Below are 57,671 nucleotides of genomic sequence, written 5' to 3' on the forward strand. Positions count from 1 at the left end.
CGGGGCCCGCCAAGGGTTACCAAGCTCAGTCAAACTCCGAATGCCATGGACTTATTATCCGGGAGTCAGACAATGGGTGCTAAGGTCCGTTGTCAAGAGGGAAACAGCCCAGACCATCAGCTAAGGCCCCTAAGTGTACGTTAAGTGGGAAAGGATGTGGAGTTGCCCAGACAACCAGGATGTTGGCTTAGAAGCAGCCATCATTTAAAGAGTGCGTAATAGCTCACTGGTCGAGTGACTCTGCGCCGAAAATGTAACGGGGCTAAACGTACCGCCGAAGCTATGGATTGATGCTTGCATCAGTGGTAGGGGAGCGTTGTGTACCGGGTTGAAGGCAGACCGGAAGGACTGCTGGACTGTACACAAGTGAGAATGCCGGTATGAGTAACGAAAAGACATGTGAGAATCATGTCCGCCGAAAGCCTAAGGGTTCCTGGGGAAGGCTCGTCCGCCCAGGGTAAGTCGGGACCTAAGGCGAGGCCGAAAGGCGTAGTCGAAGGACAACAGGTTGAAATTCCTGTACCACCGTAGCCGTTATGAGCAATGGGGGGACGCAGAAGGATAGGGACGCGAGCTGATGGATGCTCGTCCAAGCAGTGAGGCTGGTCAGTAGGCAAATCCGCTGACCGTAAGGCTGGGCTGTGACGGGGAGGGAAAATTACAGTACCGAAGGTCTTGATTTCATGCTGCCAAGAAAAGCCTCTAGCCAGGTAAAGGTGCCCGTACCGCAAACCGACACAGGTAGGCAAGAAGAGAATTCTAAGGCGCGCGGAAGAACTCTCGTTAAGGAACTCGGCAAAATGACCCCGTAACTTTGGGAGAAGGGGTGCCCCGGTAGGGTTTATAGCCCGAGGGGGCCGCAGTGAATAGGCCCGAGCGACTGTTTAGCAAAAACACAGGTCTGTGCGAAGCCGTAAGGCGAAGTATACGGGCTGACGCCTGCCCGGTGCTGGAAGGTTAAGGGGAGTGGTTAGCCGCAAGGCGAAGCTATGAACCGAAGCCCCAGTAAACGGCGGCCGTAACTATAACGGTCCTAAGGTAGCGAAATTCCTTGTCAGGTAAATTCTGACCCGCACGAATGGCGTAACGACTTGGGCGCTGTCTCAACGAGAGATCCGGTGAAATTTTAATACCTGTGAAGATGCAGGTTACCCGCGACAAGACGGAAAGACCCCATGGAGCTTTACTGCAGCTTGATATTGGACTTTGGTACGGTCTGTACAGGATAGGTGGGAGCCTGGGAAGCCGGAGCGCCAGCTTCGGTGGAGGCGCCGTTGGGATACCACCCTGATCGTATCGGAGTTCTAACCTGGGACCGTGGAACCGGTTCGGGGACAGTGTCAGGCGGGCAGTTTGACTGGGGCGGTCGCCTCCTAAAGAGTAACGGAGGCGCCCCAAGGTTCCCTCAGAATGGTTGGAAATCATTCGAAGAGTGCAAAGGCAGAAGGGAGCTTGACTGCGAGACCTACAAGTCGAGCAGGGACGAAAGTCGGGCTTAGTGATCCGGTGGTACCGCATGGAAGGGCCATCGCTCAACGGATAAAAGCTACCCTGGGGATAACAGGCTTATCTCCCCCAAGAGTCCACATCGACGGGGAGGTTTGGCACCTCGATGTCGGCTCATCGCATCCTGGGGCTGAAGTAGGTCCCAAGGGTTGGGCTGTTCGCCCATTAAAGCGGTACGCGAGCTGGGTTCAGAACGTCGTGAGACAGTTCGGTCCCTATCTGTCGCGGGCGTAGGAAATTTGAGAGGAGCTGTCCTTAGTACGAGAGGACCGGGATGGACGTACCGCTGGTGTACCAGTTGTCTCGCCAGAGGCATAGCTGGGTAGCCAAGTACGGAAGGGATAAGCGCTGAAAGCATCTAAGCGTGAAGCCCCCCTCAAGATGAGATTTCCCACATTGGTAAGACCCCTTGAAGACGACGAGGTAGATAGGTTGGAGGTGGAAGTGCAGCAATGCATGGAGCTGACCAATACTAATCGGTCGAGGGCTTATCCTAACGAAGATGATTTGATGATTTTACTTTCGCATTCAGTTTTTAAGGTACAACACCTTATCTGTTTGGTGGCGATAGCGGAGGGGTTCCACGCGTACCCATCCCGAACACGACCGTTAAGCCCTCCAGCGCCGATGGTACTTGGACCGCAGGGTCCTGGGAGAGTAGGACGCTGCCAAGCAGACAAAGACCACTGACTTCTGTCGGTGGTTTTTTTCTATATCTGCGGAGGAATACAGGGAATGCGGCGAACCGGACGGACGGCGAACCAGACTGACATGACATCGCATCCTGAGGCGTTATCGTATCCTAGAGGTATCGTTGCCATTCTGATGCGTTATTGGAGAGGCGTTATCTTTTCCTGGAGCATCATCAGAGAGCATCATCGCATTCTGGAGGCGGCATTGCCTCCTGGGGCTGCGCGTGTGGAGGGAATTGCTGCGTTTTTACAGGAATTTCAGCCCTAAAAGCCAACATGCAGAGAAATTCCTGCAAATCCGGCTAGGCCCCTCATATCTGGGGTCATGCCCACCAAAAAATATGCGTTCTTAGAATTGCTTCCTATTTCGCGTGATTACATGGCCCGATGATATTTTGATCGGTCTTCCAGCGTCATGACCCACTTCGAGAATTGCGATGGTGACATGCTCTTTAGGCTACCATGCATTCTGCGGTTGTTGTAGAAATCCATATAACGATCAAGTGCTTCATAGGCCTCTTCAAATGTCATAAATTCCGTCAGGCTGAACAGATCACGTTCGAGTATGCTATGAAATGACTCAATGTACGCGTTCATATTCGGGCTACGCGGCGGGATCCGTTCATGGACGATCTCCAGACTCTCGCACGTATCACCAAACAGCTTGCTGACAAACTGAGGCCCGTTGTCGGTGCGGATGGTAGGTAAGTCATCGCCGGGATTCAGACGTTCTTGCAGCGCACGGCATAGTGTCTGCACGACGTGCTTGGCCTCACAGACGGAACCCCGGTATTGTCCGACGACGACGCGGTCAAATACGTCGATGATACTGAGCACGAAAAAGAATCGCTGACGCCCAACCACGTACCCATATTTAATGTCAATTTGCCATAGCTGATTCACCCCGGTTACCGTTCGGTTTCTCGGTACTCTGCGAGGATGTTTGCTTGTTTTCTTTCGTTGTTTCTGAAGAATTCCTAACTCCTTGCAAATGCGGTACGCCTTTTTCTTGTTTAGGATCAAGCCACGTTGTCTGCGGAGGCACAGCGCCAAATTCTTGTACCCATACACGTGCTCTTCTCCTTCCAGGAGTTCGAGCATCCATTCTTTAATCTGTTCATCTGCAACTTTCCGGCCCGTGTTCGTAGAGGAAAATCCAGGTACAGGACGCCCTTTTAGGCCGCATGAAGCACGTTCTTCGGTGTTGGATGCCTCTCGTTTCTTCCGGCCATAGTACGTCGATTCGTGAACTTTTAGGATACGCAGAACCTTAGCTGTTGCATGCCCCCGCTTAATAAACGATTCTGCTACTTCAAGTCTTTCAGATAAGCGGGGTTCTTCTTTTTTACGAGTTCTCGCAGGATTTCGATCTCAAGTTCTTTTTCACCCAGGAGCTTTTTTGCCTGTTCGAACTTGGCCTCCACCTCTTGAAGTCGACGGAGTTCTTGCAGATGCTCGTCTGCTGCAGGTATCTCCTCTTGACTAATTTCGTCACGGTGGTCTCTAACCCAAACACGTATAGTCTCCGGATGTACACCGTACATTCGGGCGAGAGTTCCCACCTTAATGCCGGCCAGTGCTTCCTTTACGATTTCCAAGCGTATTTCTTTGCTAAAGTGCTTTCCCATACTTATTACCCCCTCTGATAACAGCTTATAATATTGGGGCCAAGAGCTCCAGTTTAATTAGGGGGCCTAGGAGAATCTACATCATTTTACTCTCTTTTGCACCCAAGCCAAGCGAAACGGGGGAAATTGCTGCAGTTTTGCAGGATTCCTTTTTTGGTGAAGCCGTGCATGTCGAATTGCTGTACTTTTACAGGATTTTCTTTGTTGAAGCCGTGCATGTCGAATTGCTGTAACTTTTACAGGATTTTCTTTGGTGATGTCGTACATCTCGAATTGCTGCAGCACTTTCGCAGGATTTCAATACGTGGTAGTGCATAAGGGGGTAATGAGCGCGTATCCCAATACTGCAGTTTTGCAGAATTTTTTTGGACAAACCTCCCTGCAAAGCAAATTCCCTGCAACCAAGCATACGAAAAACATGAACTCAAGCCTCATCACAAAGAAAAAAACAAAATGCATGCCTCATCAAGGCGGTGACGCAGCCGTTTTTTTCACCGATACCCAGCGCAAAGAAAAAACACCCTCAATGGGTGTTTTCGTATATTATGCTTTATAGACGGACATCTCTCCGGCAGGCAGCTTGATGAGCCCATCCTTGCTTGCCGATTGGGCAACGAAGGTGGCGTATACGCGCGGCGCTATCATCCACAAATGCCAGAAGAACAGCTGCAGGGTCAGCTCGAGCGGCAGCCAAGGCATGATTATCACCAGGATAAGCAAAGAGATGAGCGTTGTATGCCATAGTATTTTTCTCCAGTACCGGATACTGATGAATTGTTGTTCCTGCGGCAGGAAGCCGATCCAGGGGAGATTGAATCTCCATATCCACCGCTTTTTGAAGGTATACCGATCCATCACGAAGATAGAACGCGCGATTACATAATGAATCCAGACGATAACGACCCACGAAGCGCCGATATAGGCGACTCCCCATAGACCGCTCATTCCTATTGATGCCGCCAGCGCGGCCGCGCCGAACAGCAGGTACATGTACATAAAGACCCGATGGAACCGAATCCGCTTTAGGAGCTGATAATTGTAAAAGGTGCGCTCACTACTGCTCAAGGAAGCTCCTCCTTTTGGTTGCGTCACGAATTGAGGAATACGATATATATCGGAATTTGATCTATGAAAATGTAGAAGGGAGCGGAGATTGGGGCAGAAGTGAAGTCGCAAAAGAGGTACAGACCGTACATACACCAAATGCGACCATTCCTCATACGTATATATAAATATGTGAAATGAACTATGAAACTGGTATAGCTTTATAGAGTTCAGGGCATACTAACGATAAAATTATAGAAGGTGGGATGGCCATGGAACATCAGGAGACCCACTGCATTATTTGCGGTGAAGCAACAGAGGACGGCATCGTGGTTGTCAATCAATTCATTTGTACCTCCTGCGAACAGGAAATGGTGAAGACCGACGTGGAGGACCGGAAATATCCTTTTTTTATTCATCGGTTAAAACGGTTGTGGGTGCACATGAATGTATAAGGTAAGCCAGACAAAGGAGCCTGAACCTTTTTGGGCTCTTTTTTGTCGTTTCCCCGCAGGAATGATGAAGCGCTGCCCGATTTACGATACAATGAAGGAATAAGAACAAGGAATGAGTGTTCAATAAGGCCAGTCAGTACCGAGAAGGTTTCAGGAACCTAAAGTGATCAAAAGCGGACTTTTTGAACAACCTCTAGAAGGGGCAGACTTCATGGTGTATCACGGAGAAGAATCCTTTTCACGTCATATTCATCAGCATGCGCCGTTGGTTGGCGCGATGCTTGACTATATGGAGCGCCGTTCGGCCTCCTTCCATGTTCCGGGTCATAAGGATGGCGAGCTGTACCGCCGGATGGCGGAAGAATGGCCGCACCCGGGCAACGAGCTGTTGCGCAGCATGGCCTCGCTCCTAGCCATGGACACGACCGAGGTCGAGGGAACGGACGATCTGCATCACCCGACCGGCCCGATCGCGGAAGCCCAGCGTCTGGCGGCACGCTGCTTCGGTGCCGAAGAGACACATTTTCTGATAGGCGGAAGCACGGTGGGCAATATGGCGCTTCTCTTGAGCAGCTGCACCCGTCCAGGCGATCTCATCATCGTGCAGCGGAATGTCCATAAATCGATTCTGCATGGCCTGATGCTGGCGGGCGCGAGGGCGGTATTCTTAACGCCGCAGACTGACCGGGCGACCGGACTGGCGGCTGTGCCGGATGTGGAGACGGTAAGCGAAGCGCTGAACCGCTATCCGCAGGCCAAGGCTGTCATGATTACGAACCCTAATTATTATGGAATGGGTGCCGATATAAGTGAGATGGCCCGCCTTGCCCATGATCACGGCATTCCTTTGCTCGTGGACGAGGCGCATGGGGCGCATTTCGGATTTCATCCGGACGTCCCCCCCTCCTCCCTCTCGATGGGAGCGGATGGGGTCGTCCAATCAACGCATAAGATGCTGGGCGGGATGACGATGAGCGCCATGCTGCATGTGCAGGGGCCTCGTCTCGATCGGGACAGGCTGAAGCAGGTGTTAACGATGGTGCAGAGCTCCAGCCCTTCGTATCCATTGATGGCCTCGCTCGATTTGAGCCGCTACTGGCTGGACCGGCATGGAGCAGCCGCCTTGGAGCCCGGGCTGGAGGCCGCGCGCTGGCTGCGCGCACGAATCCAGGCGATGCCGGCGTTCGAGCTGGTGCCGGGACCGGACGGCTTGACGGCTTATCATTATCAAGATCCATTCAAAATCGTCCTTCGGGATCGATGTGACCGGCTCAGCGGCTACGAGCTGCTGGACAAGCTGTCCGCCCATGGCTGTGTGGCCGAGATGGCCGATCCCCAGTTCGTGGTGGCGGCGCTCAGCTTGAGCACGTCGATGGCCGATGCGGAACGGCTGGCCCAAGCTCTCGAAGCGGTGGCGGTGACCATTGGCGATGCGCCTACATATAATACGATGCGGGCGAATGACATGGTTGAGAATGCTGCCGGGGCCAGCTGCTCCGAGCCAGTGCCGTTCTCGCTGTACGATGTGCCTCAGGCGAGGACGGTGCGGGTACCGGCAAGCGCCGCGGTCGGTGCAATTGCGGCCGAGACCGTAACCCCCTATCCGCCAGGGATACCGCTGCTCTACCGCGGCGAACGCGTGACCGAGGCGGTTGTCCGGCAGCTTGAACGGCTGGCTGAAGCTGGGGCGAAATGTCACGGAGCCGGGGATCCGACGCTCCGGACCATACAAATAGTTGCGAACGAGATTAACGGCACGGAAGAGGAGACGCAGTATGAATAGAAGCAATTGGCCAGGCTGGTTCATTACGATGGAAGGAGGGGAAGGAGCCGGGAAGACGACGGCGATGCGCAAGCTGGCGCAGCGGCTGGAGGATCGCGGGCTTGACATGGTCATGACGCGGGAACCGGGCGGCATCGCCATCTCCGAACAGATTCGCAGCCTGATTCTCGATCCTGCGCATGTCAGCATGGACCCGCGAACGGAAGCGCTGCTCTATGCGGCGGCCCGCCGTCAGCATCTGGTGGAGCGGGTGGAGCCTGCGCTCCAACGGGGAGCCATCGTGCTGTGCGACCGGTTCGTCGATAGCAGTCTTGCTTACCAAGGCTATGCACGGGGTATTGGTATGGAAGAGGTGTGGGATATCAACCGCTTCGCCGTGCATCGCACGATGCCGGATATTACGCTCTGGTTCGATATTGAGCCGGAAGAAGGACTGGAACGCATCCGAGCGAACCGCTCCCGCGAAGTGAACCGGCTGGACACGGAGCAGCTGGCATTTCATCAGGCGGTGCGGCAGGGCTATGAACGGCTCGCCCGGCAATTCCCCGACCGAATCGTCCGTGTGGACGCCTCGCAGTCGGAAACGGTGATTCAGGAGCAAATAATCGACATTTTATCCGAGCGAACGCAGGATTTCGGGCCCCGCATGTGTAAATAAATAACCATATTCTCATTCTAGGGTAAAATGTGTTCAACCAATCACAAGGAGGATGATAGGCATGAAGATGATTGTGGCCATTGTTCAGGACAAAGACAGCAACCGGTTGTCCAGCGCGTTAGTGAAAGCGAATTTCCGTGCCACCAAGCTGGCCAGTACGGGAGGATTTCTGCGGGCAGGCAATACGACCTTTATGATCGGTGTCAATGATGATCAAGTCAGCACGGTTCTGAACGTCATCCGTAACAATTGCAAGGTGCGTGACCAATTGGTGACGCCGGTTACCCCGCTGAGCGGAACGACGGATTCCTATATGCCGCTTCCGGTGGAAGTGCAAGTTGGCGGTGCAACAGTTTTCGTAATGCCTGTTGATCGGTTCGAACAATTTTAGAGAGGCAGTTATAAAAAGTCCGCTTTGAACACTCAATTTAGAGCATGATAGAATGCAGGTGGATAACAAGTGAAGATTAATCCAGGGTTCCGGCCCCTTGGCCAAGACGTGCGCATAGGGGATACGGTAGCGAAGCCCATTCAGCAGAAATCATTTGCGGATATAATGCAGCAGCAGGACGGCCAAGCGAGCAGAGATGAATTGCAGCAGCGCCTGCAGGATATTTATCGTCAAGGAGAACGACTGGCGAAGTCGATGACCGTCAGGGAACTCCGGCAATACCGGACTCTGGTGAAGCGGTTCCTGGAAGATACGGTCCGCCGGGGCATCACGCTGCGCGACTCGCGCGGATGGGATCGCCGGGGACGCAATAAGCGCTACAAGCTGGTCGAGGAGATCGATGCGGCGTTGATTGCTCTGGCGGAGGAACTGCTGGAGACGGAACAAGGCAAAATCGAATTGCTGCAAAAGGTCGGAGAGATTCGCGGCATGCTGATCAATTTGAGCTTTTGACAGCCGTTCAGGAATGGAAGGACTTACAAGCGATGTCGTTTCAACAAATTATCGGACAGGAACGGGCGAAGACCCTATTGCAGAACGGTCTGCGTTCGGGTAAAGTCTCGCATGCATATTTGTTCAGCGGGCCGAAGGGAACGGGGCGGCTGCAGACGGCAATCACCTTCACGAAGGCGCTGTTCTGCGAGAATGCAACGGATGACGCCTGCGGCGAATGCTTGTCATGCCGCAAGATCGAGCATGGCAATCACCCGGATGTGCATGTGATTTCACCCGAAGGACAGAGCATCAAAATCGATCAGGTGCGTGAACTGCAGCGGGAGTTTTCGTACCGGACGCATGCGGAAGGCCGCAAAGTGTATATTATGGAGCAGGCGGAGACGATGACCGTGCAGGCGGCCAACAGCCTGCTCAAATTTTTGGAAGAACCGATGAGCCCGATCGTCGCGATCTTGATTACGGACAATGGACAAGCGATGCTGCCCACGATTCAATCGCGCTCGCAATGGGTGCCTTTTACCCCGGCGGATCCCCAGATCATCTACAATGCATTGGTTGAGGAGGGCTGCTCTGCCTTGCTGGCCCGGGCGGCGGTTCATCTCGTCAACGGAATAGGGGAAGGCAGGGAACTGTGCCAGCAGAATTGGTTTGCAGAACTGAGAAACGTAATGTTACAATTAGGAAAGGAGTGTGGGACACGGTTGTCATCCGCACTTCTTATGGCACAACAGAAGGTGTTCAAGACCGAGCTTGGAGAACATACGGACATGTTGTTCCGTCTGTTCCACCTCTGGTTTCGTGATATGCTGAATTATCAATTCAACCGACAGGAGAACCTCGTCTTTTGCGATCAGCTGGATGCAATAGGCAGAATAGCCTGGTCGAAATCGGCGCAGGGATGGATCCGATGCATGGCCGCGGCAGCAGAAGCGCAGAAGCGGGTACGCGCCAATGTCAGTCCGCAGCTTGCATTTGAACAGTTTCTGGTTGGAGTGCAAGGAGGTACATGATTGTATAACGTGGTCGGCGTCCGCTTCAAGAGAGCGGGCAAAATATATTACTTCGATCCGGTGGAATGGCCGGTTCAGCGGGATGAGCACGTTATCGTCGAGACGGCGCGGGGAATCGAATACGGCAAAGTCGTCATCGGCCCGAAGACGGTCGGCGAGAATGATGTCGTACTTCCCTTGAAGAAGGTAATCCGCATTGCCAATGAGGCCGACGCTACGCTGGTGGATTCGAACCGGCAGGCGGCGAAGGATGCCTTCACGACTTGCATGGACAAGATACGGGCTCATCAGTTGAAGATGAAGCTGGTTGATGTCGAATATACATTTGATCGGAACAAAATTATTTTCTATTTCACGGCCGAAGGACGAGTAGATTTCCGAGAGCTGGTCAAAGACCTGGCAAGCGTATTCCGGACCCGGATCGAGCTGCGGCAGATTGGGGTACGGGATGAAGCGAAGATGCTCGGCGGCATCGGCCCGTGCGGCCGGGTCCTATGTTGTTCGTCCTGGCTCGGCGATTTCGAGCCGGTCTCGATCAAGATGGCCAAAGATCAGAATTTATCGTTGAATCCTACCAAAATTTCCGGCCTGTGCGGCCGGCTCATGTGCTGCTTGAAATACGAGCATGATAATTATGAGAGCGTCAAGGAAGAGCTTCCGGCGGTAGGGAAATGGGTAGTCACGTCGATCGGCGAGGGCAAGGTCGTCGGCCTGAATGCCGGTGAACGGAAGGTTCACGTTCAATTGGCGGATATCAGCAAAGTGAAGGAGTTTCCTTTTGACGACGTCGTATTGAAATAATGAAGCGTACTTTTCACGCTCTGGGGTGGGAACTTGGAGAAGAAAGACATTTTTGCGCAAATTCATGATATGGAAACGCATATGGGAGACCTTCATCAAGAGCTGGGTGCGCTGAAATACGTCGTCAAGGAGCTGCTGGAAGAGAATCAACGCCTTCGCATGGAGAACCAGCGGCTGCGCCAATTGCTCCATCAGGAGCATCAGGATCAGCAGCCGGAATCCCCTGTCGCAGCAGAAGGAGCATCGGCACCCGCAGCGGATGCCCTGAACCCCGAAGGGGAAGAGCAGGAGAGTGTGGTAGGCGAAGGATACGACAACTTAGCGCGGCTGTATCATGAAGGCTTTCATATTTGCAACGTCTATTATGGGCATTTACGAACGGAAGGCGACTGCTTGTTCTGTCTGTCCTTCCTAAATAAATAACGAGGGCCGTAGGTGATGGGGAATCGGATTCCTGCCTACGGCTTTTCTTCATATCCAGGCTGCATCGGACAGGCTATATAATGACATGAGACAGGAAGGAGTTACCGATATAGAATGAAGGAACACGGTAAGGAGAGCGGCATCCTGCAGCCTTCGGAACGGCTTGATGACCTGCTGACCCACGAGCTTCGCATCATTCAGAGCCCGGAGGTGTTCAGCTTCTCGATGGATGCCGTTCTGCTGGCGCGCTTCGCCACGGTGCCTGCCAAGGGCCGCATTATGGATCTGTGCACCGGCAACGGGGTCATTCCGCTGCTGCTGTCGACGCGGACAAGAGCCGCGATCGAAGGGCTGGAGATCCAGCCGCGCTTGGCGGACATGGCTCGCCGCAGCGTTGCCCTGAACGGGCTGGAGGAGCGCATCCGGATTCACGAAGGGGATCTGAAGCAGTTCGAACCGGATGCGGACCGGCCGTTCTATGAGCTGATTACGGTGAATCCGCCGTATATGCCGCTGCAGGCCGGAGAGCCGAAGCTGAGCGAGCATCAGGCGCTTGCCCGCCATGAGCTGGCATGCACGCTGGAGGATGTAATTGCGCAGGCTGCTCGCTGGCTGCGAACGGGCGGCAAGCTGGCGATGGTGCATCGCGCCTCCCGGTTGGGCGATATCATCGCCTTGATGCGGGCATACCGGGTCGAGCCGAAGCGCATCCGCCTCGTGCATCCGCGCATCGGAATGGAAGCGAATATGGTGCTGATCGAAGCGGTGCGGGACGGCAAGCCGGACGTGCGTATTCTCCCGCCGTTAATCGTTTATAATGAAGGAAATACGTATTGCCAGGAACTAATGGATATTTATTACGGCGAGTCGCCGCAGTTGAAGGATGGGTCACATGGAGATCAATGAGCAATTCAGCTATGAGGAGAAGGATGGAGGCGGCCGGCTGTATCTCGTCGGCACCCCGATTGGCAATCTGGAGGATATGACATACCGGGCCGTGCGGATGCTCCGGGAAGCGGATATCATTGCGGCGGAGGATACGCGCGAGACGCGCAAGCTGCTCAGCCACTTCGAGATTCAAGGCAAGACGTTATACAGTTATCATGAGCATAATAAGCAGGCCAGCGGTCCAGAACTGATTCGGTTGATGCAGGAAGGAAAGCGTATCGCCCTCGTGAGCGACGCCGGGCTTCCGGCCATATCCGACCCGGGCGCCGATCTGGCGGCGATGGCGATCGAAGCGGAGCTGCCGGTCATCCCGATCCCCGGACCGAATGCGGCGTTGTCCGCGCTTATCGCTTCCGGGCTGCCGACGGAGCGATTCACCTTCGTCGGGTTCTTGCCCCGGGAGAAGAAGCGGGCTGCTGACATTTTGGCTTCCTTGGCGGCGGAAGCGGGTACATTGCTTTTTTATGAATCGCCGCATCGGGTGGAGAAGACGCTGGAACGGATGGCCGAAGTCTTCGGTTCCGGGCGGCGTGTCGCGCTGGCGCGCGAGCTGACGAAGCGGTACGAGCATTTTGTGCGCGGGACGATTGCGGATTGTCTGGCCTTTCTTCAGGAGAAGCCTCCGCTTGGAGAGTACTGCATCGTCGTGGAAGGCGGCGGAAGCAGTGGAGGGACCGGGGCGGACATCGTCTGGTGGAGCGAGCTGACCGAGCAGGAGCATGTGGCGCATTATGAGGAGCAGGGGATAGCCCGCAAAGAGGCGATGAAGCAGGCGGCCAAGGATAGAGGCGTCTCGAAGCGGGACATCTATGAAGCGCTGCTCCAGGAGAAGCGGGAAGAAGACGGCAAATGATGATTCCGGCTCATTCCTATGGGCCGGCCGGAGGGTCCGGAAGTAGGGGCCATAAGGCATAGTTCCCTGTGGCTGCCTGTTCACAAAGGCCTGGTGAGTACCCTCTACAAGGCAAAAAAAGACCTTCATGGTCGGGTTCTAAACCATGAAGGCACCAAGGAAGATATGAAAAAGGTTAGAATTAACAAGTTGATTAGTGCTATTATAACCTATTTTTTTTATTTTGTCACAGGTTGAGGGATTTCTGATATACATTCGTGGCAAACAATTTTTCCTTTGAAGTATGTAACGTTCTCTGCATTGCCGCAGAAGATGCAGGCAGGCTCGTATTTTTTGAGCATGATGCGCTCTCCATCCACGTAAATCTCCAGCGCATCTTTTTCACCAATGCCCAAGGTGCGGCGAAGCTCGATTGGAATAACGACACGACCCAGTTCATCAACTTTGCGAACGATACCAGTGGACTTCATCATATTCAACGCTCTCCTCTTAATTACATAATGTGTCATGATTCGACAATTTTCTGATTGACTGTTTATTATCGTACCAACCATTCCCATATTAGTCAACCTATAAAATGGATATTTTTTATGCTAATTTATGGTTTTTATTTATTTTTTATCTGATTTTTAACTGATTTTAACGTATCTATTCCCGTTTTTACGCTTTGATGGTATTATATGTTATCTGTTTTCCGTCAGGCGCTACGAATCCGCCGTATTTCGACAACTCCGCCAAATGTGAAAACGATGTCGAAATGGAACGGATGTCATTTTATAGTCGATTGCTATGTCTGAAGCGGGCGCTGCGCTGTATCCGTAACATGAAACCAAGGAGGGAAACATGATGCTGCAAGAAGAAAAAGTGTTCAAGGATCCGGTTCATAATTATGTGCATGTCCAAGATCGGACAATATGGGATCTGATCAATACGAGCGAATTTCAACGGCTGCGTCGGATCCGCCAGTTGGGGACTTCCTATTTCACGTTCCATGGGGCGGAGCATAGCCGCTTCTCCCATTCCCTCGGCGTATATGAGATTACGCGCCGGATCATTTCTCAATTCGAACGGAACCGGTATGCGGATTGGCCGGAAGAAGAAGGACTGCTCGCCCTGTGTGCCGCCCTGCTGCATGATGTGGGACACGGCCCGTTCTCCCATTCGATCGAAGAGGCCTTCGGCATGTTCCACGAGGACTGGACCTGCCGTATTATATTGGAAGATACTGAGATCCGCCGCGTGCTGGCGAGGATCGATCCCGGGTTCCCGGAGAAGGTGGCATCCGTCATTCGCAAATCGTATGCATCCCCGATTGTCGTTAACCTTGTGTCCGGACCGCTTGATGCTGATCGGATGGATTATTTGCTGCGGGATGCCTATTTCACCGGCGTCAATTATGGCACCTTCGATCTTGATCGGATCTTGAGGCTTCTGCGCCCGCATAAGGGGCGCATCGTCGTGAAGGAGAGCGGCATGCATGCGGTGGAGCATTACTTGCTCTCCCGTTATGAGATGTACTGGCAGGTATACTTCCATCCGGTGACCCGCAGCTCCGAGATGCTGCTGCGGCATATCTTCAAGCGGGCGGCGGAGTTGTACCGGGAAGGGTTTGCTTTTCGATTCTTTTTGCCGCCGCTTACCTCGCTGTTCGAGGGGACGATTGGGACCTCGGATTATCTGCAGCTGGATGAAGCCCTGGTCCAGACGACGTTCATGCAGTGGCGCCTGGAGAAGGATGAGCGGTTGGCCGACTTGTGCGAGCGGTTCATGGAGCGTAAACTATACAAATATATTGAGACGGATCAGCTGGACAAAGCGACGGAGCGCCGGCTGTCCCAAATATGGACGGAAGCGGGACTGGATCCGGAGTACGACTTGATGTTCGATTCGCCTTCGGACAATCCGTACGATGTGTACCGGGTAGGCGATGAGCCGACGCAGCAGCATATTTTGCTGCTTGATCCGTATGGCCGCGTGATGGAGCTGTCGAAGAAATCGGATATTGTCCGCTCGATCAGCGGCATCCGGAGAGGGAAGCATTATATTTACTTTCCGAAGGACAAGCTGGAAGCGGTCCAGCATGCGCTGCCTGCTGATGTGCGGCAGTTGTTCCTGTCCGGCGAGATTGGATAACGGCTGCCTGCCGCTTCATCTCTGGAGGGCGGGAAGCGATCCCGAACGGCAGCAAGCCGGACGTTCATTCGGGAAGATAAGCATACCATCATCATGAAGGAGTGACTTCGATGTTATTTGATACGCATACCCATTTAGATAATGAGGCTTTTGACGCCGACCGGGAAGAGATCATCACCCGCGCCTTCGAGCAGGGAGTCACGAGAATGGTGAACGTAGGGTTCAACCGGGAGACGATCCCGACGACGATGGCATTGGCGGAGAAATACGAATTTATTTACGCCGCCGTGGGATGGCATCCAACCGATGCCATCACAATGAAGCCGGAGGATATGCAGTGGATTGCCGATCTGACAGAGCATGACAAGGTAGTTGCCATCGGGGAGATCGGGCTGGACTACCATTGGGACACGTCTCCTAAGGATGTGCAACAGCGCGTGTTCCGGGATCAGATCGGGCTGGCCCGCGAGCTGAAGCTGCCGATTATTATTCATAATCGCGACGCCCATGAGGATGTCGTCCGCATTTTGCGCGAAGAGAAGGCGAGCGAGGTGGGCGGCATCATGCACTCGTTCTCCGGAAGCTGGGAGACGGCCAAAATGTGCCTTGACATGGGATTCTATATTTCATTTGGCGGACCGATCACGTTCAAGAACGCGAAGCAGCCGAAGGAAGTGCTCGTCCGCATACCGGATGACCGGTTGCTGGTCGAGACGGACTCCCCATATTTAACGCCGCATCCATTTCGAGGAAAGCGAAATGAGTCTGCTTATGTTCGTCTCGTTGCCGAAGCGGCAGCCGAATTGAAAGGAATGGAATTTGAAGAAATTTGCAGAATGACGACTGAAAATGCTTTGACATGTTTTGACATACGATGAAAATCGATGAAAAACCGATGAAATAAAGATGTAGGCCACCAAATAAGTGGATTCTATTGAGAAAATGCGAAATTGTTACTTTTTTTTAACCCTTTTTCGCTTAAAACGGAATTGATACTGTCTTTACAAGGTGATTACAAACACGATATGATTTCTCACAGATGTTCGAAACGAAAACTTGAATATTGTTCCAACCAACCAGTATCGCTTAATCTCCTTGAGTGGAGAGCGGGGGAACCAAATGGCGTGTTGGCGGTGCATCTATGGCATGGCTGAACGCGTGGATTGATTCCTTGGGGTGAATTCGGTGCAGCCGAGCCATGAGCCGGTTCGCAGCGACAGGGCGACTCTCACAGCCCGAACCCGACAGCTAACCTCGTCAGCGTACGGAGAGAGGGGTCCTCGTGCGTCCTTAACTGATGACGTTTGGGTTTCAATGAGAAGCCATGATCAAGAGTCGCCTCTTACACTAGGCTTCTTTTGTTTTTCTCGAAATCTTCTTTTTTTGAATAAAGAAAAGAAAGACGTCATAGGTGTAAGGAACAGGAGGTGAGGAACAACCGTTACTGGTGTTGGTGCGAAGGAACCGCAAGGTTGCTTCGTAAACATTCTTCAAATAGTCGCGTCAGCCAGAAATCATGCGTAACACTCGACGGCGGGACTATGTAAGGAGGACCGAGAAGTGGGACAGCTCGTTCAAGACGAAACCCATGAACCCCGATCATCCAGCATGTCGCTCGCAATGCGATGGAAGCATGAAAATGTTCGTATCGTCTCTGTCATCATCGTTATGGCGGTTGTAATTACCTTGATAGCCGTATTATTTCAATACAACGCGTCCAAGAAGACGCTGTCCGTCTACGTGGATGGACGGGAAGAAGCTTTGGTAACCCGGGAATCGATGCTGCGCGATGTTTTGGATGAGCACGCGATAGCCGTTGGGGCCCATGATGTGGTATCGAAGCCGTTGGATTCTGACATCGCCGATGGTGATCGGGTCATCATCGAGCGCGCCAAGCCGGTGAATATCGTGATGGGCGGCAAGAAGGCAACGCACTACACGACGAAGAAATCAGTCAACGAAGCATTGATCGCTTTGAATATACCCGTCAAGCCGGAGGATAAGGTCATCCCTCAAAAAGAGACCGCCGTATCGCAAAATATGGATATCCGGATTATCGACGTCCGCAAAAATGTGGAGGAGCGAAAAGTAAAAGTCCCGTTCCGGACGGTAAAAAAAGCCGATCCGACCTTAACGAAAGGGAAGACCAAGACCGTGCAAAAAGGCCAGGAAGGCCTGGTCATTCAGAAAATCGAGAAGGTTTACGAGGACGGCAAGCTCGTGTACTCCAAAATGGTGGACAAAAAGGTCAAAACGAAGCAAGTAAACCAAGTTGTGGCGTACGGCACCAAAAAAGAGCCGGAAGTCGCCGTGCTGTCCGTCAGCGGGGGTAGCAAGTCTGGCGGAAGCGTTGATTTCAATTATAAAAAAGTGCTTAAAAATGTGGAATTGACCGCCTATACCGAACAGGAGGGCTCTGCAGGGTCGAAGACCGCCTCCGGCGCGATCGTATCCGAAGGCCGCACCATCGCCGTCGATCCGGACGTGATTCCGCTCGGCTGGTGGGTGTACATTGAAGGCATCGGATTCCGCCGCGCAGAAGATACCGGCGGCGCAGTCAAGGGCAACATCATTGACGTATACTTCGATAGCAGCAGCACCGTCCGCAAATTCGGCCGCAAACACGGATTTACTGTATATGTTATCGGTCCGGTGAAGCCGGAATTGAATTAAGGCGGCATTATAACATATAGTAAGATATAACGTTTTATGTCATTCTAAGAAGAGGGGTTTCCCTCTTCTTTTGTGTTTTTTACATAGAGGCGCCAGCGGGGACCGGAGAGGAGCAGCAGTTGTGATTCGAGAAGTGATCGTCGTGGAAGGGAAAGATGATACGGTAGCCATTCAGCGGGCCGTGGAGGCCGATACAATCGAGACGGGAGGCTCGGCCGTCAGCGAGATGACGATACGGCGCATCGCCTTGGCACAGGAGCGCCGGGGCGTGATTATATTTACCGATCCGGATCATGCCGGGGAACGGATTCGGAAGAAGATCGCGGAGCGGGTCCCTGGCTGCAAGCACGCATTCCTGCCGCGGCATGAGGCGATAGCCAAGAGAGACCTCGGCGTAGAGAACGCATCGCCGGACGCGATTCGCGCGGCGCTCGCCCAAGTACGGACCGAGATGCCGTCGGCCCATGCGGAGCTCGCCTGGGCGGACCTTGCGGAAGCGGGCTTGACGATCCAGATCGGCGCGGCCGAACGCCGGAACCGGCTGGGGGAGATTCTCGGCATCGGATATTGCAATGCGAAGCAGCTGCTTAAGCGATGCCGCATGTTCCAGATCGGCCGAGCGGAGTTCGAGGCTGCACTGGCAAGACTGGACGAGCAGGAGGCTTCGGAACATAGCGTAACGGGTATGGAAGGAGAACGACAGAATGAACAAGCCTTCGATTGATATCGCAACGCCATCGAGGACGAAGGAGATTGTGCGCAAGCACGGATTTGCTTTTAAGAAAAGCCTCGGTCAAAATTTTTTGGTCGATATGAATATTATGCGGCGCATCGTCGATGCAGCCGAGCTGGACAGCGCCACAGGCGCGTTGGAGATCGGGCCGGGGATCGGAGCACTGACGGAGCAGTTGGCGCAGCAGGCGGGGCAAGTGGCGGCCGTGGAGATTGATCAGCGCCTCATCCCGATTCTGGGCGAAGTGCTGGAGCCGTACCCGAATGTGCGGGTTGTTCACGGGGATGTGCTGAAGGTCGACCTGGGCGAGCTGTTCCGGGAACAGTTCCAGGCCATGAACAAGGTCAGTGTTGTGGCCAATTTGCCTTACTACGTAACGACCCCGATACTGATGAGGCTGCTGGAGGAACGGCTCCCGCTCAAAAACATCGTCGTCATGATTCAGAAGGAAGTGGCCGAACGGATGGCGGCCCGACCCGGGACGAAGGAGTACGGCAGCTTGAGCGCGGCGGTTCAATATTTCAGCGAACCGCAGGTGGTATGCACCGTGCCTCCGTCCGTATTTATCCCGCAGCCGAATGTGGAGTCGGCCGTCATCAAGCTGCGTATCCGGGAGCAGCCCCCGGTAGAGGCGAAGGACGAAGCGCTCCTGTTAGAGGTTATCCAGGGGGCTTTTGCCCAACGGAGGAAGACCTTGTGGAACAATATGAAGGCCAAATACGGCACGGCATGGGGAACGGAGCTGCTCAGCCAGGCGTTCGCAGAGGCGGACATCGATCCGAACCGCCGGGGAGAGACGCTGTCGCTTGAAGAATTCGCCCGCTTCAGCAATGTGCTGTATGAGCGGTTCAAGGACGGGAAGGATGCTGCATCCCCAAATCAATGAGCACCAAATGATGCATCTGCCCATAGGATGGTCGAAGAGAGGTGATCGATCCTATGAAGCAAGGAGATTTGGTCGTACGCAAGTCCTATGGCGGCGATATTACGTTCCGTGTGGAGATGGTCCATCAAGACAAGGCGATCATCAAAGGCACGGATTACCGTCTGATCGCCGACTCGCCGATTCATGATCTGGTGAGGGTGCCTGAGTCGACCGTCAAGCGCCGCACACGACAAGCCCACATCAAGATGCTGGAGTCGGTGGAAGCGCTCGAAGAGAAGAACAGAAGACAATCGGAACGGCAGCAGGCCGAGATTTCAATGGCTGATCCAGTCCATTCATCGGCTTATTTCGAAATGCCCGGCAAGGTGTTACACTTGGACGGAGATCCGAATTATTTACAGAAAAGCTTGGCGATCTACCGGCAGCTGCGGGTGCCTGCGGAGGGCCATTATGTGTCGGAGGCGAGCATGGCAGACGCTCTGTACCGCCTGCTTCCGGTGGTCCAGCCCGACATTGTGGTGTTGACAGGTCATGACGGCGTGCTCAAGCAGCTGAAGCAGCGGGATCTGTACAATTTGCAAAGCTACAAAAACTCCCAGAACTTCGTCAATGCCGTTCACATTGCCAGACAGTTCGAACGCCATCTCGATCTGATGACGATTGTGGCGGGTGCATGCCAGTCCCATTTCGAAGCGCTGCTCCAGGCGGGGGCCAACTTCGCCAGCTCTCCGGGGCGGATTATGATTCACGCGCTTGATCCGGTCTATGTGGCGGTAAGGGCCTCCTACACCTCGGTCAAAGACACGGTCAAGATCGGGGAAATCTCGCCTCATACGATGTCGGGAATCGATGGGGTCGGCGGAATTGAGACAAGAGGAAGCTACCGAATCGGCATGCCGAAATGGAAAGATTTATCGAATTTAAAAGTTACACCGTCCGTTATTTGAATAAAAAACGAATTTTTATCATATGTTATACACTTTGGGCAAAAAAACACATTGACATTAATTTAAACTTGTTGTTATAATTATTTGTTGATTTGACAAAACCTCTGGAATTGTTTATAATGGACAAGGAAAGAGGTGGTGGCTGAAATGGCGAGAAACGCGCTGTTTGAAATTCGACGCTGTCTTGAAGCTCATGTAGGGCAGAAGATTATGCTTCGTGCGAATGGAGGCCGTCGTAAGACAATCGAACGCACGGGCGTGTTAGAAGAGACCTACCCTTCTGTATTTATTGTCAAGTTGGACCAGGATCAGAACGCATTTAAGCGTGTATCCTACAGCTATGCAGATATATTAACAGATACGGTCGAAGTAACCGTATGCGCCGAAAACGGCGAGATGAAGATTGAATATGTTCGCGGCTGAGCGAACTGGATGGCAGTCCTTCGGGGCTGCCTTTTTGTTATTCCATATTTCGGATCGCCATCGAACGAATAACCGTCCGGCGAACAATCCACATTATAGACATACCGCGTGCGCGGGAGCATGCGGCGAATTGCACAATACCCATGAATCCGGAAGGGTTCTTGCGAGGAGGTATGGCGATGGGCCGGAGAAGACGCAGCAGCTTCATGTCCGAGGAGTTGAAGACGGAGCTGGCCAAAGATCTGGGCTTCTATGACACCGTTCAGGAGTACGGATGGGGTGCCATTCGTGCCAAGGACGCCGGAGATATGGTCAAGCGTGCCATTCAACTTGCCGAGCAAGCGGCAGCCAAGAAATCATGATCCTTCCTCTTCATTCCGAGCGAGCAGGCGCACTTCACCTGCTCGTTTTTTTGTGACGGCGCGCGCTCCGGCCGGCGCGAATGACTTGGCCAGTAGAGTCTGTTATAATAACCTAAGCGATCCGTAGGATAAAGAAGGGTGAACGTGAGTGAAGGTATACGAGAAAGCGCCGGCCAAAATCAATTTGCTGCTGGACGTGCTGAGAAAGCGCAGCGACGGTTATCACGAAGTAGAGATGGTCATGACCATGGTCGATTTGGCGGATCGTCTTGAGATGGAGGAGCTGCCGCGCGACACCATTATCATTTCCAGCCAGGCGGGCTTCATTCCGCTGGATGAGAAGAACCTGGCGTTTCAGGCGGCGAAGCTGATTAAGGAACGGTACGAAGTGAAGCAGGGCGTATATATTCACCTGGATAAAAAAATTCCCGTTGCCGCCGGATTGGCGGGCGGCAGCAGCGACGCGGCGGCGGCGCTGCGGGGGCTGAACCGGCTGTGGCGGCTCGGCATCCCGGATGAGGAGCTGCAAGCGCTCGGGGCGGAGCTCGGCTCGGACGTGCCCTTCTGCGTCACCGGAGGAACGGCCATCGCGAGCGGGAGAGGAGAGCGGCTACAGCCGATAGCGAACCCGCCGCAGTGCTGGGTTATTCTGGCCAAGCCGCCGATCAATGTGTCCACCGCGGATATTTACGGCCGCTTGCGCGCGGATAGAATTACGGAGCATCCCTCTCTGGCTGATATGGTACAGGCCATCGACGGGCATGACTTCTATGGGGTGTGCCGCTCGCTTGGCAATGTGCTGGAGGACGTGACGCTGCCTCTGTATCCCGAGGTGCAGCAGCTGAAGGATGCAATGGTGAAACTAGGCGCCGACGGCGTCCTGATGTCCGGCAGCGGGCCAACCGTATTCGGGCTCGTGTCGAGGGAGTCGAAGATAGCGAGGATTTATAACGGACTGAGAGGCTTCTGCAAGGAAGTGTATGCGGTACGCCTGCTCGGTTCACGGCAGGGGAGCTGACGCCGCGGAGCGGGATGCGCTGGCACGAGCGGGCGCCTTCGGCTCGGCGTGCGGCCCCACCGCCTTGACATATTGATAAATTGTTGATAATGGACGTACATTCATGTAATATTTACATTATAATATTCGGTTTTTGTGAGCGAGGAGTCACGATGAAAAAAATGAAGCGCAGCGCCCGCTTGGTTGAAATGACGCAATACCTGATGACGAAGCCCCATACGCTCATTCCACTCACGACCTTCGCTGAACGGTATGGTGCGGCCAAATCGTCCATCAGCGAAGATCTGGCGATTATCAAGGAAGTGTTCGAAGAGGAAGGAACGGGGGAACTGCTTACCCTTGCCGGAGCGGCCGGGGGCGTGAAATTCATGCCCAAATGCGGTCCGGACAAGGCTCTTCCTGTCATCGAGGAATTATGCACCGTCATGGAGCAGCCTGACCGCGTGCTGCCCGGCGGTTACTTCTACATTACGGATATACTTGGCCAACCGGCGCTCATGAATGATATCGGGCGCATGTTCGCTTCCGCGTTCGCAGGGCGCGAGATCGACGTCGTCATGACTGTAGAGACGAAGGGAATCCCGATCGCCTACGCGACGGCCGCGCATCTCAACCTGCCGGTGGTGCTGGTGCGCCGGGACCATGTCGTCACGGAAGGATCGGCCGTCAGCATTAATTATGTATCCGGCTCGCATAAGAGCATTCATACGATGACATTGGCCCGGCGGGCGTTGAAGGAGCGTTCGCGCGTCTTGATCGTGGACGATTTCATGCGCGCGGGCGGAACGGTTCACGGCATGATCGAGCTGCTGCATGAGTTCAATGCGATGGTGGCCGGTGTCGGCGTCCTGGTCGAATCTGAAGACGTTTCGAAGGAAGAACGGCTGCTTCACGATTACGTGTCGCTGGTCCGGGTTGGAACGAAGGACCCAGGCGGTCGTCAGTTGGTTGTTCAGCCGGGCAATTATTTCGATGGAATGAAGTAAGAAGTGAGAGGCAGTTCAAAAAGTCCGCTTTTGATCACGAAGAGAAACAGCCTTTTTGAACATGCATGACAACATGCATTAAAAGGAGGAAACGCCATGTCTGAAAAAATAGTTCCTGTAGCGACGAAAGAGGCTCCTGCAGCAATAGGTCCCTATTCGCAAGCGGTGCAATGGGGCAATCTCGTATTTACCTCTGGTCAAATACCGCTGACTGCGGAAGGCCAGCTAGTGGAGGGCGGCATCGAGGAACAGACGCATCAAGTATTCCGCAATTTGAAGGCCGTGCTGGAGGAGGCAGGAACCTCTTTGGACAAGGTGCTCAAGGCGACCGTGTTCCTCAAGGATATGAATCAATTCACTCAAATCAACGCCATCTATGAAGCTTATTTCGGATCGCATAAGCCGGCTCGCTCCACCGTTGAAGTGGCGCGGCTGCCAAAAGATGTGCTTGTCGAAATCGAACTAATCGCTACGATTTAGATCGAAGCATGTCGAAACGGCTAAAGAGCGTTAAAAATTTCAAAAAAAAGCGCTTTTTGTGGCAAAATTAAGAAGGATTTTAGTTGCGCGTGTGGAATTATACACCAAGTCTTGATGGAAAAAGGTGGTGAACACACGTGCAAATTACTGATGTAAGACTCCGCCGCGTCAACACAGAGGGGAGAATGAAAGCAATCGCTTCCATTACGATTGATAATGAGTTTGTCGTTCACGACATTCGCGTTATCGATGGTAACAACGGCATGTTCGTTGCCATGCCAAGCAAACGGACGCCGGACGGCGAATTCCGCGATATTGCGCATCCAATTTCATCTGCAACACGCGAGAAAATTCAAGCTGCGGTACTGTCTGAATACGAGCGTGCGGCGACGGAAGAGGAAGTTATTGAAGAAGGCGCGTAAGCGTCTGGGTAATTATGGGGTTGCAAAGAAAGAGAGCCAATCATAGGGGGCTCTCTTTTCTTTTTGTTCATAATGAGATATATTCTTCTATGGAATCAAAGGGAGAGCAGGAGGTTGGACACTTTGAAAAGAATAGCCATTGTGCTTGCCGCCGGACAAGGCAAACGCATGAAGTCTAAGCTCTATAAAGTGCTTCATCCGGTGTGCGGCAAACCGATGGTGGGCCATGTACTCGATGCGGTGGAGCAGGTGCGCTGCGAACGCACTGTTGTCATTGTGGGGCATGGCGCCGAGGCGGTTCAAAGCTATCTGGGCGAACGGGCAGAGTTCGCGCTTCAAGCCGAGCAGCTTGGCACAGGACATGCCGTGAAGCAAGCCAAGGCGCTTCTGGACGGAGAGAAGGGAACGACTCTCGTCATTTGCGGTGACACTCCGCTAGTCACTTCCGAGACGCTTGCGCAGCTTATGGAGCTTCATGAAGGCGCACAAGCGTCGGCAACGATTTTGACGGCTGAACTGGATCAGCCGGCCGGATACGGCCGCGTGGTCCGCGGAACAGACGGTTCGGTCATGAAAATTGTTGAGCAGAAGGACTGCACGCCGGAAGAACAGCGCATCCGGGAGATTAACACGGGCACGTATTGCTTCGACAATGAGAAGCTGTTCGCTGCATTGGAGCAGATTACGAACCAGAACGCTCAGCAGGAATATTATTTGACTGACGTTATCGGTATTTTGAAATCGCAGGGGGAGATCGTGCAGGCGTACTGTACGGCCGACGAAGCCGAGTCCATTGGCGTCAACGATCGGTGTGCCCTCGCCGAGGCCGAACGGCTGATGCGGGAACGGATCAATAAGCGCCATATGGTGAATGGCGTGACGATTACGGATCCGGCGCAGACCTATATCGAAGCGGACGTCCGGATTGGCGCGGATACCGTCATTGAACCCGGCACGACGCTGCGGGGCAGTACGGTCATCGGGGAAGATTGCGTCATCGGCCCGAATAGCGATGTGACCGATTCGGTTATCCTTAATCGCGTGCACATCAAGCAATCGGTCCTGCAGGAGGCGGCCGTCGGCAGCGGCAGCTGCATCGGGCCATTTGCATACTTGCGTCCCGGCGCCAAGCTGGGAGAGGACGTGAAGGTCGGCGATTTCGTAGAGATTAAGAATGCTTCTCTGGATGATCATGCCAAAGTATCGCATTTAAGCTATATAGGGGATGCGAAGGTAGGGAAGAATGTCAATATCGGTTGCGGCGCGATTACCGTCAACTATGACGGACATAATAAATCCGTTACCGAGATCGGAGACGACGCGTTCATTGGCAGCAACGTCAATCTGATCGCCCCGGTCAAGGTTGGGGATGGAGCATATGTCGTCGCCGGTTCAACCATTACGCATGATATCCCTGCCGGCGATCTCGCCATTGCCCGTGAGCGGCAGACGAATAAGCCGGGTTACGCGGACAAGATTCGTGCCCGCGCTAAGGCAAAAAAAGAACGGAACTCCTAATGATAACAGTTGCATTAAGCTCCCGTAAAGGGTAGCATTAAGTTGATAGACTTGAACGCGCATTGCCATTAACGGAAATGTAGAACTTCAATGAACAAGAACCGGCACGGAGGGTTATTCAAAATCATGACGTATTGTGATTCCAAGTTGAAAATATTCACTTGCAACTCCAATCCAAAATTGGCGCATCAAATCGCCGAGTACATCGGCATTCCTATGGGGGATGCCGTGACGACGAGCTTCAGCGACGGCGAGATTCAGATCAAGCTCTCCGAGAGCGTTCGCGGCTGCGACGTCTATGTCGTACAATCGACATGCGATCCGGTGAACGACAGTCTGATGGAACTGCTTGTCATGGTCGACGCACTCAAGCGCGCGTCCGCCAAGAGCATTAATGTCGTCATTCCTTATTACGGCTATGCGAGACAAGATCGCAAGGCCCGTTCCCGCGATCCGATTACAGCGAAGCTGGTAGCCAATCTGATTGAGACGGCAGGCGCACACCGCGTCATTACGATGGATTTGCACGCAACACAGATTCAAGGATTTTTCGATATCCCGGTGGACCATTTGCTGGGAGTGCCTATTCTGGCCCAATACTTCCGCTCCAAGCAGCTGGAAAATATTGTGGTCGTATCGCCGGATCATGGCGGCGTCGTACGCGCCCGCAAGCTGGCCGACTTCCTGAATGCGCCGCTGGCGATTATCGATAAGCGCCGTCCAGAGCCGAATGTGAGCGAGGTCATGAACATTATCGGCGATATCAAAGGCAAGACCGCGATCATCATCGATGACATCATCGATACGGCGGGCACGATCGTGCTCGGTGCCAACGCGTTGGTGAAGGCGGGCGTGAAGGATGTGTATGCTTGCTGTACACACCCGGTCCTGTCCGGTCCAGCGATGGAACGATTGGAGAATTCGCCATTCAAAGAAGTGATTGTGACGGATACGATTCCAATCAAGCATGAGAATCCTTCCAGCAAATTGCAAGTGCTGTCGGTTGCTCCGTTAATGGGTGAAGCCATTATTCGCGTTCATGAAGAATTGTCCATCAGCAAGCTGTTCGAGATTGAATAAGAACAGCGTTCGCGTATGTCGCAACGTTACTTGGGGAAATAATCACAAGTAGTCTGAATAGTAAGGGTTACGTCTTTGACCATCGGTCAGAGAAGTAACCCTTATCGGCATTGATAAAGGAGGAGCCGTCTTGAAATGGATTGTAGGGCTCGGGAACCCGGGCATGCAGTACGCGTCCACCCGCCACAATATCGGCTTCATGGCGGTAGACAGGCTGGCGGAGCGCCATCAGATTCAGGTGCGCGACAGCAAATGCAAAGCCCTGGTTGGCGAAGGGCGCGTCGGCACGGAGAAAATCGTGCTCATTAAGCCGATGACCTATATGAATCTATCAGGCGAAGCGGTACGAGCCTATATGGATTATTACAAGGCCGATCCGGCAGACTTGATCGTATTGTATGATGATATGGATACCGAGCTCGGCAAGGTCCGCCTGCGGTATCAAGGAAGCTCCGGCGGGCACAACGGCATCAAGTCGCTGATTCAGCATTTGGGCACGCAGACGTTCAACCGGGTGCGCATGGGCATCTCCCGTCCGCAGCCGGGACGCGAGATCGTGGATTACGTCCTGTCGCCCTTCGCCAAGGCCGAGCGCGACAAGCTGGAGGAGGCCATTGACAAAACCTGCGATGCGGTCGAATTCGCGCTGACCCATCCTTTTGATCAGACCATGGCCAAATTTAACGGGTAACCGGCTAAATCGGCCCTATCCGGGACATACTGAGTAACTGAATCGGTATAATCTCGCGATAGGGGGCATATACATGTCTGTGAATTATGTCTGCAAACATTGTCATACGTTAATCGGGCGCGTCGAAGGGAGCGAGATCGACGAGACGAGACTCGGCTTTCATCTGCTGACTGAGGCAGAGCGCCATGAATATATTAAGGTTCATACCAATGGAGACGTAACGGTGCGAATGACTTGCGATTTTTGTACAGAAGCGATCCAGATGCACCCCGAATTGTCCTTGCTGTCATCGCCTTTGCAATGACAGCTTGTTGCATGCGGACATACGTCAGCCTTGGCTTGCCGCCGAGGCTTATTTTGGATGGACCGAATACTATAACCCTGAAAATATGATTACGCGGGTAAGAAAGAGAGGCCTGTCCTGTGTTAAACGCACTCATGAAAGCATTATCTGGAGAGCGGGATATCGACTCCATCGTCGAAGGCATTCGCAGTGGGATGAAGGAGCAACTGGTATCCGGCCTGGCCGGTTCGACGCGGCAGGTCATGATGGCTGCTCTGCATCATCAGTTGGAGCGGCCCCTGCTGGTCGTAACGCACAATATGTTCTCTGCGCAGAAGGTGGCGGAGGATCTGCAAGAATGCTTGTCATCAGACCAAGTATTGTTGTACCCGGCGAATGAGCTGGTCGCTGCGGAAGCGGCCATATCCAGTCCGGAAGTGATTGCACAGCGGATAGAGGCACTGACTGGCATCGCCCGCGGATTCCGCGGGATCGTCGTAACCCCGTATGCGGGGCTGCGGCGGTTTTTGCCTGCCCGGGAGACAATGGCATCCTCTCATTTGTCCATCGCCGTGGGCGACGAGGTGAAGCTAAATTCCTTCCTCGAGTCCCTGGTCTTTCTCGGCTATGAGCGGGCCGAACGGGTGGAAGCGGCTGGAGAATTCAGTGTCCGTGGCGGCATCGTCGACCTTTACCCGCTGACATCACCTTATCCGTACCGGATCGAGTGGTTCGACGACGAGATTGATTCGATCCGTTCCTTCGATGCGGCCGATCAGCGTTCGGTGGAGAAGCTGAAGCAGTTGAATATCCCCCCGGCCAAGGAATGGATTGCCGACACAACACGCTTCGCCCAGGCGGCAGAAGCGGCTTCCGCACGTCTGGAGGAGCAGCTCGCCCGAATGACCGACCGTCAGGTGAAGGAGAAGCTGCAGCAGGAGATTGGTCACGATATCGAGCGGCTGCGGGGCGCTTCCTATTTCAGTGAAATGTACAAATACGTATCGCTGCTCTATCCGGAGCGGCATACGCTCTATGACTATATGCCGCAGGATACGCTGCTTCTGATAGACGAGCCGGCCCGGGTCATGGAGACGGCCAAGCAACTGGAACGCGATGAAGCGGAGTGGAGCACGCATCTGCTGCAGAATGGCAAATCGCTGCCGTCGCTGGAGCTGGGCCTCACTGCTGACGCGGCCATGGGCAAGCGCCCGTTCCAGACGCTGTTCATGGCGCTGTTCCTGCGCCAGGTGCCGCACACCCAGCCGCAGAACATTGTCAATGTCATGTGCCGAACGATGCAGAATTTCCATGGGCAGATGAATGTGCTCAAGGCAGAGATGGAACGGTGGAAAAAAGCGGGGGCGAATGTCATCATTCTGGCTAACGGCCCCGAGCGGGTAGAACGGGTGCGCCGGGTGCTGCAGGACTACCAGATTCCGGAGCCGACGATTATGACCGGCAATCTGCAGTCGGGCTTCGAGCTGCCTTCCATCCATCTCGTCGTTATCACCGAAGGCGAGATGTTCTCCCAGAAGCAGCGCAAGTCGCGGCGCGCCGACGCAAGCATGAAGCTGGACAATGCGGAGCGAATCCGCAACTATACCGAGCTGAAAATCGGCGATTATGTCGTCCATCAAAATCATGGCATCGGCAAATATATCGGCATCGGCACGTTGGAGATCAACGGCATTCATAAAGACTATCTGCATATTATGTATGCCGGCGGCGACAAGCTGTCCGTACCGGTCGATCAGCTCCATCTCATTCAGCGCTATGTCAGTTCGGAGGAGAAGGAGCCGAAAATATACAAGCTGGGCGGAACAGAATGGACCAAGGTCAAAAACAAGGTCCGTTCATCCGTCAAGGATATTGCCGACGATCTGATTAAGCTGTATGCCGCTAGACAAGCCTCGTCCGGATATGCCTTCGATAAGGATACGCCGGAGCAGCAGGAATTCGAAGATCTGTTCCCGTATGAAGAGACGCGGGATCAGCTGCGGGCGATCGTCGAGATTAAGAAGGATATGGAGCTGCCACGGCCGATGGATCGGCTGTTGTGCGGCGACGTCGGCTACGGCAAGACCGAGGTCGCGGTGCGCGCCGCCTTCAAGGCGGCTATCGAAGGCAAGCAGGTGGCGATTCTCGTGCCGACGACGATCCTGGCGCAGCAGCATTACGAGACGTTCCGCGAGCGCTTCGCGGACTATCCGTTCAATATTCAGGTGATGAGCCGGTTCCGATCGCGCAAAGATCAGAACGAGACGATCAAGGGATTGAAGACGGGGGTCGTCGATGTGGTCATCGGGACGCACCGCCTGCTCTCTCAAGATGTCGTGTTCAAGGAGCTCGGATTGCTGATCGTGGATGAAGAGCAGCGCTTCGGCGTCACCCACAAGGAGAAGCTGAAGAAGCTGAAGACGAATGTGGACGTGCTGACGCTGACGGCCACGCCGATACCGCGCACGCTTCATATGTCGATGCTCGGCGTGCGTGACTTGTCTGTCATCGAGACGCCGCCGGAGAACCGCTTCCCGGTTCAGACGTACGTGCTGGAATACAGTGATTCGCTGGTGAGAGAAGCGATAGAACGCGAGTTGTCCCGCGACGGCCAAGTGTACTTCCTGTTCAACCGGGTACAGGGCATCCATCAGATGGCGGACCATATCAAGATGCTGGTGCCGGAAGCGAAGGTGGCGGTAAGCCACGGCCAGATGTCGGAGACGGAGCTGGAGAAGACGATTCTCGACTTCCTCGACGGAGAGTACGACGTGCTGGTCAGCACGAGCATTATCGAGACCGGGGTGGACATCCCGAATGTCAATACGCTCATCGTGCATGACGCGGACAAGATGGGCCTGTCCCAGCTGTATCAGCTGCGCGGGCGCGTCGGACGCTCGAACCGGATCGCCTATGCGTACTTCACGTACCAGCGCGACAAAGTATTGAACGAGGTCGCGGAGAAGCGTCTTCAAGCGATCAAGGAGTTCACCGAGCTCGGGTCCGGCTTCAAGATCGCGATGCGCGACCTGTCGATCCGGGGGGCGGGCAATCTGCTGGGCGCGGAGCAGCATGGATTCATCGCTTCGGTCGGCTTCGATCTGTACTCGCAGATGCTTGCGGATGAGATCAACAAGCGCAAAGCCGAGCTGGACGGGGTCGCCATTCGCGACCAGCAGGAGCTGTCAACGCTCATCGATCTCAATATCGACGCCTATTTGCCGCCGAATTATATTTATGATAGTATTCAGAAGATCGAGATCTACAAAAAGGTTGCCGGTCTCGCCTCATTGGAGGAAGTCGAAGAATTGCGCGATGAACTCATCGATCGCTTTGGTGAACCGCCGCTTGCCGTCTTGCAGCTGCTTGCCGTCGCACGGCTGAAGCTGCATGCGAAGCAGTATGGATTGGAATCCATCGTGCAGCGCGGGGATACGGTCACCATGAAGGTCCACCCTTCGGCTGAACCATGGCTTGACCGTAAGAAGCTGGCAACGATTGCGGCCCGAATCGATCGGCGCATCGTCGTCGATCGCGAAGCGCATGGCACCGTGAAAATCAATGCGCGCGGGTTGGATGGGATGCAGCTGCTGATGCAATTGGAGCAGTTCATGCTTGAAGCTACAGATGCGATCAAAGCGAAGGGAGAATTACAACATGTTGCAAAATAAACAGACGCGCTCCAAAAAATGGATGCTGCTCGCGCTGTCTGCCGTGTTGACGCTGTCCGTCCTGGCGGGATGCGGCAAGAAAGATACAACGGCGGCACCGAAGGATGGAAGCAAAGTCGTAGCTACCTATGAAGGCGGAGAAGTTACCGAGGACCAATTCAAGAAGGAAATGGCCACCATGCTCGTGTTCTATCCCGAGTATGAGCAAATTATCGGCATGGATCAGTTCCAGGAATATTTCTTGAAGCAGCAGATCGCTTACTTGTATCTGGAGGGCAAAGCGTCCGACAAGGCGAAGAAGACGGGCGGAGAGAAGGCCAAGGAACAGCTGGACTTGATGAAAACGCAGGCAGGCGATGACGAGTTCAAGAAGATTCTGGATGCCCAAAAGCTGACCGAAGCCGACGTGACAGCGTACATGACCCGGATTTTGACGGTCGTTCAAGATTTCAATGACAAGGTCACCGATGAGCAACTGAAGTCCGAGTTCGAGAAGAACAAGAAGGACTTGACTGTGGCGACCGTTCGCCACGTGCTGATCGGCTTTCAGGATAAGAACGGAAAAGAACGCAAAAAAGAAGATGCGCTTAAGCTGGCCAAAGATATCCAAGCCCGTCTGAAGAAAGGCGAGGACTTCGCAAAGGTAGCCAAGGAACATTCGGATGACACCGGATCGGCGGAGAACGGCGGCCTGTACAAGGATAAGGCAGTAGGCGGTTGGGTACCTCAATTCAAGGAGGCGGCCTTGACGCTGCCGATCAACGAGATCAGCGAGCCGGTCGAGACCGACTACGGCTACCATGTGATGCGGGTCGAAGCTCGTGCGGAGAAAACGTTCGACAAGCTGACCGACACCGAGAAGACGTCCCTGCGGACCGGTGCCGCATCGGAATTGATGAACGACTTCATGGAAAAAGACCTGGAGAAGCTCATCAAGGAGATCAATCTGCCGAAGACCGAAGAGAAGCCGGACGCATCCAAGGAAGAGCAGCCGACTGACACGACAGACGAGAATAAGGACACGAAGCAGGACGATAAGAAAACCGAGACGCCACAAGACAACAACGCGGCAACAGACAAGAAAGAGGACAAGGCGGAAGGCACGAAATAAAGCGATTCACCAGCTGCGGCTGTCCCCGATGTCGGGGACGGCCCTTTTTTTGCGCCTGACTAGGGATAAAGACCTAGGACAAGCTTCGATTCGACAAAAACAGAGTTTTAGGATAAAATTATCCAGTGTTAACGACAAATAAATGTGAAAAATTTGAGAAAAGTGGAGAAAATATGTCGTTAAATGTCGAAAAATGTGAAATGTTTTGCAGTCAACCGGGCATGAACGGAGTATCATGAAATGTATAAGAAGTTGGGAGCAGATGAATACTATGGTCAGAGTTTGAAACTATACCGCATCTCTCCTAAAAACAATAATCCAGTTGACCTTTAAAACTAATCTTGGAAAGCGGGGCAACCTTTAATGAAAGCTACTGGTATTGTTCGTCGTATTGATGATCTTGGACGCGTGGTCATTCCCAAAGAAATTCGTCGCACGCTGCGTATTCGCGAAGGAGATCCACTTGAAATTTTCGTTGATCGCGACGGTGAAGTCATCCTCAAAAAATATTCGCCTATCGGGGAATTGGGCGATTTCGCCAAGGAATATGCGGAGTCTCTGTACGAAAGCACAGGCCATATTACGATGATTTCCGATCGCGACACCATCATCGCGCTGGCTGGAGGCTCGAAGAAGGAGTTTTTGGACAAGCAGATCGGCATGCTGCTGGAAAACTGTATGGACAACCGCAAGTCGGTGCTGGAGACGAATTCCGGCAATTATGAGATCGTGAAGGATCATCAGGAGACGTTGTCTTCTTTTGTCGCTGCGCCGATTGTATCGGGCGGGGATCCGATTGGAACGGTCGTGCTGTTGAATCGGGATGACAGCGTCAAGATGGGTCAGATGGAAGTGAAAATGGCAGAAACGGCTGCCGGCTTCCTCGGAAAACAAATGGAACAATAATCCGCTCCGGCGGTGCATCGCTCCTGCTCGTGAAGGGCCGCCCCCATGGCGCGCGCACCTTCTGAAGCGGGAGTTTTTTGTTCTCGGCGTTCCGGACGGCCACGCTCTGTCCGCCGCAAAGGTCTATGATATAATACGTGTACATATCAACACGCGCGTAAGAAATCATGGACGCAGCGGCAACCTTTGGATTCGGATGGGCGGGAGACGAGCATGGAGCGTACAACAGGAAGGCAGGTCTTATCCGGCGCTTTGATGCTGGGCGCGGCGGCGGTGTTGTCGAAGATTATCGGCACGCTGCAGAAAATTCCGCTGCAGAACATCGGGGGCGACGGTGTCTTCGGCATCTACAACGCCGTGTATCCCTTCTACGTGCTGCTGGTGGTCGTCGCGTCGGCAGGCATCCCTGTCGCCGTGGCCCGTCTCGTCGCCGAATGCGAAGCGGCGGGGGACGAGCAGGGATCGTCCCGCGTGCTGTACGCCTCCTGCCTCCTGATGAGCTTCACCGGCCTCATCGGCTTCCTCGCCTTGACCTGGGGAGCCGAGACGGTCGCTTCGTGGATCGGCAACCGCCATACCGTCCCGGCGATACGCAGCTCGGCCTACGCGCTGCTCGTCATGCCGCTGGCCGCCGCCCTGCGGGGCTATGACCAGGGACGCGGACGGATGGAATCGACAGCCGTCTCGCAGGTGGCCGAACAGACCGGCCGGGTGGCGGTCATGATCGCGCTCCTGCTTTATTATGTGAGCCGGGAAGCGCCGGAGGAGACCATTGCGGCCGGCGCCACCTTCGGCTCGTTCGCGGGCGGCGTGTGCGGCTTGGCGGCGATGGCTTGCTTCCGGTGGAGGGAGCGGCGTTCGGCCGCTCGGGAAGCCCGGGCCGTATCGGTGCCGTCTGGCCCGAAGGAGGCGGATCTACCCGGCTCGGCGAGGGGAGACTTGTCAGCCCCGGCGTCTTCGCCGACAATCGGCGCCTGGATGCGGCGGCTGGCCTGGACGGCCTTGCCGATCTGCCTCGGCGCGATCGTGATGCCGGCCGTGAACGTCGTCGATGTGTTCACGGTGCCGCGCCTGCTGGCGCAGCGGGGGCTCGGCGAGGCCGGAGCGCTGGCGGAGTTCGGCGTCTACAGCCGCGCCTTCCCCCTGGTCCAGCTCGTGACGATGGTCGCCAGCTCGCTCGCGGTCGGCCTCGTGCCGGCCGTGGCCGCTGCCGCGCGCCGCGATGCGGCCCAACTGCGGGAGCTGCTGGCGTCCGCGCTGCGCTGGACCTGGCTGATCGGCTGGGCCGCGGCGGCGGGGCTCATCGCCCTGGCCGAGCCGATCAATGTGGCGCTCTACACCGATGCCGCCGGGATGGCGGCCTTCGTGTGGATCGCGTCCACGGCGGTCAGCGGCGTGCTGCAGGCCGTGACCGCCGCGCTGCTGCAGGGCATGGGGGCCGTGCGCGCCCCCGCCCTGATTCTGCTGTTCGCCGCCGGCGTGAAGGCGGCGCTCAATCTGTGGCTGGTCCCGGCCTATGGCATCGCCGGGGCAGCCATAAGCGCGGCCGCCTCGCTCGCGCTCGCTGCGGCGCTGAATGCGGCCGCGCTGAAACGCGCCAGCGGCGTCCGCTTCGCCGCCTGGGGCGCCCGGAGCGCGCGGCTGGCGCTGGCGCTCGCCGCCATGGCCGCGGCGGCGCGCCTGGCCGCGCTTGTCCCGGCAGCGCTCGGCCTGGGCGGCCGCACAGGCGCCCTGCTCGCGGTCGCCGCCGGCGTGCCGCTCGGTGCGCTCGTCTTCGCCGGGCTGGCGCTGCGGCTCGGCCTCGTGCGGCCGCAGGAGCTGGCGGGCCTGCCGCGCATCGGCCCGGCACTGGCCCGGATCGCGGCCAAGATCGCGCCGCGGCACAGGTAACGTACGGTTCTCCCCGGAGAGAACCTCGACACGAAGGAGGCATTCCCATGTCAGGAACAATCACGGTCGTCGGGCTCGGCTCCGGCGACGCCGGACAGCTGACGCTGGACGTATGGAACCGGCTCCGCCGGGCGGAGCGCCTGTATGTGCGCACGGAGCGCCATCCGGTGATGTCGCTGCTGCAGGAGGAAGGGACGGCATACCGTTCCTTCGACGAGGTGTACGAAGCGAAGGACGATTTCCCGGCGGTATACGAGGAGATTGCCCGGGCGTTAATCGCGGCGGCGCAGGACGGCGGTACGGTCGTCTACGCGGTGCCGGGCCATCCGATGGTGGCGGAGGCCACCGTGAAGCTGCTGGCCGAGCGCTGTCCGGCTGAAGGCATCCGGCTGGAGATCCGGGGCGGCGAGAGCTTCCTCGATCAGGCCTTCATCCGGCTCGGCTTCGATCCGATTGAAGGGTTCCAGCTGCTGGACGCGAGCGGACTGAAGCGCTCCATGATCAATCCCCGGTTGCACACCGTTATCGGACAAGTGTATGATACGTTTACAGCTTCCGAAGTGAAGCTGGGCTTGATGGAAGTATATCCGGACGATTACGAGGTCATCGCCGCTCATGCGCTCGGCGTTGAGGGGCAGGAGGAGATCCATCGCGTGCCGCTGTACGAGCTCGATCGGCTGGAGGGCTACGGCAACCTGTCGCTCATCTACGTGCCGCGTTCGGAGGCGGACGAGGTGCTGAACGGCACGTTCGACAAGCTGCACGAGATCGTGGCGACGCTGCGCAGTCCCGAAGGCTGTCCGTGGGATCGGGAGCAGACGCATCAGTCGATTCGCAAGAACTTCATCGAAGAGACCTATGAGGTGCTGGAAACGATCGACGATGACGATCCCGTCGGCATGCAGGAGGAGCTGGGCGACGTGCTGCTCCAGATTATGCTGCATGCCCAGATGGAGGAAGAGACGGGAACCTTCTCGGCATATGATGTCATTCGGGGCCTGAACGAGAAGCTCATCTTCCGCCATCCTCATGTGTTCGGGGACAAGGCGGCCGCCGATTCGGAATCGGCGCTCCGCAATTGGGAGCAGATGAAGGCCGAGGAGAAGCGGCGCAAGGGACGCGACGCGGAACGCAAGTCCATATTGGACGGGGTGCCGCGGGATTTGCCGGCGCTGATGAAGGCCCGCGAGCTGCAGCACAAAGCGGCCAAAGTCGGCTTCGACTGGGATCGGATCGAGGATGTACTTGACAAACTGGCCGAAGAATTGCAAGAATTGCGAGAGGCGATCAGCTTGGCAGAGACGGCGAAGGGCGGGGAGAAGCACCGCGCGCATGCCGTAGAGGAGCTGGGAGACGTGCTGTTCGCGGCAGTAAATGCGGCAAGATTTCTGGGAGCCGACCCGGAAGAAGCGTTGACGGGGACGAACCGCAAATTTATTCGCCGTTTTCAATATATTGAGGAACAGCTTCGTATAAACGGCAAATCTTTTGACCAGACTGATTTACTAGAAATGGAGAAGTGGTGGCAGGAAGCGAAGCAGCTGAAGCCTTGACCGGAGCGGTCAGCGGCCTGATATCCCCTATTTTCGTCAAAATATGAAAAAGTGCCGTAACCGGGGAGGATTTTACTCGCAAAGCAAGAATACATACATTCGAGAATACAACATGGATTGTATTTTGCGACTCCGGCATCAGCCCGCGAGCCAACACACTCTATTGAATGACTAATAGGATTGGGAGGCCAATAAACATGAACAAAACAGATTTGATCAACAACATCTCGGAGAAAAGCGGATTGACCAAAAAAGACGTAGAAGCGGTATTGAACGGCTTCTTCGGTGAAGTTACGGATGCATTGTCCAAAGGCGACAAAGTGCAACTGATTGGATTCGGCACATTCGAGACTCGCAAGCGCGCAGGCCGCACGGGCCGCAACCCGCAAACCGGCAACACGATCGAAATTCCGGAATCCACGGTTCCGGCGTTCAAAGCGGGCAACAAGCTTAAAGAAGCTGTAAAATAATGCGTCTCGACAAGTTCCTGAAGGTTTCGCGGCTCATTAAGCGGCGCACCGTAGCCAAAGATGTGTCCGAACAGGGACGCGTCATATTGAACGGCCGCGAGGCGAAGCCGAGCACGACCGTCAAGGTGGGAGACGAGATTACGGTTCAGTTCGGGCAGAAGCTCGTCACGGTCCGGATCGAGCGTCTCCAGGAGACGACGAAGAAGGAAGAAGCAGCCGGCATGTACACGCTGCTGAAGGAAGAGCCTATTCCGCGATCGAAGGATCTGGAATGGTAATCGCCATGAATCCATCAAGAACGGCCCTTTCCCGATAACGGGGGAGGGCCTTTCTTGTGCCTGCCGGGAGGAGATCTCCGGTTGCAGCAGGGGCTTCGAACGCGGCGGTGCAGGGAAAATAAGCCTTTGAATCTCTTCCCCCCGTTCCCTATAATAGACGTATAACCAAATACATTCCGCCGGCATTCCCGGCGGGAGAGGTTCGCAATCTCCCTCTATAAAAAACTAAGGCTGACAGCATCCGTACGGGTATGGCTTTCCCTTGGTGTTGTCTTTTTTTGTGCTTATGGAGGCGGGGGAAGCGGCGTATGCCGGATCGACCCCTGCTTCGAATGGACCGATGCACATGCCTTCGTCTTGTTCTGTAGAGGAATAAGAAGGGATGGACACAGGATGAATGATGCAATGAACCGTAAGGAAGCAGCCGCAGATCGGGCGGCAGGAGCAGCCGTCCAGGGCAAGCCGCAGGAGAAGGCGGTCGTCGTCTTCAGCGGCGGGCAGGACAGCACGACCTGCCTGTTCTGGGCGCTGGAGCGCTTCGATGCCGTCGAGACGGTGACGTTCGACTATGGACAGCGCCACCGCAGCGAGCTGGAGCATGCGAAGCGGATTGCAGCCAAGCTGCAGGTGCCGAACCGCGTGCTTGATATGTCGCTGCTCAATCAACTGGCGCCGAACGCGCTCACCCGGGCCGATATCGACATCGCCCAGGAGGAGGGCGAACTGCCGAACACGTTCGTCGAGGGGCGCAACCTGCTCTTCTTCTCGTTCGCCGCGATCTATGCGAAGCAGATCGGCGCCCGGCATATCGTGACGGGCGTCTGCGAGACGGACTTCAGCGGCTATCCCGATTGCCGGGACGTATTTGTCAAATCGCTGAACGTCACGCTCAATCTGGCGATGGACTACGGCTTCGTCCTTCATACGCCGCTTATGTGGCTGAACAAGGCTGAGACCTGGCGCTTGGCGGACGAACTGGGGGCGTTCGAATTCGTGCGCACGGAGACGGTAACCTGCTATAACGGGCTGCCGGGCGACGGCTGCGGCGAATGCCCGTCTTGCAAGCTGCGGCGCGCGGGACTGGAGAGCTATCTCGCGGAGAGAGCGCAGAAGGCGGGGGCCGGGGCATGAGCAGACCGGGCCCGTTCCGCATCGTAGAGAAGCTGCAGCAATACGGAACCGATATATCCCGCGAGTCGCTGCGCTACCACAAGCGCCGCGTGCTCGTCAGCAAGGAATTCACCTTCGACGCGGCGCATCATCTGCACGCCTACGAAGGCAAATGCAAAAATCTGCACGGCCATACGTACAAGGCTGTGTTCGGCCTAAGCGGCTATACGAACGACATTGGCATCGCCCTTGATTTCGGAGACATTAAGGAGATCTGGAAGGAGCGGATCGAACCGTATCTCGATCACCGTTATTTGAACGAGACGCTCCCCCCGATGAATACGACGGCGGAGAATATGGTCGTCTGGCTATATGAGCAGATGAGCGCCGCGCTGGCGGAGGAGCCGTACCGCACCCGCTGCGAAGGCGGGCGAGTGGAGTTCATCCGTCTCTACGAGACGCCGACCAGCTATGCCGAGGCGAGACGGGAGTGGATGGAGCGATGACGATACCGGTGCTGGAACTGTTCGGGCCGACCGTGCAGGGCGAAGGGATGCTTGTCGGCCGGAAGACAATGTTCGTGCGCACGGCAGGCTGCGACTACCGCTGCTCCTGGTGCGATTCCGCCTTCACGTGGGACGGATCGGCGAAGGAGGAGATTCGCAGCCTGACGGCGGAAGACATCCTGCGGGAGCTGAACGCGCTCGCCGCCGGCCGCTTCGATCATGTCACAATCTCGGGCGGCAATCCCGCCCTGATCCCCGGCATCAGCGGGCTTGTGCGCCTGCTCGGAGAGCATGGCATTCGCACCGCGGTGGAGACGCAAGGCTCGCGGTGGCAGGAATGGCTGCTGGACATCGATGACGTCACGCTGTCGCCGAAGCCGCCCAGCTCCGGCATGAGCACCGATGAAGCGCGGCTCGATCAGATGGTGAGCCAGCTGTGGGAACGCCCGGATCGGAAGGGGCTGTGCCTGAAGATTGTCGTCTTCGACGATCGGGATCTCGCGTATGCCATTCGCATGCATGAGCGTTACCCGGACATTCCGTTCGTCCTCCAGACGGGGAATGACGATGTGCGGAGCGCGGATGATCACGAGCTGATCCGGAAGCTGCTCGGCCGGTATGAATGGCTGATCGAGCAGGTCGCCGCCGATCCGCGCCTGAACCGGGTGCGGGTGCTGCCGCAGCTGCATACGCTCGTATGGGGCAACAAGCGCGGCGTATGACAGAAGGCCGGCCTGTCATCAGGCCGCTTGTATGGGAAGCCGCCCCGGTGCGGAACCGGGGAAGCTTTTGAATTCGACACGAATAACCGATATAGAAGGGGAGGCAATCACATGGCAGGCAGGAACGAAGCCGAATTGCAGCTGAAGCATCTCGGAGGGAAGACGGAATACGCGACCGACTACGCGCCTCATGTATTGGAGGCGTTCGACAATAAGCATCCGAACCGCGATTATTTCGTCAAATTCAACTGTCCGGAGTTCACCAGCCTCTGTCCGATGACGGGGCAGCCGGACTTCGCGACCATGTATATCAGCTATATTCCGGACCGGAAGTGCGTCGAGAGCAAGTCGCTGAAGCTCTATATGTTCAGCTTCCGCAATCATGGCGATTTCCACGAGGATTGCGTCAATATCATTATGAATGATCTGATCGGGCTGCTCGATCCGAAATATATCGAAGTATGGGGCAAGTTCACGCCGCGCGGCGGCATTTCTATCGATCCGTATTGCAATTACGGCCGTCCGGGCACGAAATACGAGGAGATGGCGGCTTATCGCCTGATGAATCATGATTTATACCCGGAGACGGTCGACAACCGGTAAGAGAGAATTGTTGGAAGCGTGGCCGCGTTGAAGTTCTATTCTGGCATTCCCTTCATAAGCTAGTGTTGAGAAGGAGGTACATGCCATGATGGAATTGAACAAGCCAACGGCCAAGCGCCAGGAGATTAAGATGGTCAACCGCAAGCTGCTGGAGATTAGCGGGGTAAGCAAAGTAGAGAGCTTCGACAGCGAGGAGTTCCTGCTGGATACCGAATGCGGATTTCTGACCATACGCGGCCACAATCTTCATATCAAAAACTTGAGCCTCGAACAAGGACAAGTCGCCATTGAAGGCACGGTCAACTCCCTGACCTATCTGGATGCGAGCTCGCACGATAAATCCAAAGGCTTTTTCGGGAAGTTATTCAAGTGAGTCTGTACGTACAATGGACGACCGTGCTGCTCATGATGCTGAGCGGCTTGGCGCTCGGTGTCGTATTTGACGGCTACCGCGTCGTAGCGGGGCAATTCCGTTTCCCTCGGTGGACGGTTCCGCTGCTGGATTTGATGTATTGGCTGGCTGCGACGCTGTTCGTGTTTCAGATGCTCGTGAAGGGCAATCAGGGAGAGCTTCGATTTTACGTCTTTCTTGGCTTGGCCGCCGGGGCGTGGTTGTATGTTATCCTTCTCAGCAAGGTCACGGTCGCGATCGTAACGTGGCTCGTGCGGGCCATATTGGCCATCTCCCGGTTCATCCGCCGATGCCTGTATGTTCTGCTCGTGCTGCCGCTCAAGGGCTTATGGATCTTTACAAAAGGTCTAGGTGCGTTTTTGCTGACGGCGGCTATGTTCATCGGAAAAATTGTGCTACAATGTGTTAAGCCGCTATGGTTGCTGGTCCGCTGGATTTTCCGGCCGCTCATTCTTCCGATCTGGGAACGGCTGGGCATAACGGAACGGCTCCACCGGATCAAGCAGAAGGTATTTTCTGGTGTGCGTCGAATGAATCAATGGGTGGCAGCGGGAAGAGCGAAGGCGGCTCGTCTGCTGCGCCTGTTTCATCATAAGAAGTAACGGGTAATTCCTTTATCTGACTCTATCGAAACTGGGGGTGTGCGTATGTCTGCGTCCCGGACACCGGACCGTACTCGTGAGAACAAAATGGCAGGAGCCAAGCGAAGATTGCGATTGTGGATGGGGTTTATGGTGGTGTTTGCGGGGTGGGGCTTATATACGTACATCGACCAGGCTGCTACCATTGAGGGGCTCAAAGCCGATTATCAGGTGCAGGAGAAGAAGAAGACGGCTGCCGAAAAGACGCGGAACGAGGTTCAGCAGGAAGTCGATCGCCTGAATACGACCGAATATATTCTTCAGATTGCGAGAAGTAAAGGGATGCTGCTTCCGGACGAAGTCCTTATCCGCAAGCACGAGGAATAGGCGCCATATCGGGACAACCGTCGGTTGACCACTTGGTGCGGTTACAGTATAATCACGACATAAGCATTGCTTTCGGTAACGAAGCGGTGTGCCGTTTAACATTTTAAGGGAGGAACATTTTATTCTATGACAATCGAAGTGGGCACCAAGTTACAAGGCAAGGTGACAGGCATTACGCATTTTGGAGCGTTCGTTGATCTGTCGGGAGGTGTCACGGGACTGGTTCACATCTCTGAAATTGCCGATAACTATGTCAAGGACGTGAATGACCATTTGAAGATTGACGATATCGTCACGGTCAAAGTAATTAACGTCGACAAGGACGGCAAGATTGGCTTGTCTATCAAGCAGACAGTGGATAAGCCAGCATCGGAGCAGAGACCGCCAAGAGGACCTCGTCAAGACCGTCCGAACCGAGACGGGGGAGGAAGAGGCGGCTTTGGTAACCGCGACCGGGGTGGCCGCAAGCCTAATTTCGCTTCTTTTGAGGATAAAATGTCGCGCTTCCTTAAAGATAGTGAAGAGCGCATCTCGTCTTTGAAAAAGAACACGGAATCCAAGCGCGGAGGCCGTGGCGCACGCCGCATGTAATAGATGACGAAGGAACGAAGCCGCAGACCGGGCACCCGGTATTGCGGCTTTTTTGCTGTGTATGTGGCCTTGGCCGGTGCTGGTGCCGGGAGGTTCTGATCGGGCTCGGGCCAAGCCTGCAAATCTGCAGCATTTTCTCTCGATTCATGCCCTGTGAGCTAGAATTGCTGCAAATATACATCTTTTTGCCCCTCTTTAGGGGCTTTAAGCTCGGAATGGAAGAAATTGATGCATTATTGCAGGAATCCACTTTTCAACAACTGCCTGCAATCGAATTCCTGCATCTCTGCAGCAATCAGGAGAGGATGAACAGGAAACGGCTTCTTTCCAGGCCGGTGTCGGCCCACTCAATGGCCTCTGCCCACCAAGCTCTGCACCAGCTTCCACGCCGGTTTCTGGCCTCCTACTTGTGCCTCCGCCAGCTTCCACGCCGGTTTCTGGCCTCCTACTTGTGCCTCCGCCAGCTTCCACGCCGGTTTTCTGGCGCCTCCGCCGCCTTCCCAACGGCTTCCGCCCTGCCGTCCCCGCCCCCAGCAGTCTCCACATTGTGACGGAATGGCAGATTCATCGCATTGATTTTACTGCCGCCACTATTTTTGTCACCCGTACGAAGGGTTACGACATGTTCTTACGCTATTCCGTATCCTTTCCCCTTATTTCTGAACGGCGGCAAGTGCAGAACTGCAAAAAAATGACATTCACCTGCTTGCCCTCATGCCGGCTAACACCGGGCGAGCCCTTGTGCGCGCAGGCTTGTCCGTTTTCTCGCGCCCGACTCAACTGGTGTCGGAAACTTTTTTGGACGGGCCTCCTTTTTCTGACAAACTATTTCCAGCTCCTTCTCTATAATGAGAGGCACACATTTCAGAGAATAGGTGGTGCTTGGCATGAGTAAGACAAAGGTGATTCCGTTTCCGAAGAAAGGCTGGCAGAGCGGGGGGCAAGGAGAGGGCGAGTGGAGCCTCCCACATAACAAATGGCGGCTGGAACGATTCAAGCGGGTACTTGGCACGCGGAAATGGACCTTCATGTTTGTGCTTATCGGTTTTTTGCTGGGACGGGCCATGATCTTGAATGAGTTGTTTCCGTTCGCCGCCGCGTTTTTTGCGGTCGTCTATTTTACGCGCCGCGAGCTGGCAACCTGGGTAGGGACGGCGCTGCTGGCCGGAAGCTTGTTCGCGCCGGAGCAGATCTCGCTCATGATGGGCATGCAGCTGCTGCTTATCGTACTGATGCACCGCGGCTTGAAAGCGTATGAACGGACCGATATGAACATGGCGCCGATCATCGTGTTCGCCGCTACGCTGCTCGTCAAGCTGTTCGTGACCTTTATGTCGACGGCCCTGACCTGGTACGCCCTCGTGATGGATATGACGGATGCTGTGCTCGGTCTCGTCCTGACCCTCGTGTTTATACAAGCATTGCCCGTTCTGACGATGAGTAAACGCAATTATACGCTGCGGGTGGAGGAAATGATCTGCCTGATGATTCTTCTGGCCTCCATTATGACCGGCGCTGTCGGCTGGACCGTCGAGTCGCTGCAGCTCGATCATATTATTTCTCGCTATTTCGTGCTGCTGTTCGCCCTGGTCGGCGGAGCACCGCTTGGCGCCTCGGTCGGCGTCGTGCTCGGCTTGATACTCGGCTTGGCCGAGCCGAATTCGCTGACGCAGATGAGCGTGCTGGCGTTTGCCGGCTTGCTGGCCGGTCTGCTGAAGGACGGCAAGCGCTGGGCGGTTGCCTTCGGCATGCTGCTCGGGACGGCGATTCTATCCGTCTATCTCGGGCCTCCTTCGGAGGTGATGGCTTCGACCTGGGAGACGATTGCCGCGGCAGCGCTATTCTTGCTCACTCCTAAATCGATATGCGCCACCTTGGCCAAATATGTGCCGGGAACGAACGAGCATACGAAATCGCAGCATGAATATGCGAAGCGGATGCGCGACATGACGGCGGAACGGGTTACCCAGTTCTCGGAGGTGTTCCGGCAGCTGTCGAGCAGCTTCAAGCAGACTGCCCAGACGGGCGAGCCTCCGACGGTGGGAGAGGAGCGCAATCGGATGATCGAATCCGTGACGGCCGCTACCTGTCTCGGCTGCCCGCGGCAGCAGGCCTGCTGGAACCATAAGTCGCTCCAGACGATGACGATGATGAATCAGATGATGAGCAAGGTCGAACAGGATACCGAGATCGTCTCCTACAAGGAGAAGCAGCTGCCTCAGACGTGGAGGAGCCACTGCATGAAGGCGCCGAAGGTGCTCGCTCTGATGAGGGAGCATATGATCCGGCGGGCGCTGGACGAGCATTGGCAGAAGCAGATTTTGGACAGCCGCCACTTCGTTGCCGATCAACTGGCCGGCGTGTCGCAGGTGATGGATGATCTGGCCCGGGAGATTCGGCGCGAAGGACGGGAGCTGTTCATGCAGGAGGAGCAGATTCGGCAGGCGATGGAGGATCTCGGGCTGTCCGTGCACCGCGTTGATATTTTATCGCTCGATGCGGGACGGATCGAGATCGAGATGATTCATTCCTTCACCGACGGCTATGACGAATGCCGCAAGCTCATTGCGCCGCTGCTGTCGGATATATTGGGCGAGCATATCGCCGTCAGAGAGGAGAGGTTAACCGGAACCGAAGGGCATGGCATGGTCACCTTCGTCTCGGCGAAGGCATTCGAGGTGGAGACCGGCATGGCCGGGGCTGCCAAAGGAGGGGATATGCTGTCGGGAGACAGCTTCAGCACGCTGGAGCTCGGCAGCGGGAAGTATGCGGTCGCCTTGAGCGACGGGATGGGCAATGGCGAGCGGGCCCGCATGGAGAGCAGCACCGCGTTGAAGCTGCTGTCCCAGTTCCTGCAATCGGGTATTGACGAGAAGCTGGCGATCCAATCCGTCAATTCGGTGCTGACGCTGCGGTCGCCGGACGAGATCTACGCGACGGTCGATATGGCGATCATTGATCTGTATTCCGCGAAGACGACGTTCATGAAGAGCGGCTCCACGCCCAGCTTCATCAAGAGCGGGAAGGACGTCCGCTTAGTATCGGGCAGCAACTTGCCGATAGGTATTATACAGGATATTGATTTCGAGCTGATTGATTCGGCTTTGCAGCCGGGAGATATCTTGATTATGATGACGGACGGCATCTTCGATGCTCCCGGGCCGGCAGTCAATAAGGAGATGTGGATGAAGCGGCTCATCAGCGAGCTGGAGACCGACGATCCGCAGGAGATTGCCGATCTTCTCCTGGAGACCGTCATCCGTCATGCCAGCGGTCATATCGATGACGACATGACCGTCGTCGTGACGCGCGTTGCCCGCCATCAGCCGCAATGGGCCACGCTGCACTGGAATGGGCATGACCGTATGGAGCGGCCGCTGACGGTCAGCTAATCTCTCGGCCGCGGCTTCCTGACTTGCCGCCCCCGTATGGCCAGCGGGGTGTAAACTCTCTTTTCCTTGGAAATACTAGGAGAGGTAGTTCAAAAATTCCGCTTCGCTTCGAGTTCTTGCAATCTTCTCGGTGCTGAAAACCGGTCTTTTTGAACTCGCACTCGTACTAGATTCGGTGAAGAGAGGATGTGCGGAAATCAAGATGAAGCAAATTCTATTGATAACCGACGGCTGCTCCAATGTTGGCGTTCAGCCTGCCATTGCTGCTGCAGAAGCGCTGGAGCGGGGCATCTCGGTTAACGTTGTCGGCATTGTGGATTACGGAACGATAGGTGAGCTTGGAGCGCGGGAGATTGACGAGATTGCCCGTGCCGGAGGAGGGATAAGCCGCATCGTCCAGTCGCACCAGCTGTCGCAGACGGTGCAGATGATGACGCGCAAGACCGTTGTGCAGACGATTCATCAGGCAGTGAACAAGGAGCTGCGTCAAATTTTCGGAGCCGAGCAGAACGTCGAATTCGAGACCCTTCCGCCGGAGCAGCGTTCGGAAGTGGTACGCGTCATGGACGAACTGAGCGAGAACTCGCCGCTGCGCGTCGCCCTGCTCATCGATGCGAGCGCGAGCATGAAGCCGAAGCTCCCGGCAGTAGAGGAGGCGATACGGGATCTGATGCTGAGCCTGCAGGCCAGAGCGGGCAAAAGCGAGTTGAGCGTGTTCCATTTCCCGGGACCTTACGGCGGAGAAGAAGCCGTGATGGATATGGAGTGGACCGACGATATCAGCCGCGCGAAGCGCTTGTTCCAGCGGTTGAACATGCGGGGAACGACACCGACGGGACCTGCCCTCTTGAAAGTGATCGACTATTATCAATATGATGGAGGCAAGGCGAATCAGGAACGCGACCTGACGTCGTACGCCTCAGATGGAACAGGAACGGATGGGATGTGGAGTGACTACATCGTGTAACATGGAGAACGAGCAACATCATGCGCAGGCAGCGGCGCTTCGTGTCGAAGCGGGAACCGTGCTGCAGGGAGTGTGGAACGGACGTGTCTACCGAATTGAGCGACGGCTTGGCCGCGGGGCCAACGGAGTCGTGTATTTGGTGACTCATCTGCCGCCTGCAGCGCAGCCGCGCGGAGGACGGACCGCTGCCTATGCGCTTAAGATGGGGATGAATTCGGTCGATCTCCAGTCCGAGATTAACGCGCTGCGGGCATGGGAGAAGGGACGCCAGGCGGAGGCGGGGCGCACGGGCCATGCACGGCCATTTCTCGTCGATAACGATGATTGCGATCTGCACGGCAAGCGCATCCCGTTCTATGTGATGAGATATGTGCCGGGGGTGAGTCTGCGCAAGTTCATTTATAAGCATGGGCCGGAATGGTATGGCGTCGTCGGAGGGCGCTTGCTGGAGAAGCTCAGGCAACTGCACCGGCAGGGGCTTGTCTTCGGCGATCTGAAGGCGGAGAACGTGCTGGTGAATGATAAGGGAGAGGTTGAGTTGATCGATTACGGCGGACTGACCTCTACGGGGAAAAGCGTAAAGCAATTCACGGAATTGTATGACCGGGGGTATTGGCACGCCGGATCGCGCACGGCCGACTTCGGGTATGATCTGTTCTCCTTCGCGGTCATGACGATTCAGATGATGGCCGAGCGGGAGCTTCGGGAACGGATCAAGACAACGCTCCCGCAGACGCGCGACATCAAGGATCTAATCGACATCGCCCGGAACCATCCCCGGGTGCAGCCGTATGAGCCATGGCTGGCGCCGGCCTTGCGCGGGGAATTCGCCTCCCCGGAGGAGGCATGCCGTCTGTGGCATGAACGGACCCGGAAGCTGCATCGCTCCGGCAAACCGCTGAACCGCCCTACGCCGCTGTGGCTGAAGTGGTTTTTTGCCGTGTCTGTGCTGCTGTTGGCGGTGAGCATCGCTTATTGGGCATGGGGTTTCGATTAATGGGACATATTGTGTTATATTGAATTTATACATATTACTTACGTTGATCACGCAGGTCTCCTTCATACATAAGGAATCAGAGCCCCGGACACGGCATGTTCGGGGAAGAGGAGTCTGCGGCACAGGACATAATGGAAGGAATCGGGGATGGACATGACGGCACCGGGCAGGCATGCGGACAATGACAGCGAATATGCGTGGCGGCAATGGACGGAGAAGCTGCGGGACACCGTAGAGCGGCACCGGCTGTGGAACGATGGCGACCGCATCGTGATCGCGGTCTCGGGCGGACCAGACTCCATGCTGCTGCTGCATGCCATCGCTGCCCTGACCGGACATCGTCCGGGAAGCGGACAGATCATCATCGCCCATGTGCACCATGGCTTCCGCCCGCAGGAGTCGGACGAAGAAGCGCGGTTCGTCGAGCGGGAAGCGGAGCGGCTCGGGATAAGAGTGGCGATGAAGCGTGTGGACGCTCCGGGCTGGGCGGCGGAGCATAAGATGAATGCGCAAGCGGCTGCGAGGCAGCTCCGCTATGACTTCCTGAAGGAAGTCGCCGCTCGCGAGCAGGCGCCGATCATCGCATTGGCGCATCATGCCGATGATCAGGCAGAGACGGTGCTGATGCGGCTGCTGCGCGGAACCGGCAGCACGGGGCTGTCGGGGATGGCCTGGAAGCGGGAGGCGGACGGCTTCTCCTTCGTCCGGCCGCTGCTGGGCGTCCGCAAGGCGGAATTGCTGGAGTGGTGCCGCCTGCGCGGTATCGCCTACGTCACGGACAGCAGCAATGCCAAGACGGATTACTTGCGCAATCGGGTCCGGCTGGACGTTATGCCGCAGTTGGAGCAGGAGAACCCGGGCCTGGTCGCTTCCCTGTGCCGCACGGCCGATGTGCTGCGGGAAGAGAATGATTGGATAGAGGAGCAGGCGCGGCAGTTGTTTCAATGCGTGGTGAAGACGGTAAAGGATGGAGAAGACGTTCCCATGGAATCATCGCCGCCGGACGGCGTCGTTCTTGATCGAAGGGCGCTTCTTCAAGCACATGTCGCTTTACAACGCAGGTTGATTAAACTAATATTAAACTATCTCACGCGGGAAGCGGAACAAGCTGATTTCGACACGGTTGAGGCGCTGCGGAATGCGGCGATCCGGGAACAGCCATCCACGTGGAAGACGGATGCGGTCCCCGGAGTCGAGTTCCGGAGAGAATACGACCGCTTGCTATGGCTGCGCCAACCCATCGGTCAGGCGAAGAACGGGCCGGATATGCTGGATCTGACGATAGATCGTACATATGAATCGGGCTGTCTCCCGATACCGTCGAATGGCAGTACGCTGCATTGGGTTATCGAGTGTGATAGCGGCTCTTCCATCACGCAGGAAGCGGCGCATCAAGCCGCATCCGGAAGAAGGCGGGTCCCCTCGGGACAGGCGGAGGCGCTGTTCGATGCAGAGCAATTGTGTTGGCCGCTGCGTGTCCGATACCGCCGCGACGGCGATCGAATGCGCATTTTAGGGTTAAATGGCAGCAAAAAGGTGCAAGATATGTTCGTCGACGCCAAAATCGCGCCCTCGCTTCGCGGTACCGTCCCCATCGTGGCGGATGCCAACGGGCAGATCTTGTGGGTGCCGGGCGTGCGGCGTTCGGATGCCGCTCTGGTCGGGCCCTCTACAGACCGTGTCCTGCGGCTGGAGCTGGAAGGCGGTGCGCATATTCCGGCGCAGCAGCAGCGATCATGCTCCACCCAACCTAACCGCATGATGTAATCACGTTCATGTTAAGTTTTAAGTATTCACTCTAGGAGGGGCCCATCATTGTATAACGACATTGAAAAGGTAATTATCAGCGAGGAGCAAATTCAGGCGAAAGTCCAGGAGCTGGGTGCTCAGATCAGCCGCGAGTATGAAGGGAAATGCCCGCTGGTCATCTGTGTCCTGAAAGGCGCATTCGTCTTCATGGCGGATCTGGTCAAGCGAATTACCGTACCGTTGGAATTGGACTTTATGGCGGTATCCAGCTATGGAGCTTCCACGAAGTCTTCCGGTGTCGTCCGGATTATCAAAGATTTGGATGTATCCGTGGAAGGCCGGGATGTGCTCATTGTTGAAGATATTATAGATACCGGCTTGACGCTCAGCTACTTGATTGAAGTGCTTCAAGGCCGCAAGGCGAATTCCATTCGCCTCGTGACGCTGTTCGATAAGCCGGCGCGCCGCACCGTTAATCTGGAAGCGGACTACAAAGGATTCGTGCTTCCCGACGAATTCATCGTTGGCTATGGCTTGGATTATGCCGAACGTTACCGCAACCTTCCATATATAGGCGTGTTGAAGCCGAACATCTACTCGAATGAAGCCAAGTAAGATACACGCCTTACACGCTTGCTGGTCAAGTTGTGATGGCATTACGTGCTATGATACAATAATTTCGTGTCCTTGAGAGGAGGTTGGGGATGAATCGGTTCATCAAGAATTCTGGTTTTTATCTGATTCTTTTTTTGGTCGTGGTGGGATTTGTCCAGTTCATCGGCAGCGGCAATGAAGCCACGGACACACCGAGTTATGACCAGTTCCGCAAAGAGCTTTCGGCTAACAATATAGAAGAAATGACGGTTCAATATGAAGGTCGGGCTTATTTGGTCATCGGGAAATATCATAAGATTCCAGAAGGGGCGAAATCCCAGCAGTTCGTAACGTATATTCCGGATAGCAATCCGGCCGTCGAAGAGTTAATGAACGCAGGGGATAATCAGCAATCACTTAAGATTATTTGGAAAAAGATGGAGGAACAAAGCCTCTGGCTAACGTTTCTGACGTCGATTATTCCATTTATCATCATGTTCATCCTGTTCTTCTTCTTCTTTAATCAAGCGCAGGGCGGCGGCGGCAAGGTAATGAACTTCGGCAAGAGCCGCGCACGCTTGTATAATGAAGAGAAGAAGCGCGTTACCTTTGAAGACGTCGCGGGTGCGGATGAAGAGAAGCAAGAGCTGGTGGAGGTTGTCGAGTTCCTGAAGGATCCGCGCAAGTTCGCAGCCCTTGGCGCGCGCATTCCGAAGGGCGTGCTGCTGAACGGCCCTCCGGGTACCGGTAAGACGTTGCTGGCCCGTGCCGTTGCAGGGGAAGCTGGCGTTCCGTTCTTCAGCATCTCCGGTTCCGACTTCGTCGAAATGTTCGTCGGTGTCGGTGCATCGCGGGTCCGTGACCTGTTCGAGAATGCAAAGAAGAATGCGCCATGTATCATTTTCATTGACGAGATCGATGCTGTCGGCCGTCAACGGGGCGCCGGTCTGGGCGGCGGCCATGACGAACGGGAGCAGACGCTCAACCAGTTGCTGGTCGAGATGGATGGCTTCGGTGCTAACGAAGGCATCATCATTATCGCTGCGACGAACCGTCCGGATATTCTGGACCCGGCATTGCTCCGTCCTGGACGCTTTGACCGTCAGATTACGGTCGATCGCCCGGATGTGAAGGGCCGCGAGGCGGTGCTGAAGGTGCACGCCCGCAATAAGCCGTTGAACAAGAACGTTAACCTCGATACAATCGCCAAGCGGACGACCGGCTTCACGGGCGCCGACTTGGAGAACTTGCTGAATGAAGCGGCGCTGCTCGCAGCCCGCAAAAACCATAAAGACATTACGATGACGGACGTTGACGAGGCGATTGACCGCGTCATCGTCGGAACGGAGAAGCGCAGCCGCATGATCAGCGATCGCGAGAAACGGATTGTTGCTTTCCATGAAGCCGGGCATACGATTATCGGCTACTTCCTGGAGCATGCGGATATGGTCCACAAGGTGACCATCATTCCGCGCGGCCGTGCCGGCGGTTATGTCATCATGCTGCCGAAGGAAGACCGCATGCTGGTGACGAAGCAGGAATTGCTGGACAAAGTCACGGGATTGCTCGGGGGCCGTGTCGCCGAAGAACTGTTCATCGGCGAGATTGGCACCGGCGCATACAGCGACTTCCAGCAGGCGACCCGCATCGTGCGCAGTATGATTATGGAATACGGCATGAGCGAGAAGCTCGGACCGATGCAGTTCGGCAATCGTCAAGGAGAAGTGTTCCTGGGCCGCGACCTCGGTCACGAACAGAACTACTCCGATGCCATTGCCTACGAGATCGACCAAGAGATGCAGCGCATCATGAATGAATGCTATGAGCGCGCGAAGAAGCTCTTGACCGAGCGGTCCCGCGAAGTAAGCTTGATCGCGAATACGCTTCTCGAGGTCGAGACCTTGGAACTCGAGCAGATCAAGCAGCTTATCGAGGAAGGCAAGCTGAGCGAAAGAACACCTGCATCCCCGGATGAGCCTGAAGCGGGCACGCCGGTTATCGAGACGACGGGCGATGTGAAGGTGAATCTGGTAGGCAAGCCGGAGAAGCTTGGGCCGACCCAATGGGATGGTTCTCCATCCGGCCCGCCGGAAGGGGATACTCCGAACGGCTCTTCGCCTGCTGACATTCGCGGTGACTCCACCGAGCAGCCGAAGGCGGAACCGACATCCGAGGAGCCGTCGGCGCCTGCGGAGAAAAATGAGTCGCCAAATGACAAGAAAGACGAACAATAACCGCAATTACTTGGGCCGCCCTCCGGGCGTTTGCAAGAGCGTACCTTCCGGTACGCTCTTTTTTACGGCGATTGGGCCCGAATTCCGAATTGACACAGCGGGTCGGGGTGTGTAAATTATAGGTTAACGACAAGGCCAAGGAGTGGATGGAGGGTGACATTGGAAGCACTGGCGTTGGCACGGAAGGAAGAGCAGAAGCAGGAGCTCCGTGAACGGCTGATGCAGTTGAAGAAAGAGCGTAACGCCATCATTTTAGCTCATTATTATCAGCGGGATGAGATTCAGGAAGTCGCCGATTTCAGGGGGGATTCCTTCTTGCTGGCGCAGAAGGCCGCGGAGACCGACGCAGAAGTTATCGTTTTTTGCGGTGTCCACTTCATGGGGGAGAGCGCCAAAATCTTGGCTCCGAACAAAACGGTCATCATCCCCGATGAGCGGGCAGGCTGCCCGATGGCCGACATGGTCAATGTCGACGGGCTACGGAGGCTGAAGGCGGAGCATCCGAATGCCAAAGTCGTTACCTATATCAATTCCTCTGCGGAGATTAAGGCAGAGACCGATATTTGCTGCACTTCCTCCAATGCGGTGAAGGTCATCGCTTCGCTGGATGCGGAAGAGATCATCTGGGTTCCCGACAAGAACCTGGGCCATTATGTAGAGCAGCAGACCGGTCGACCTTTAATTAAATGGGAAGGCTACTGCAATACGCATGATATGCTCACGGTGAAGGATGTTATGGAGATGAAGGCGAAGTATCCGGGCGCGCCGTTCGTCGTGCATCCGGAATGCCGCCCGGAAGTCGTGGCCATGGGCGATTTCGTAGGCAGCACGACTGCCATTATCGATTATTGCAAACGGTCGGATGCGACCGATATTATTGTAGGGACAGAGGACGGCACCGGGTATCAGCTGCGGAACGACAGCCCGGAGAAGCGATTCCACTTCGCCACGAAGTATCTCGTCTGTCCGAACATGAAGGTAAATAATCTCAAAAAACTCGTGAAATGCCTCGAAACGATGCAGCCGCAGATTTATGTGCCGCCGCAGGTTGCCGAGAAAGCACGGTTATCTTTGGAGCGCATGTTACAAGTCAAGTAGAGTAGCATGCGCTACTCTTCTGTTCAAATAGAACAAAGCATAAGATTCCACATATGAGGTTGTGAACACAGTGGCGAATTGGATTCCCCGTTACTTGATAGATTTTGCACTCGAAGATCTGGAGCATGTTCAGACTGACGTCATTGTGATTGGCGCCGGTATTGCCGGCCTCTATACCGCTATCCAGGCAAGCCGGGAGCAGCGGGTGCTGATGATAACGAAGAAGTCGCTGTTCGACAGCAATACGCGCTATGCGCAGGGCGGGATTGCGGCCGTGTTCGCGGACGATGATTCCCCGGCCTACCATCGCCAGGATACATTGATTGCCGGGGCTGGCCTGTGCGTCCCGGAGGCGGTCGATGTGCTTGTCCACGAAGGTCCGGCCGGCGTCCAGGAGTTGATGCGGATGGGGGCATCCTTCGATGAAGAGAACGGCGCCATTGCCTTGACACGGGAAGGGGCGCACAGCCATCGCCGCATTCTGCATGCGAACGGCGATGCCACCGGCTATGAGATTGTGCGCGCCTTGGCGGATCGTGTCCAGCAGCTGGAGCAGGTCACGATCTGGGACGATCATTTCGTTATCGATCTCGTTACCGATGACGGCGAATGCTGCGGCGCGATTGTCCAGCGGGCGGATGGCAAGCGCGTCTTCGTCAGCGGCAAGGCTACGGTCATCTGCTCCGGCGGAACCGGGCAGCTGTACCGCTATACGACGAACCCGGAGGTCGCCACGGGCGACGGCATCGCTATGGCGTATCGCGCGGGGGCTTATATTCAGGATATGGAGTTCATTCAATTCCATCCGACCGTGCTCAGCTACCCGGGGGCGCCGCGCTTCCTCATCTCGGAGGCGGTGCGGGGAGAAGGGGCCTGCCTGCGCAATATCCGGGGAGAGCGCTTCATGGAGAAATATCATCCCCAACTGGAGCTTGCTCCCCGCGACGTGGTAGCCCGGGCGATCCTCAGCGAGATGGAAGCGACCAAGTCAACCTTCGTCTACCTGGATATTACGCATGAGACGGAGGCCATGGTTAAGCATCGCTTCCCGACGATATACGACACCTGCTTGCAATACGGTCTTGATCTGACCAGCGACTGGATCCCGGTGTCGCCGGCTGCTCATTACATGATGGGCGGGATCAAGACGGATTTGTGGGGAGAGACCAATATCCGCCGTCTGTTCGCCTGCGGCGAAGTGTCTTCGACCGGCGTGCACGGCGCGAATCGTCTGGCCAGCAACTCATTATCGGAAGCGATCGTGTACGGCAAGCGGATCGTGGATCGGATTGCGGGACTTGAACCGCGGGCGGAGGCTTGTCCGCATGCCGCGTATCAGCGCGAACATCATGAGCCATGCATCCAGCCGATGGTGGAGCGCCGGCTGAAGCTGCAGAAGGTGATGGTCCGTTATGTCGGGCTGCGCCGCCATGCGGACGGCCTGATGAAGGGCTTAGGCGAGTTGAAGCGCCAGGCGGCCGTATTCGATATGCGGCTGTCGAAGCGGGAGGAGTATGAATTCGCCAATATGCTGGTCTGCGCCATGCTGGTCGCCGAGTCCGCCTTGTGGCGGGAAGAGAGCCGCGGCGCTCATGCACGGGAAGATTTCCCCGAGCGGGATGACGAGACATGGTGCAAGCATACCCTGCTGCATCGTGAATATGGAATTACGGAGGAGCGAGTGAGCATTGTGTAGCTTGGAACGATTGGCTCTGCGCCGACAGTTGGAAGCGTGGTTGCAAGAAGATATAGGAACGGGCGACGTCACGACAGCCTACACCATTCCGGCCGGACACCAGTCCCGCGGCATCATTCATGCGAAGGAAGACGGCATGATTGCAGGACTTCCGGTAGCCGAAGCTGTATTCGAGATTGTGGATCCCTCGCTGCGGTTCACGGCTCAGGTCGAAGACGGAGCCGTTGTTGCCCGCGGCACCGTCCTGGCGGAAGTGGAAGGCAGCACGCACAGTATTTTGTGCGGGGAACGGCTCGCCTTGAACCTGCTGCAGCGCCTGTCCGGGATTGCGACGAAGACGAACAAGTTCGTTCAAGCCATTGAGGGACTGAATACGAAGCTGGTCGATACCCGCAAGACGACCCCGGGCCACCGCGCACTGGAAAAATATGCGGTTCGTGTCGGCGGGGGGAGCAATCACCGCTTCGGCCTGTATGATGCCGTCATGATCAAGGACAACCACATCAAGGGCGCCGGCGGGATCGAGGCGGCGGTAAGCCGGGCACGCGCCAACATTCCGTATACGATGAACATTGAGGTCGAAGCCGAATCGATCGAGCAAGTGAAGGAAGCGCTGCAGGCGGGGGCGGACATTATTATGCTGGACAATATGGATACGGCACGGATGCGCGAGGCGGTCGGCCTCATCCGGGAAGCCGCACCGCATATCCTCATCGAAGCGTCGGGAGGCGTCACTCTGGATACGATTCGGGACAAGGCGCTGACTGGCGTCGACGTCGTGTCTGTCGGTGCGTTGACCTACTCCTTTCACGCCCTGGACATCAGCCTCGACTTGAATGAAAAGAAAGAAGGTTAGGCCGTGATACTCGTTATCGATATAGGGAACACCAACATTGTCCTGGGTGTGTACGAGGGAGACAAGCTGCTTCATAACTGGCGCTTGTCGACGAGCCGGCAGTCGACGACAGATGAATATGGCGTCATGATATATAATCTGTTCACGATGACCAAGCTATCGGTTAAGGATATCGAAGGCGTCATTCTTTCTTCCGTCGTCCCGCCGATTATGCATACGATGGAGATGCTGTGCAAGAAATATTTGAACAAGGCGCCGCTCATTGTGGGACCCGGCGTCAAGACCGGACTCAATATTCGCATCGAGAACCCGCGCGAGGTGGGGGCGGACCGGATCGTGAATGCGGTGGCGGCGATCGAGTTGTATGGCGGGCTGAAGCCGCTTGTCGTCGTTGACTTCGGGACGGCGACGACATTTGATGTCATCGACGTTAAGGGCAACTATATTGGAGGCGCGATCGTGCCGGGCATCGGCATATCTACCGAAGCGCTGTATCAGCGGGCGGCGAAGCTGCCGCGGATTGAATTGACGAAGCCTAAGTCGGTGATTGGGCGCAATACGGTTCACTCCATGCAGGCCGGCATTATTTTCGGCTACGCCGGTCAGGTGGACGGCATCGTGGACCGTATAACCAACGAGGTTGGAGCCGAACCTACCGTTATCGCCACCGGCGGCATGGCGGAGCTCATTGCGAGCGAATCGCGGACGATTGATACGACGAACCCGTTATTGACGCTGGAAGGCTTGCGCCTTATTTATAATCGGAACAAATTGTAACCCTTTGACGGTCTATCCCGTCGTAGAATAAGAACAGTACAGGAGGCTCCCATGAACGATATGTTAGGACAGCAACCCGAAGAGAGGGAGAATATGCAGGACATGCTGATTCGCGGCACCGGATTGGGCGGCAAGGTCCGCATCTTTGCGGTACGCACGACCGGGCTGGTCAATGAATTGCAGCGGCGCCACGGCACCTACCCGACGGCGACGGCTGCGCTCGGACGCACGGTTACCGCTGCCGCCATGATGGGCGCCATGCTCAAAGGCGATGAGAAATTGACCGTTCAGGTCAAGGGCGACGGACCTATCGGGCAGATTGTCGCCGATGCGAACGCTCACGGTGAGGTGCGCGGCTATGTTACGCATCCGCAGGTGCATCTGGCCAGCAATGCTCAAGGCAAGCTGGATGTGGCAGGCGCGGTCGGACGCAGCGGCTTCATCCATGTCATCAAGGATCTTGGCCTGAAGGAGCCGTATCGCGGCAGCTCCCCGATCATCTCGGGAGAATTGGCCGAGGACTTCACGTATTACTTCGCCACCTCCGAGCAGACCCCGTCTGCCGTAGGCCTCGGGGTCCTGGTGGACGTCGATAATTCCGTCCTGCATGCGGGAGGCTTCATTGTACAATTGCTGCCTGGACTGACCGATGAACAGATCAATCAGATCGAGCATTCGCTCAGCGTGCTCCCTCCCGTTACCGCCCTGCTGGATCAAGGCATGGAATTGGATGAACTGGTGACTTGGATTATCAGTGACGCTAACGTTATGGAACGGATGCCGATCCGCTTCCAATGCCAATGCTCCCGGGAACGGGTGGAGCGGACATTGATTAGTGTAGGCAAGGGCGAATTGACGGCGATGATTGAAGAGGATGGCCAGGCGGAGGTCGTCTGTCATTTTTGCAACGAGAAGTATTCATTTGGAAGAGAAGAACTGGAACAACTGCGTGATCAGGCGCAGCAAGCCTAGCCGGACAAGTCGCAATGGATGAGCACGGGCCGGAGGCGAGCCCCGCGTCGAACGATGGGACCCGGATCGTGGTTCCGCATCCGAATCGGTCGATAGGGCGGGCGAGCCAGAGGTAGGAACGGCTAACACGGAAATAAACGGGATAAGGGAAGCAAGCGATATGACGAAAGAAGTCAAAAGCTTATGGGGCTGCATCCTCATTCTT

General features: G+C 55.5%; 58 protein-coding genes, 2 rRNA genes and 2 riboswitches (2 of these 62 cut by a window edge). Of the genes, 56 read left to right on the forward strand and 4 right to left on the reverse strand.

Annotation, left to right across the window (positions count from 1 at the left end):
- A 23S ribosomal RNA gene (locus NNL35_RS02660) occupies positions 1-2,002 on the forward strand; it begins 926 nt to the left of the window's first position.
- Between the two features lie 61 nt (positions 2,003-2,063).
- Positions 2,064-2,180 (forward strand): 5S ribosomal RNA (gene rrf, locus NNL35_RS02665).
- Between the two features lie 393 nt (positions 2,181-2,573).
- Here rrf and NNL35_RS02670 read toward each other — a convergent pair.
- Positions 2,574-3,494, reverse strand: coding sequence for an IS3 family transposase (locus tag NNL35_RS02670; RefSeq protein WP_276540147.1), 921 nt, complete (start codon positions 3,492-3,494; stop codon positions 2,574-2,576).
- Positions 3,495-3,505: 11 nt separating this feature from the next.
- Positions 3,506-3,826 (reverse strand): transposase, encoded by a 321-nt coding sequence (locus tag NNL35_RS02675; protein ID WP_254552909.1) that lies wholly within the window; start codon positions 3,824-3,826, stop codon positions 3,506-3,508.
- A gap of 325 nt (positions 3,827-4,151) precedes the next feature.
- On the opposite strand from NNL35_RS02675, the gene NNL35_RS02680 reads away from it, so the two are divergent.
- Complete coding sequence (locus tag NNL35_RS02680; protein WP_254552912.1) at positions 4,152-4,382, forward strand: hypothetical protein; 231 nt, start codon at positions 4,152-4,154, stop codon at positions 4,380-4,382.
- On the opposite strand, the gene NNL35_RS02685 is transcribed toward NNL35_RS02680, so the two are convergent.
- The gene (locus tag NNL35_RS02685; protein WP_006678186.1) at positions 4,370-4,891 is read right to left on the reverse strand and encodes a hypothetical protein; all 522 of its coding nucleotides are present in this window, start codon (positions 4,889-4,891) and stop codon (positions 4,370-4,372) included. The genes NNL35_RS02680 and NNL35_RS02685 overlap by 13 nt on opposite strands.
- Positions 4,892-5,142: 251 nt before the next feature.
- Between NNL35_RS02685 and NNL35_RS02690 the strand changes: the two genes are divergently transcribed.
- The 10 genes from NNL35_RS02690 (at position 5,143) to rsmI (ending at position 12,708) form a co-directional block, all read left to right on the forward strand.
- On the forward strand, positions 5,143-5,325 hold the full coding sequence (locus NNL35_RS02690; RefSeq protein WP_006678187.1) for a sigma factor G inhibitor Gin: 183 nt from the start codon (positions 5,143-5,145) through the stop codon (positions 5,323-5,325).
- A gap of 211 nt (positions 5,326-5,536) precedes the next feature.
- Positions 5,537-7,108 carry an aminotransferase class I/II-fold pyridoxal phosphate-dependent enzyme gene (locus NNL35_RS02695; RefSeq protein WP_006678188.1) on the forward strand — a complete coding sequence of 524 codons (1,572 nt, stop codon included), beginning with the start codon at positions 5,537-5,539 and terminating at the stop codon, positions 7,106-7,108.
- Positions 7,101-7,766: a dTMP kinase gene (gene tmk / locus NNL35_RS02700; RefSeq protein ID WP_006678189.1), complete on the forward strand. Its 666-nt coding sequence runs from the start codon at positions 7,101-7,103 to the stop codon at positions 7,764-7,766. Before NNL35_RS02695 ends, tmk begins: the two co-directional genes overlap by 8 nt.
- 61 nt (positions 7,767-7,827) lie before the next feature.
- Positions 7,828-8,157: a cyclic-di-AMP receptor gene (locus NNL35_RS02705; protein ID WP_006678190.1), complete on the forward strand. Its 330-nt coding sequence runs from the start codon at positions 7,828-7,830 to the stop codon at positions 8,155-8,157.
- A 69-nt stretch (positions 8,158-8,226) separates the two neighbouring features.
- Complete coding sequence (locus NNL35_RS02710) at positions 8,227-8,670, forward strand: YaaR family protein (protein ID WP_006678191.1); 444 nt, start codon at positions 8,227-8,229, stop codon at positions 8,668-8,670.
- 32 nt (positions 8,671-8,702) lie between these two features.
- Positions 8,703-9,683, forward strand: coding sequence for a DNA polymerase III subunit delta' (holB, locus tag NNL35_RS02715; protein ID WP_006678192.1), 981 nt, complete (start codon positions 8,703-8,705; stop codon positions 9,681-9,683).
- A complete protein-coding gene (locus tag NNL35_RS02720; RefSeq protein WP_006678193.1) occupies positions 9,684-10,484 on the forward strand; it encodes a PSP1 domain-containing protein in 801 nt (266 codons plus the stop codon). It begins immediately after the preceding gene.
- Positions 10,485-10,517: 33 nt separating this feature from the next.
- Positions 10,518-10,907 carry a DNA replication initiation control protein YabA gene (gene yabA / locus NNL35_RS02725; protein ID WP_254552913.1) on the forward strand — a complete coding sequence of 130 codons (390 nt, stop codon included), beginning with the start codon at positions 10,518-10,520 and terminating at the stop codon, positions 10,905-10,907.
- 114 nt (positions 10,908-11,021) lie between these two features.
- The gene (locus NNL35_RS02730) at positions 11,022-11,813 is read left to right on the forward strand and encodes a tRNA1(Val) (adenine(37)-N6)-methyltransferase (RefSeq protein ID WP_006678195.1); all 792 of its coding nucleotides are present in this window, start codon (positions 11,022-11,024) and stop codon (positions 11,811-11,813) included.
- Positions 11,800-12,708: a 16S rRNA (cytidine(1402)-2'-O)-methyltransferase gene (gene rsmI / locus NNL35_RS02735; protein ID WP_006678196.1), complete on the forward strand. Its 909-nt coding sequence runs from the start codon at positions 11,800-11,802 to the stop codon at positions 12,706-12,708. The genes NNL35_RS02730 and rsmI overlap by 14 nt, the downstream gene beginning before the upstream one ends.
- A 218-nt stretch (positions 12,709-12,926) precedes the next feature.
- Here the strand turns inward: rsmI and NNL35_RS02740 are convergent, their stop codons facing one another.
- On the reverse strand, positions 12,927-13,181 hold the full coding sequence (locus tag NNL35_RS02740) for an AbrB/MazE/SpoVT family DNA-binding domain-containing protein (RefSeq protein ID WP_005545514.1): 255 nt from the start codon (positions 13,179-13,181) through the stop codon (positions 12,927-12,929).
- 373 nt (positions 13,182-13,554) lie between these two features.
- Here NNL35_RS02740 and NNL35_RS02745 point away from each other — a divergent pair, with 373 nt between their 5' ends.
- The 43 genes from NNL35_RS02745 to NNL35_RS02955 form a co-directional block, all read left to right on the forward strand.
- Entirely contained in the window at positions 13,555-14,841 is a 1,287-nt protein-coding gene (locus NNL35_RS02745) for an HD domain-containing protein (protein WP_254552914.1), read from the forward strand.
- A 110-nt stretch (positions 14,842-14,951) separates the two neighbouring features.
- Positions 14,952-15,719, forward strand: a complete 768-nt coding sequence (locus NNL35_RS02750; protein ID WP_006678198.1) for a TatD family hydrolase — start codon at positions 14,952-14,954, stop codon at positions 15,717-15,719.
- Positions 15,720-15,914: 195 nt separating this feature from the next.
- Positions 15,915-16,120: riboswitch (cyclic di-AMP (ydaO/yuaA leader) on the forward strand.
- A gap of 281 nt (positions 16,121-16,401) precedes the next feature.
- Positions 16,402-17,514 (forward strand): resuscitation-promoting factor, encoded by a 1,113-nt coding sequence (locus tag NNL35_RS02755; protein WP_006678199.1) that lies wholly within the window; start codon positions 16,402-16,404, stop codon positions 17,512-17,514.
- 121 nt (positions 17,515-17,635) lie between these two features.
- Positions 17,636-18,238, forward strand: a complete 603-nt coding sequence (gene rnmV, locus NNL35_RS02760) for a ribonuclease M5 (RefSeq protein WP_006678200.1) — start codon at positions 17,636-17,638, stop codon at positions 18,236-18,238.
- Entirely contained in the window at positions 18,219-19,133 is a 915-nt protein-coding gene (gene rsmA, locus NNL35_RS02765; protein WP_254552915.1) for a 16S rRNA (adenine(1518)-N(6)/adenine(1519)-N(6))-dimethyltransferase RsmA, read from the forward strand. Before rnmV ends, rsmA begins: the two co-directional genes overlap by 20 nt.
- A gap of 53 nt (positions 19,134-19,186) precedes the next feature.
- Positions 19,187-20,080: a sporulation peptidase YabG gene (gene yabG / locus NNL35_RS02770; RefSeq protein ID WP_040732311.1), complete on the forward strand. Its 894-nt coding sequence runs from the start codon at positions 19,187-19,189 to the stop codon at positions 20,078-20,080.
- Between the two features lie 147 nt (positions 20,081-20,227).
- Complete coding sequence (gene veg / locus NNL35_RS02775; protein ID WP_006678203.1) at positions 20,228-20,503, forward strand: biofilm formation stimulator Veg; 276 nt, start codon at positions 20,228-20,230, stop codon at positions 20,501-20,503.
- A gap of 179 nt (positions 20,504-20,682) precedes the next feature.
- Entirely contained in the window at positions 20,683-20,865 is a 183-nt protein-coding gene (locus tag NNL35_RS02780; protein WP_006678204.1) for an alpha/beta-type small acid-soluble spore protein, read from the forward strand.
- Between the two features lie 148 nt (positions 20,866-21,013).
- Entirely contained in the window at positions 21,014-21,883 is an 870-nt protein-coding gene (gene ispE / locus NNL35_RS02785; RefSeq protein WP_006678205.1) for a 4-(cytidine 5'-diphospho)-2-C-methyl-D-erythritol kinase, read from the forward strand.
- Positions 21,884-22,035: 152 nt separating this feature from the next.
- Positions 22,036-22,869: a pur operon repressor gene (gene purR / locus NNL35_RS02790; protein ID WP_040732322.1), complete on the forward strand. Its 834-nt coding sequence runs from the start codon at positions 22,036-22,038 to the stop codon at positions 22,867-22,869.
- A gap of 96 nt (positions 22,870-22,965) precedes the next feature.
- Complete coding sequence (locus NNL35_RS02795) at positions 22,966-23,349, forward strand: RidA family protein (protein ID WP_006678207.1); 384 nt, start codon at positions 22,966-22,968, stop codon at positions 23,347-23,349.
- 137 nt (positions 23,350-23,486) lie between these two features.
- Entirely contained in the window at positions 23,487-23,771 is a 285-nt protein-coding gene (gene spoVG, locus NNL35_RS02800) for a septation regulator SpoVG (RefSeq protein WP_006678208.1), read from the forward strand.
- 123 nt (positions 23,772-23,894) lie between these two features.
- Positions 23,895-25,289, forward strand: coding sequence for a bifunctional UDP-N-acetylglucosamine diphosphorylase/glucosamine-1-phosphate N-acetyltransferase GlmU (gene glmU / locus NNL35_RS02805; protein WP_006678209.1), 1,395 nt, complete (start codon positions 23,895-23,897; stop codon positions 25,287-25,289).
- A 126-nt stretch (positions 25,290-25,415) separates the two neighbouring features.
- Complete coding sequence (locus NNL35_RS02810) at positions 25,416-26,369, forward strand: ribose-phosphate diphosphokinase (protein ID WP_006678210.1); 954 nt, start codon at positions 25,416-25,418, stop codon at positions 26,367-26,369.
- 130 nt (positions 26,370-26,499) lie between these two features.
- A complete protein-coding gene (pth, locus tag NNL35_RS02815; RefSeq protein ID WP_006678211.1) occupies positions 26,500-27,060 on the forward strand; it encodes an aminoacyl-tRNA hydrolase in 561 nt (186 codons plus the stop codon).
- 73 nt (positions 27,061-27,133) lie between these two features.
- Positions 27,134-27,364: an anti-sigma-F factor Fin gene (locus NNL35_RS02820; protein ID WP_006678212.1), complete on the forward strand. Its 231-nt coding sequence runs from the start codon at positions 27,134-27,136 to the stop codon at positions 27,362-27,364.
- 119 nt (positions 27,365-27,483) lie between these two features.
- On the forward strand, positions 27,484-31,014 hold the full coding sequence (gene mfd / locus NNL35_RS02825; RefSeq protein ID WP_006678213.1) for a transcription-repair coupling factor: 3,531 nt from the start codon (positions 27,484-27,486) through the stop codon (positions 31,012-31,014).
- Positions 31,001-32,125 carry a peptidylprolyl isomerase gene (locus tag NNL35_RS02830; RefSeq protein ID WP_006678214.1) on the forward strand — a complete coding sequence of 375 codons (1,125 nt, stop codon included), beginning with the start codon at positions 31,001-31,003 and terminating at the stop codon, positions 32,123-32,125. Before mfd ends, NNL35_RS02830 begins: the two co-directional genes overlap by 14 nt.
- 363 nt (positions 32,126-32,488) lie before the next feature.
- On the forward strand, positions 32,489-33,031 hold the full coding sequence (gene spoVT, locus NNL35_RS02835) for a stage V sporulation protein T (RefSeq protein ID WP_006678215.1): 543 nt from the start codon (positions 32,489-32,491) through the stop codon (positions 33,029-33,031).
- 213 nt (positions 33,032-33,244) lie between these two features.
- Positions 33,245-34,921, forward strand: a complete 1,677-nt coding sequence (locus tag NNL35_RS02840) for a putative polysaccharide biosynthesis protein (RefSeq protein ID WP_254552917.1) — start codon at positions 33,245-33,247, stop codon at positions 34,919-34,921.
- Positions 34,922-34,968: 47 nt separating this feature from the next.
- The gene (gene yabN / locus NNL35_RS02845) at positions 34,969-36,474 is read left to right on the forward strand and encodes a bifunctional methyltransferase/pyrophosphohydrolase YabN (protein ID WP_006679525.1); all 1,506 of its coding nucleotides are present in this window, start codon (positions 34,969-34,971) and stop codon (positions 36,472-36,474) included.
- Positions 36,475-36,671: 197 nt separating this feature from the next.
- Entirely contained in the window at positions 36,672-36,944 is a 273-nt protein-coding gene (locus NNL35_RS02850) for an HU family DNA-binding protein (RefSeq protein ID WP_006679526.1), read from the forward strand.
- Complete coding sequence (locus tag NNL35_RS02855) at positions 36,944-37,222, forward strand: RNA-binding S4 domain-containing protein (protein WP_006679527.1); 279 nt, start codon at positions 36,944-36,946, stop codon at positions 37,220-37,222. Before NNL35_RS02850 ends, NNL35_RS02855 begins: the two co-directional genes overlap by 1 nt.
- A 191-nt stretch (positions 37,223-37,413) precedes the next feature.
- A riboswitch (PreQ1 riboswitch) is annotated at positions 37,414-37,457 on the forward strand.
- 170 nt (positions 37,458-37,627) lie between these two features.
- The gene (gene queC, locus NNL35_RS02860; RefSeq protein WP_006679528.1) at positions 37,628-38,353 is read left to right on the forward strand and encodes a 7-cyano-7-deazaguanine synthase QueC; all 726 of its coding nucleotides are present in this window, start codon (positions 37,628-37,630) and stop codon (positions 38,351-38,353) included.
- Entirely contained in the window at positions 38,350-38,838 is a 489-nt protein-coding gene (gene queD, locus NNL35_RS02865) for a 6-carboxytetrahydropterin synthase QueD (RefSeq protein ID WP_006679529.1), read from the forward strand. Before queC ends, queD begins: the two co-directional genes overlap by 4 nt.
- Positions 38,835-39,560, forward strand: a complete 726-nt coding sequence (queE, locus tag NNL35_RS02870) for a 7-carboxy-7-deazaguanine synthase QueE (RefSeq protein WP_006679530.1) — start codon at positions 38,835-38,837, stop codon at positions 39,558-39,560. Before queD ends, queE begins: the two co-directional genes overlap by 4 nt.
- 111 nt (positions 39,561-39,671) lie before the next feature.
- Positions 39,672-40,163 carry a preQ(1) synthase gene (gene queF / locus NNL35_RS02875; protein WP_006679531.1) on the forward strand — a complete coding sequence of 164 codons (492 nt, stop codon included), beginning with the start codon at positions 39,672-39,674 and terminating at the stop codon, positions 40,161-40,163.
- Positions 40,164-40,248: 85 nt separating this feature from the next.
- Positions 40,249-40,536: a sporulation protein YabP gene (gene yabP, locus NNL35_RS02880; protein WP_006679532.1), complete on the forward strand. Its 288-nt coding sequence runs from the start codon at positions 40,249-40,251 to the stop codon at positions 40,534-40,536.
- Entirely contained in the window at positions 40,533-41,177 is a 645-nt protein-coding gene (gene yabQ / locus NNL35_RS02885; RefSeq protein WP_006679533.1) for a spore cortex biosynthesis protein YabQ, read from the forward strand. The genes yabP and yabQ overlap by 4 nt, the downstream gene beginning before the upstream one ends.
- 45 nt (positions 41,178-41,222) lie before the next feature.
- Positions 41,223-41,543 (forward strand): FtsB family cell division protein, encoded by a 321-nt coding sequence (locus NNL35_RS02890; RefSeq protein ID WP_238535459.1) that lies wholly within the window; start codon positions 41,223-41,225, stop codon positions 41,541-41,543.
- A 126-nt stretch (positions 41,544-41,669) separates the two neighbouring features.
- Positions 41,670-42,134, forward strand: a complete 465-nt coding sequence (locus tag NNL35_RS02895; protein ID WP_006285932.1) for a S1 domain-containing RNA-binding protein — start codon at positions 41,670-41,672, stop codon at positions 42,132-42,134.
- An 887-nt stretch (positions 42,135-43,021) separates the two neighbouring features.
- A complete protein-coding gene (spoIIE, locus tag NNL35_RS02900) occupies positions 43,022-45,526 on the forward strand; it encodes a stage II sporulation protein E (RefSeq protein WP_006678277.1) in 2,505 nt (834 codons plus the stop codon).
- A 202-nt stretch (positions 45,527-45,728) separates the two neighbouring features.
- Positions 45,729-46,493 carry a vWA domain-containing protein gene (locus NNL35_RS02905; protein ID WP_006678276.1) on the forward strand — a complete coding sequence of 255 codons (765 nt, stop codon included), beginning with the start codon at positions 45,729-45,731 and terminating at the stop codon, positions 46,491-46,493.
- Position 46,494: 1 nt separating this feature from the next.
- Positions 46,495-47,490: a protein kinase domain-containing protein gene (locus NNL35_RS02910; RefSeq protein ID WP_006678275.1), complete on the forward strand. Its 996-nt coding sequence runs from the start codon at positions 46,495-46,497 to the stop codon at positions 47,488-47,490.
- Positions 47,491-47,643: 153 nt separating this feature from the next.
- A complete protein-coding gene (gene tilS / locus NNL35_RS02915; RefSeq protein ID WP_100226402.1) occupies positions 47,644-49,257 on the forward strand; it encodes a tRNA lysidine(34) synthetase TilS in 1,614 nt (537 codons plus the stop codon).
- Between the two features lie 48 nt (positions 49,258-49,305).
- A complete protein-coding gene (gene hpt, locus NNL35_RS02920) occupies positions 49,306-49,854 on the forward strand; it encodes a hypoxanthine phosphoribosyltransferase (protein ID WP_006678273.1) in 549 nt (182 codons plus the stop codon).
- A gap of 89 nt (positions 49,855-49,943) precedes the next feature.
- On the forward strand, positions 49,944-52,067 hold the full coding sequence (gene ftsH, locus NNL35_RS02925) for an ATP-dependent zinc metalloprotease FtsH (RefSeq protein ID WP_006678272.1): 2,124 nt from the start codon (positions 49,944-49,946) through the stop codon (positions 52,065-52,067).
- Positions 52,068-52,226: 159 nt separating this feature from the next.
- Positions 52,227-53,165 carry a quinolinate synthase NadA gene (gene nadA / locus NNL35_RS02930; RefSeq protein ID WP_040732460.1) on the forward strand — a complete coding sequence of 313 codons (939 nt, stop codon included), beginning with the start codon at positions 52,227-52,229 and terminating at the stop codon, positions 53,163-53,165.
- A gap of 70 nt (positions 53,166-53,235) precedes the next feature.
- The gene (nadB, locus tag NNL35_RS02935; protein ID WP_006678270.1) at positions 53,236-54,861 is read left to right on the forward strand and encodes an L-aspartate oxidase; all 1,626 of its coding nucleotides are present in this window, start codon (positions 53,236-53,238) and stop codon (positions 54,859-54,861) included.
- Between the two features lies 1 nt (position 54,862).
- Positions 54,863-55,717 carry a carboxylating nicotinate-nucleotide diphosphorylase gene (gene nadC / locus NNL35_RS02940; RefSeq protein WP_006678269.1) on the forward strand — a complete coding sequence of 285 codons (855 nt, stop codon included), beginning with the start codon at positions 54,863-54,865 and terminating at the stop codon, positions 55,715-55,717.
- Positions 55,718-55,720: 3 nt separating this feature from the next.
- Entirely contained in the window at positions 55,721-56,494 is a 774-nt protein-coding gene (locus NNL35_RS02945) for a type III pantothenate kinase (protein ID WP_006678267.1), read from the forward strand.
- Positions 56,495-56,545: 51 nt separating this feature from the next.
- On the forward strand, positions 56,546-57,466 hold the full coding sequence (gene hslO, locus NNL35_RS02950; protein WP_006678266.1) for an Hsp33 family molecular chaperone HslO: 921 nt from the start codon (positions 56,546-56,548) through the stop codon (positions 57,464-57,466).
- Between the two features lie 160 nt (positions 57,467-57,626).
- Positions 57,627-57,671, forward strand: partial view of a SurA N-terminal domain-containing protein gene (locus tag NNL35_RS02955; protein WP_006678264.1) — the 5' end (the start) only. The gene runs 900 nt beyond the window's last position; only the first 45 of its 945 coding nucleotides appear in the window; its start codon is at positions 57,627-57,629; the stop codon falls past the right edge of the window.

The sequence above is a fragment of the Paenibacillus dendritiformis genome (assembly GCF_945605565.1).
GTDB lineage: Bacteria > Bacillota > Bacilli > Paenibacillales > Paenibacillaceae > Paenibacillus_B > Paenibacillus_B dendritiformis_A.

What these genes read in the sequence shown, in the direction of transcription:
- NNL35_RS02905 (WP_006678276.1), top strand. Translation starts at nt 45,729, where the DNA reads ATGAAGCAAATTCTATTGATAACCGACGGCTGCTCCAATGTTGGCGTT.
- NNL35_RS02740 (WP_005545514.1), bottom strand. Translation starts at nt 13,181, where the DNA reads ATGATGAAGTCCACTGGTATCGTTCGCAAAGTTGATGAACTGGGTCGT.
- NNL35_RS02810 (WP_006678210.1), top strand. Translation starts at nt 25,416, where the DNA reads ATGACGTATTGTGATTCCAAGTTGAAAATATTCACTTGCAACTCCAAT.
- rsmI (WP_006678196.1), top strand. Translation starts at nt 11,800, where the DNA reads ATGGAGATCAATGAGCAATTCAGCTATGAGGAGAAGGATGGAGGCGGC.
- rsmA (WP_254552915.1), top strand. Translation starts at nt 18,219, where the DNA reads ATGAACAAGCCTTCGATTGATATCGCAACGCCATCGAGGACGAAGGAG.
- queE (WP_006679530.1), top strand. Translation starts at nt 38,835, where the DNA reads ATGACGATACCGGTGCTGGAACTGTTCGGGCCGACCGTGCAGGGCGAA.
- queF (WP_006679531.1), top strand. Translation starts at nt 39,672, where the DNA reads ATGGCAGGCAGGAACGAAGCCGAATTGCAGCTGAAGCATCTCGGAGGG.
- NNL35_RS02680 (WP_254552912.1), top strand. Translation starts at nt 4,152, where the DNA reads ATGAGCGCGTATCCCAATACTGCAGTTTTGCAGAATTTTTTTGGACAA.
- tmk (WP_006678189.1), top strand. Translation starts at nt 7,101, where the DNA reads ATGAATAGAAGCAATTGGCCAGGCTGGTTCATTACGATGGAAGGAGGG.
- NNL35_RS02695 (WP_006678188.1), top strand. Translation starts at nt 5,537, where the DNA reads ATGGTGTATCACGGAGAAGAATCCTTTTCACGTCATATTCATCAGCAT.
- ftsH (WP_006678272.1), top strand. Translation starts at nt 49,944, where the DNA reads ATGAATCGGTTCATCAAGAATTCTGGTTTTTATCTGATTCTTTTTTTG.
- NNL35_RS02780 (WP_006678204.1), top strand. Translation starts at nt 20,683, where the DNA reads ATGGGCCGGAGAAGACGCAGCAGCTTCATGTCCGAGGAGTTGAAGACG.
- NNL35_RS02855 (WP_006679527.1), top strand. Translation starts at nt 36,944, where the DNA reads ATGCGTCTCGACAAGTTCCTGAAGGTTTCGCGGCTCATTAAGCGGCGC.
- spoVT (WP_006678215.1), top strand. Translation starts at nt 32,489, where the DNA reads ATGAAAGCTACTGGTATTGTTCGTCGTATTGATGATCTTGGACGCGTG.
- NNL35_RS02910 (WP_006678275.1), top strand. Translation starts at nt 46,495, where the DNA reads ATGGAGAACGAGCAACATCATGCGCAGGCAGCGGCGCTTCGTGTCGAA.
- NNL35_RS02895 (WP_006285932.1), top strand. Translation starts at nt 41,670, where the DNA reads ATGACAATCGAAGTGGGCACCAAGTTACAAGGCAAGGTGACAGGCATT.
- NNL35_RS02730 (WP_006678195.1), top strand. Translation starts at nt 11,022, where the DNA reads ATGAAGGAACACGGTAAGGAGAGCGGCATCCTGCAGCCTTCGGAACGG.
- purR (WP_040732322.1), top strand. Translation starts at nt 22,036, where the DNA reads ATGAAAAAAATGAAGCGCAGCGCCCGCTTGGTTGAAATGACGCAATAC.
- NNL35_RS02795 (WP_006678207.1), top strand. Translation starts at nt 22,966, where the DNA reads ATGTCTGAAAAAATAGTTCCTGTAGCGACGAAAGAGGCTCCTGCAGCA.
- NNL35_RS02850 (WP_006679526.1), top strand. Translation starts at nt 36,672, where the DNA reads ATGAACAAAACAGATTTGATCAACAACATCTCGGAGAAAAGCGGATTG.
- NNL35_RS02750 (WP_006678198.1), top strand. Translation starts at nt 14,952, where the DNA reads ATGTTATTTGATACGCATACCCATTTAGATAATGAGGCTTTTGACGCC.
- tilS (WP_100226402.1), top strand. Translation starts at nt 47,644, where the DNA reads ATGACGGCACCGGGCAGGCATGCGGACAATGACAGCGAATATGCGTGG.
- queC (WP_006679528.1), top strand. Translation starts at nt 37,628, where the DNA reads ATGAACCGTAAGGAAGCAGCCGCAGATCGGGCGGCAGGAGCAGCCGTC.
- NNL35_RS02705 (WP_006678190.1), top strand. Translation starts at nt 7,828, where the DNA reads ATGAAGATGATTGTGGCCATTGTTCAGGACAAAGACAGCAACCGGTTG.
- NNL35_RS02830 (WP_006678214.1), top strand. Translation starts at nt 31,001, where the DNA reads ATGTTGCAAAATAAACAGACGCGCTCCAAAAAATGGATGCTGCTCGCG.
- holB (WP_006678192.1), top strand. Translation starts at nt 8,703, where the DNA reads ATGTCGTTTCAACAAATTATCGGACAGGAACGGGCGAAGACCCTATTG.
- NNL35_RS02690 (WP_006678187.1), top strand. Translation starts at nt 5,143, where the DNA reads ATGGAACATCAGGAGACCCACTGCATTATTTGCGGTGAAGCAACAGAG.
- hslO (WP_006678266.1), top strand. Translation starts at nt 56,546, where the DNA reads ATGAACGATATGTTAGGACAGCAACCCGAAGAGAGGGAGAATATGCAG.
- yabG (WP_040732311.1), top strand. Translation starts at nt 19,187, where the DNA reads ATGAAGCAAGGAGATTTGGTCGTACGCAAGTCCTATGGCGGCGATATT.
- yabN (WP_006679525.1), top strand. Translation starts at nt 34,969, where the DNA reads ATGTCAGGAACAATCACGGTCGTCGGGCTCGGCTCCGGCGACGCCGGA.
- queD (WP_006679529.1), top strand. Translation starts at nt 38,350, where the DNA reads ATGAGCAGACCGGGCCCGTTCCGCATCGTAGAGAAGCTGCAGCAATAC.
- NNL35_RS02820 (WP_006678212.1), top strand. Translation starts at nt 27,134, where the DNA reads ATGTCTGTGAATTATGTCTGCAAACATTGTCATACGTTAATCGGGCGC.
- yabP (WP_006679532.1), top strand. Translation starts at nt 40,249, where the DNA reads ATGATGGAATTGAACAAGCCAACGGCCAAGCGCCAGGAGATTAAGATG.
- NNL35_RS02675 (WP_254552909.1), bottom strand. Translation starts at nt 3,826, where the DNA reads ATGGGAAAGCACTTTAGCAAAGAAATACGCTTGGAAATCGTAAAGGAA.
- NNL35_RS02840 (WP_254552917.1), top strand. Translation starts at nt 33,245, where the DNA reads ATGGAGCGTACAACAGGAAGGCAGGTCTTATCCGGCGCTTTGATGCTG.
- veg (WP_006678203.1), top strand. Translation starts at nt 20,228, where the DNA reads ATGGCGAGAAACGCGCTGTTTGAAATTCGACGCTGTCTTGAAGCTCAT.
- NNL35_RS02745 (WP_254552914.1), top strand. Translation starts at nt 13,555, where the DNA reads ATGCTGCAAGAAGAAAAAGTGTTCAAGGATCCGGTTCATAATTATGTG.
- spoIIE (WP_006678277.1), top strand. Translation starts at nt 43,022, where the DNA reads ATGAGTAAGACAAAGGTGATTCCGTTTCCGAAGAAAGGCTGGCAGAGC.
- NNL35_RS02890 (WP_238535459.1), top strand. Translation starts at nt 41,223, where the DNA reads ATGTCTGCGTCCCGGACACCGGACCGTACTCGTGAGAACAAAATGGCA.